This window comes from Synechococcus sp. ATX 2A4, from assembly GCF_024346375.1.
Lineage (GTDB): Bacteria > Cyanobacteriota > Cyanobacteriia > PCC-6307 > Cyanobiaceae > MW101C3.
This window is the reverse complement of the sequence record NZ_JAGQCV010000008.1, coordinates 1-53,937: the sequence shown is the minus strand read 5'-3', so window position 1 is coordinate 53,937 and position 53,937 is coordinate 1. Positions and strand designations below refer to the sequence as shown.

Sequence of the window (53,937 nt, the reverse complement as noted above, 5' to 3'; positions counted from 1 at the left end):
TCCTTCAAGACGGGCGATCACTTCCCCCGATCCTCCGATGCAGCGGGGCAAAGGCGCTGAATGCCTTGCCGCTCGCGACCTGCGGGCGCCATTTCTGGTGGACGCCCGGCCGATTGGCACAAGAAACCATCAGTGGCGCTGATCGGGATCATCGGGTTCGCTGATCATTGCCTGGGTTGGTGTGGTCAGGAAGTGCAGACAGTGACAGGGATGTCGGCTTTGATGATTCTTCCTGATCATTTTCTTCGGCGTATTCCTGGCCGAACTGCACTGAAAAGACAGTCTAACTTTGCCGGGCCGTTACTTCTGCCTAGGAATTCCTCTCGTCTGCTCGATGTTCCAGGTCGTTTCCTGGCTGCTGAGAGCCAAAGAAATCACCCAATTCTCATTGGCGATTTCTTTCACCCAGAGGCGTTCCGAGCGTTATGCAAGCTTCTTTCTCCCTCGGCGCTATCGCCTTTCTGCTGTCCGGCAGCAGCCTTGCCATTCCGGCTCTGGCTGATTCAACCCTTGCAAGCAATACCCTCCTGCTGGCTTCGGCGCAGGTGAACCAGCCCACTGTCGAGCTGGAAACCAGCACTGACGTGGCCATCCGGGACGTGCAGAGCGAAGCTGCCCCCGAACCTGACGTTCGCCCGGTTGTTCCCGCCCCTGTGGCCCCAGCTCCCCGCGCTCCGCGCGTCGTCAACGTGAGCAGCGGCAAGGCCAGCTGGTACGGCCCCGGCTTCTTCGGCAACCGCACCGCCAATGGCGAGGTGTTCCGGCCCGGCACCATGACGGCCGCCCATCGCACCCTCCCCTTTGGCACCAAAGTCCGGGTCACCAATCTCTCCAACGGCCGCACGGCCGTGGTGCGCATCAACGACCGCGGCCCCTTCACCGGCGGCCGTGTGATCGACATCGCCCATGGAGCGGCCCAGCACCTGGGTCTTGTGTCCAGCGGCCTGGCCCCTGTCCGCCTTGAAGTTCTGCGGTAGAGCTTCGTCTGCGGTAGCTCTTCCTCCTCAACCCCCTTTTCAAGGGTGTCCAGGCCCCATCCGAGAATCTCTCGGTTGGGGCCTTTCGCTTGTGGAGCCGGTGCGCCTGTTGAGAACTCGCCGGGAGCTGCAGCGCTGGTGCGGCAGCTCCTCCACGCGGGACGTGCCCCTTCATTTCGTGCCCACCATGGGGGCGCTCCACCGCGGCCATCTCAGCTTGATTGAGCGGGCTGGCCGGCCGGTGGCGGTGACGGATGGCAGTCGGCGGAGACCGCGCGTGCTGGTGAGCCTGTTCGTCAACCCGCTCCAGTTCGGCCCGGGGGAGGACTTCCAGTCGTACCCCCGCACGCTCGATGCCGATCGCGCCTTGGCGGAGGCCGCCGGAGCAGCGGCATTGTTCGTGCCCACGGCCGCAGAGCTCTTTCCTGCAGGTGACGCGGGCCTCACCCGCGTGTGCCCGCCGCCGTCGTTGCTGGGCGGCCTCTGCGCCCGGCATCGTCCGGGCCACTTTGAAGGGGTGGCCACGGTGGTGTGCCGCCTGCTGGGCCTGATCCGCCCGCAGCAGCTCTGGCTCGGCGAAAAAGACTGGCAACAGCTGGTGGTGCTGCGTCGGGTGGTGGCCGATCTCTCGTTGCCGCTGCAGATCCGCGGCTGCCCCACCTGGCGCGAAGCCGATGGTGTGGCGGGCAGCTCCCGCAACCGTTATCTGTCCCCTTCCCAACGCCTGCAGGCTGCGGGCCTGCCACGGGCGCTGGAAGCCGGCCGGGCCTTGGTGGCCGCAGGGGAACGCAGCGCCGCTGTGGTGCTGCACGCGGTGTGCCAAGGTCTCGAGGCCGCCGCCCTTGCGGTGGAGTACGCCGAGCTGGTGGTCCCCCAGACCCTGGCGCCGGTGACCCAGCTGCACGGAATGGCTTTGCTGGCCGTGGCCGTCCGTTGCGGGCCCAGCCGCCTGATCGATCACACCGTTCTGATGACCCGACCCCCGATCGTCGCCATCGATGGCCCCGCCGGTGCCGGCAAGAGCACGGTGACCCGTGCCTTCGCCAGGCGGCTGGGGCTGATCTATCTCGACACCGGCGCCATGTACCGGGCCGTCACCTGGTGGGTGCAGCGCCAGGGGGCCGATCCGGCCGATCCGGCAGCTGTGGCCCCCCTGCTCGAGGCCCTGGAGCTTCGCCTCGACAATGGCCCCGGCGGCGAACCGTCCGTCACCATCAACGGCACCGATGTCACCACCGCGATCCGCAGCCCGGACGTGACCGCCCAGGTGTCCGTGGTGGCGGCCCATGCCTGCGTGCGTGAGGCGCTCACCCGTCAGCAGCAGGGCATGGGGGAGCGCGGCGGCCTGGTGGCTGAAGGCCGCGACATCGGCACGGCCGTGTTCCCGGACGCCGAACTGAAGGTGTTTCTCACGGCCACCGTGGCGGAGCGGGCGCGCCGCCGGGCGCTCGATCTGGCCGAGCGGGGCTTCGCTGTGCCGGCAGGCGCCGAGCTGGAGGCCCAGATCGCCGAACGTGACCGGCTCGATTCCACCCGCGCCGTGGCGCCCCTGCTGCAGGCTGAAGATGCGGTGGAGGTGATCACCGACGGCATGGCGATCGAAGCGGTGATTGATCGTCTGACGGAATTGTTTCGCGAGCGGGTGCCGGAGGAGGCCTGGCCGGATCCGGCCTAGGCCGCGTCACCGCCGTTCCCCGATCCACCATCAGGGCCGCCCCCACTGGCAGGGCCGCCGCCATCAGCAGCTTCCGCTTCGCCGGCTTTGGCTTCCAGTTGCGCCAGCAGTCCGGCGCAGGCGTCGTCGAGAAGGTCGAGCACCTGCTCGAACCCCTGGCTGCCGCCGTAATAGGGATCGGGCACGTGGCTGGCGCCGTGGCGGCGGCAGTAGCTGGTGATTGGGGTCACCGTGGCCCTGTGGCTGCCGCTTCCGGCCAGGGCCCGCACGGCGGCCAGGTTGTCCTCGTCCATTGTGAGGATGTGGTCGAACCGGTCCAGGTCTTCCCGTTCGAGCTGGCGGGCACGGCTGGTCAGCAGGATGCCGCGCCGTTCGGCAGCGGCGCGCATGCGCGCATCGGCGGGATGGCCCACATGCCAGCCGCCCGTGCCGGCGGAATCCACAGCAAAGGCGTGCGAGAGCCCGGCCTGCTCCAGTTGGCTGAGAAACACCCCTTCCGCCGCCGGGGAGCGGCAGATGTTGCCGAGGCAGACAAACAGGACACGGGTGGGAGCCATCGCCATCAGCCAGACAGATTGTCGAGCGCCAGCCTGGCGCGCAGACGCACCACCAAGGTGTCTTCCGAAGCCGGCGCGGCCAGTCCCTCCAGCTGCGCCAGCCCGCGCACGCGCTGTTCAGCCGCAAGAGGATGGGGCAGCAGTTGCTCCAGGCTCACCACGACGGCATAGCGCACCACCCATTCCGGATCGGCCGCTCCAGCCAGCAGCCCCGTGAGACAGCGCTGCCAGATGGCGCTGCGCTCCGCCTGCGGCAGGCTCTCCAACCGCAGCTGGCCGAGCCCGCGGGCCGCCGCGCGCCGCACGCTCGGCCCGATGTCTTCAGCAAGGGCCTCCTCCAGCACCGCCAGGCCGCGGGGATCACCGATCCCGGCCAGGGCACGCACGGCCCAGGCCCTGGCGCCGTAGTTGTGGCCATCGAGGCTGCCCAGCAGCGGCTCCACAGCAGGAGGGCCGATCGCGATCAACCCGTCCACAGCAGCCACGGCGGCCCCAGGATTGTTGAATCCAAGCACTTGGAGCAGGCAATCAATCACGTCCCAGGTCTCGGGATCGCAGTGCGGCTCACCCTGATGATCTGCCTTCGCCAGAGCAGCGAGGGCTCCAGCCAGATTTTCGGCCGCCTTCTGCAGCCCATCCGCGCTGTCGGCGCGCTCCACGGCTCTGATGAAGGGCCTGACCAGGCTCAGACCATCGGCTCCTGTCTTATTCAAAGCAAGTCGTCCATCGCCCTAAGCACAGTCTCGGTGTCAGGGGGGGCTTGGCCCCGTTCCACCAGCCCCCGTAGGGCGATCAGTTTGAGGCTGTTTTCAGCCAGGGTGTCCCGGATCGGTTCGAGCGCCGGTCGCCAACCCACGGCGCCCAGGTCCATCAGTGCGGAACGTCGGACCTGCAGCTGGGGATGTTCAAGCAGTTCGATCAAGCTGTGTCCCCAGCGCGGATCTTGTGTGAGCTGGAAAAGGGCCCTCGCTGCGGCGCTGCGGATCAGGGGCCGCTCGTGGATGGCGAAAGGCTGGATCGCGTCCACTACATCGGGAGAGGCTACGCCGATGTCCCCCAGGGCCTCGATCAGGGCCTCGCAGGGCTCTCGTAACCTCAGGCTGTTGGGAAGGGGTTGCCCTGCCTGATCGCTGGCCAAGCGGGCGCAGATCGGCGAAACAGCCTCCCTTGCACGGAGTTCCCCAAGAGCTCGCGCCGCCGCTTCCCTCAGCCCGTCGTCCTCGTCCTCAAGGGTAGCAAGCAGATCGGGGATCGCCTGTGGATCCCCTAGCTTTCCCAGCGCCCGGGCGGCATTGCGGGCCACGGCATTCTCTTCCACACCGGACGAAACCGCGCGGGGCTGGCGCCGACGCAAGGCCGCCTGAAGCAGGGGCACTGTCTCCGGATGGCGGCTGCGCATACGGCCCAGCCACCAGGCGGCGTAGTACTGATGGGATTGATCCTCGCTCTGGCGTAGTCGCTGCAACGCTTCCTCCTCCGAGATGGGTTCGCCGGCTGTGGCCATAGCGGAATCCAGATCAGCAGTGCCAGCCATGGCCCGCACGGTGCATAGGGGAACCATTGATGTTGCCATTGCATCCATCCGACGGGCCCCATCTCCCCATCTCCCCATGTCCTGATGAGCACTCCGGCGGCGGGATCGTTTCTTTAGCGCTGGGTCTTGGCAGAAACCCCCGGTATCCAGGCTCTTCGAGGCCCATGCTCTCCCTCCCAGCCACTGGGTCGCCAGACGCCTGCTTCGAGGGGATCTCATCGGTGAGCCTCGCCGCCAGCTACGTGCCCCTTATATTCCGCCTCAACTGTGCTCTCAGGGAGGGCACCGCCCTGCGGATCACCACCGAGGGCCACTGCTTCAACGCCTATCGGGAGAGGGTGCAGATCACCATTGATGTGAAGACGTAAATGCAGAAAATACAGTGGAGAACGGTACTTCGTCCGAAATTGCTGCTTGGTATTGTGGACACATTCTTGACTAAACATTGGTCTTTTACCTTGCCTACAAGGTCTATGCCCTCACAGGCGAAATGGCCAGAATCTTCTGTTGAATTGCCTTGCATATCAGCGATCAGGTGATTATCTAGTGCAGTAGTCGCAACCTGCGCTGAATCCGTGCCACTGCAACGAGATCATCGCTCTTGTCTTCGTCCACCAGCGGGTGGGGCGCCACTCAGCTCTTTCAGAACGGCGTCTACGGGAACTCCACGCTAGCCTGAACAAGGGGCTTCTCCCCTGCTCAGACATGAGAAGCAGCTTCGCCACCCCGAGCCGGTGCCGCCGAACTTCGCCTCCAAAAGGTCTACTTTTAGCTGGACGTTTCTTCGTCCTGAGAGAATCAGGCGATGACGATCCGGATTCTGGGCTGAGCACCATGGCAAGCACGACCAGCCAGAGCAACACAGGAGCTGATCGTCAGTGGGATCTGATGCGAGCCAGCTTTGATGGCGACTGGCAGGGGGTGACGCCCTGGTACGGCCGAGAGAGCGCTGGAATAGATCTGACCCGTGGAGAATCAGATCCAGCTGGGTCAACAATGTATGCGATAAGTTTTTCAGATGCCGACACGGGACTTTTGGTCTGGAACAGGCTTGCGATTTGCTTCAAACGGGGAACGCAAGTTTCCATTGCATAGGCATAACTATAATCTAGGCAACAGCTATTGGCATTTTCAAGATGCAGCTGATCAGTCAAGTCTGGAAATGGACGGAAGGGCTGGACGTGCTGGCCATGAAGTTAATTTTTCACCTCTCGCTCCCGCTCCATGATCATTGCTCTCTATCAATGGCAGGATAACCATGGTAGGAACCTTTAATCATTGGCCGCGACACCCTTTCGCTGCCAGAGAGCTTGCATAGATCCCGTTCGGGACGAACCAGATTCTCAGCAAGATCTATGCTAGGCAATAGCAGGTTGGCCTGGAATGGAGCAGGAATTACGACCCGGCAAATGGACTGAGCACACGCCTTCAAAACGTGCGATCGAGGGGTTCGCTGCCAGAAGCTTTCAAAAGCATGATGTTAACGGCTATTTTGCTGACAATCTACTGTGCAGCGTGCTAGGAAGTTTTCTTCATAGACCATTTGATCTGAATTTTGGCTGCTTGTTAAGTGCCAGGATCTTTGTGCATCTGATCATTGAATACGATGAGAAGGATCAGCTGACTCGTTGGGTTGAACGGCGTTATCAGCCCACCATGCAGGGTTGAGTCAACGTGAAGCCGAGTCGCTTGAGTTTGGCATTACTCACTCTCGCATTGAGCACGCGATCGGTCGTGTCCACCGACAGCCATTTCGCTGTAGGCAGGCCAGCCCGTTCGCACAAGCGGTCCGTAAGCTCCTGACCGGTGTACTGAGTATCATTCACCAAATTGTAGATTTCGTTGAGATTGTGCTCGAAAGCAAAATTTACTCCACGAACAATATCATCAAGATGGACCCAACAAGGCACATTTTGACCATTGCGCTGAATCGTGCTGCCTGCTGCTGAAAGGAGCATACCAGGAATATCACGACCGGGACCATAGATGCCGCCCAGTCGTAGAATGCAGACGTTGACTGTCTCTGAGCGGACCGATTGAATCATCTCTTCAGCTCCTGCCAGGACCTCATTGACGGGGTGAAGACAGTCGAGCTGGTCAGTCTCGTCGGTCATTGCTCCGCGCCGATTTCCATAAACGCCGCAACTGCTCAAGTGAACCAACTGAAGTGGTGTTTCACTTGAACGATGCTTTATCGAATCAATCAATAATTCCAGGCCTCCAAGGAATGTCTCCTGATATTGGTTAATGTCAACATGAGCACTCTTTGAGGGCGCGAAGGACACCAGTATTCCATCAAGATTTCTGGTAAAATCCAGGTTGCTGCTGGAGTCCGTGGAATCAAAAACAACTGGCGCATCAACAAATTCAGCCAATTCGATCAAGCGTTCATGACGGGTTGTGGTTCCCCAGAGTTCATGTCCCTGCTGCCTCCAGGTCTTGGCGACCGCTTCACCGACGTAGCCACAGCCCAGGATGGCCCTCTGCTCACCTGAGGGCAGGATGGGTCGCTGCTGGTTGGCCAGCATCTGGTAGAGCGAAGCCAGGTCCGGAGAGGAGGTCACACGACTGTTGCATTTCGTAAAGATTAGTCTAGAGTTGTTGAGGGAGTGTGGCGAAGGCTACTGTTTTTCCCCATGCAGGTGGTTTTCGGGCCGGCCTCGCTTGAGAGTGGCTTGAGGTGTGCCGTTCCAATGCCCAGCTACCGGATCACTGCGGAGGGACTTGAGGAACTTCGGGTGACCTGCCCAGGTTGCAGTGGTGACGCCCTCGTTCTGGCCCTCAGGGACCAGGAGATGCGGAGCTATAAGGTGAAGCGGCGCAGCGATGACTGTCGCCAATGGTGGTTTCAGGTGACCTTTGGCCAGGCAGAGCATGAAGCCAGCGAAGACAGGTCTGTCACCAAGGAGTTCAGCGTCTATCGAATCGACGATTGACGGTGAGATTGACACCATGGATAACTCTCACCACTGCTGATGACGGAAATCCCTGCTGGTGCCCAGCGACCAGCCGTTCATCGGGTAAGAGAATGTCTTCTCCACCAGCGCCGTGCCGGTGGCTCCGGGCGACCGACTGGTGGACCGCAGCACGAGCTTCCTGATCTAAGGCGAGAGCTAACGGCGCAAGCGCGAACGGCGAGCAGGCAGCTCCGCTTCGGCCAAGTTGATTTTGCCGCCACTCTGCAGGATATCGCACCCTTCGATGCGAGGAGTGGCTGCACCTCGAACAGGCCCATGGCATGCCCTGGCGGTGGTGCATCAGGCCCAGGAGCATGCCCGAAGTTCCATCCCGGCGATAGGAATGCGGGGAGGCAGCCATTGAGCGATCGAGCCCTAACCAAACAACCCATCACCCAATAGGATGCGAGAGATAGTTGGGGCTGGCAAGGCCATCCCTTTCTGCCTGCAGGGCTGATCTCAGAGGTCGAATAGCACCTCGTGGATGTAGGCCTCAGTCCACTCGGCCCCGTGGAAACGGGTGAGCATGCCCCGTGCTGGGTCCTTCTCGGCCCGGTAGTCCACATAGCGCTGCTGGCCTGCCAGCAGTTCTTCGCAGCGCTTCTCCTCCACAGGGGTGGCTTCCGCCACCAGCTGGAGATAGAGATCGAAGTAGGCCACGAAGGCCGGAAACACGGCTGAGCGGATCAGCTCATCTCCTTGCTCGCCGAGGGGAAGACGCGTCCACAGGAACCCTGGAGAGAAGTAGGGCTCCGCTTCCGATGGAATCGGCCCCCCTGAAGGCAGAAGCTTCGTCCAGTTCTCCCACAGCGGCACCAGACGCTCCCAGACTCGGATGGTGTGGGCCTGATCCTTTTTGAGTGCGGGTTGAAGATCTAGCGCGATCAGATGACCCGAGGGCAGAGTGACCAGATCGGCTCCGAAGAAGGGAAGATCGAAGTTGCTGGAGGGATTGGCCACGAAATTCAGCACCGAGGCGGCCATCCCGGCCTCCACGCACGCGGCCCGAACCTGCCGGAGCTTGTCAGTTCTGCACGCCCAGGTGGACGTTGTCACAGCGACGGGGTGGGCTTTGGAACCGGTGAGACCTTCACGCCGCAGAAAACGGGGCTCGATCGGGTAGGCCTCAGGCCGCAGAGGCTGAAGGGCCTCCACGGCGTGATCCAGGAAAGGCCCCCATCTCCATCCGGGCAGGGTGACTGGATCAAGGCTGCACGGGTGGGTCGGCAAGGAAGGAGTCATGGGGCTAGCTCGGGGGTCGGATCGGGTGCCTGGCTGCTCCCGGGGAATAGAAACTCATGCAGGAAACGGTCCGACCAGGCCTTGCCGAAATGGCTGGTGAACAGACCGTGAGCTGGATCACGTTCGGCGCTGTAGATGTCGTAAGCGTTCTGTAGACGGGCTACCTCCTCAGGCTCCAGGGAAAGGCCGGTGGCGGGGCTGTCGTGCAGGGCCCAGTACTGGGAGAGAAAGGCACCGAACGCTTCGGGCAAGGCTCCCTGAGCCTGTTCAGCGTTCCCGCGGCAGAACAGCAGCCAGGGGGAGAAGTACTGGTGCGGGTCATAGGAGCGCATGGTCTCCTCGCCACTGAGATCAGGAAACCGGTCGTGCAATCGATGCAGGCCCTGGAGGTGCCGATCCAGATAGTCCGGGGTCTGAAGCAGGGGCTGGAAATCGAGCACGGCCACCAGTTTCTGGCGTGCGCCGAACCAGAGCAGATCGATCCCCAGCAGAGGCTGGTCGCGGCTGAAGGCGGGATAGGCCACTGAGTTGAGCACCTGCAGACTGTCCCCTGCATCGAGCCGGGTCACCCGCCAGCGGCGGATGCCGGGCAAGTGCCACAGCCAGCTGCGGATGACGCTGTTGCCTTTGGCAGAGCGGCATTCCGCCAAGCCGTCCGGGATCGACAGAGCCTCTGCCCCCCTGGCTTTGATCCCGGCATGGAGCTCATCGAGGAAGGAGTCGAACATTGGGAGGATCAGGCCTCAGTGGCCAGTCGCTGGGGTGGAGAGGTGGAAACGACTCTGGGCTTCAGCAGACATGGCTTCCAGCTGATCGGTGCTGGGGCAGCGCAGCTCTGTGCAATAGGTTGTCATGCTGACTCCATCGAGAAACTGCACACTGCTGACACGGATTCGTACCCCCTCGGTCACAAACCAGCAACGCTCCACGCCGACATTTGTGTCATAGCGGGTGGTAATCGTCAACAGGCCGTCATCGGCAAAGGAGTAGGTGCTCATCACCGGCTGCTTCTCGATGTAGCCCTTGTCCCGCAGTAGAAATCCCTGGCGGGGATTCTGGTCATCCACCACATCGACCAGCACGGCCGCCTGCTCGTCACTGCGGCTCCCCTCCTTGAGGTTGCTTTCCCACCAGAAGCGAGCTCCGCCCGCCACTTGGGCTGAGGCCAGCCCAAGGCTGTCGCAGACCCGCTGAACCACCGCATCGGAGGCCTCGAATGGCTCGATTGTGAGGTTGGAATCGCCGGCTTCATCGTCCTGATGATCGAGATGGTGAACGGCGCGGCGCGTCAACCAAGTGCCGGCACTGGCGGCCAGGAACTCCGCCATGGTTAATGGTAGTGCGGTCTGCATCGAATCAGGCGGCGACAGCCTCGGTGCTGCCTGCCCGCTGGCGCCGGGTGAGGAAACCGAAGAGCACCTTTCCGATGGCCGCCACCAGGTTGCCTTCCAGTTCCTGGAACATCCTCATGTTGCAGTGGAAGGCCTCGTTGGCCTCGGCCACGATGCGATCAGCGGTGGCCTGGTCGATCGGCAGTGCGTCGAGGGTGGCGCGGTAGGTGGTCTTGAACGCCTTCTCGTCGGCAATGGCGTCGAACTCGTAGAAGCGCAGGCCGTCGTGCTCGCTCAGGTTCATCGCCTTCTGGGCGATGTTCTTGAGAATGATGCCGCCGGAGAGATCGCCGATGTAGCGGGTGTAGTGATGGCCCACCAGCAGCTCTGGAGCGTCCTTGGCCACCTGATGCAGACGGGCCACATAGGACTGAGCGCCAGGTGTGGCCTGGATCTTCTGGCGCCAGTCGCCTCCGTAGTAAAAGGTGAGATCCTGCTCAAGGGCCTCGCGGCGGTTGAGCTCGGCGAAGGCGATCGGCCCGACCACTGGATGGGCGGTGAGCTTGCCGATCGCCTCTTCCATGGCGCTGTACACATACCAGAGGTCGGCCACCAGGGTGCGGTAGCTGGCCTTGTCCACCACCCCCTTGAGGAAGCAGCTCACAAAACCGGTGTTCTCGGCCATCGTGTGGGCTTTTTTGGTTCCCTCCCTCAATTGGGAAGCAAGTGCGACAGGCATGGGGAGGGAGGCGGAAGAGGGCAGTCTTGAACGCTACAAGTGCCCACCCCCTGAATACGTCCACCAGCAGGAGGGCCTTAAGGAAACTCTTGAAAACAATCGGTGGCGATGTGTCGCGACTGATCCAGCCACCGCCGGCTGGTCTCAGGGTTGGATCAGATGGAAGAGCTGGTGTCCCGTTGGCTGAGCAGTTGTGTCAGGACGGCCTCGATGCGCTGCAGTTCGGCGTGGGAGGCGAGGGTGGCGTCCACCTTCTTCTGGGGGAGCTTGAGTCGCTGGCCCATGGCCGTGACATCAGCCACCAGGCGATCCCTGTAGGCGGCAAGGACCTCGATGGAGTCGTTCAGTTCCTGAAGGCTGGGTTCTGACATGGAGTGGCGCAGTCCTGCCGATCAGGGTACGAAGCCAGCTGACGCGTGCCATGACCAGCGCGCCAGATCACCCGCCGCCGCCATCCGAAGAAGAAGAAAATGTAAAATACGCTCTTCGGTGAGGGCCGGCTTCTCCCCGGCACCAGGGTCATGACTCTGGGGACCCCTGTTCCTGCGTGGGGTCTTGTCGGCTGCCACCATCGCGCGCATGGCCGGCCTGGTTCGCATCACGAAATCTTGCGTGACGCGTTTAATAGGGGGGGGGTGCCAGGGTCTCCGCGTAACTTCATGGAGCTTCGGTCCTCGGGACTAGCGCGATCAATGGTTTCCTGATTTCTCCTGTAGCAATCAGAGCCGTTTGAGCAATGCACGAAGCTCCTCCCAACATTTCCCCTAAGTCCGGGTTTGCCCCATGCTCGACGCCTTTTCTCGCACAGTTATCAGTGCTGACGCAAAAAATGCTGCCATCGGCAGCGGTGAACTGGCGACACTTCGCAATTACGTTGCCGAGGGCAACAAGAGGCTTGACGCCGTTAACGCCATCACCTCCAATGCCTCCTGCATCGTTTCTGATGCTGTCACTGGCATGATCTGTGAGAACACCGGTCTGATCCAGGCTGGTGGTAACTGCTATCCCAACCGTCGCATGGCCGCTTGCCTCCGCGATGGAGAGATCGTGCTGCGCTACATCAGCTATGCACTCTTGGCTGGTGATCCGTCTGTGCTGGATGACCGCTGCCTGAACGGCCTCAAGGAGACCTACATCGCTCTGGGCGTGCCTCTGCAGTCGGCTGCTCGCGCCGTGTCGATCATGAAGGCATCGTCCACCGCCCACATCAACGAGACCAATACCACCGGCACCAATCCCGACGAGACCCGTTTCCGCAAGATGGAAACAATCCAGGGTGACTGCTCCGCCTTGGTGGCCGAAGCTGCTTCCTACTTTGACCGCGTGGCCAGCGCACTCGCCTGATCGGCTGACTTAATCCATTTTCACTTTTTTACCCTCCAACACAGGAAACATTCGATGAAATCAGTTGTCACCACCGTTGTGACCGCCGCTGACGCCGCCGGTCGCTTTCCCAGCCAGAACGACCTCGAAGCCGTTCAGGGCAACATTCAGCGCGCTGCGGCCCGCTTGGAAGCCGCTGAGAAGCTGGCGAATGGTTGGGAAAAAGTTACCCGTGAAGCCGGCGATGCCTGCTTCAAGAAGTACCCCTACCTCAAGCAGCAAGGCGAAGCTGGCAGCACCCAGACCAAGGTCGACAAGTGCTACCGCGATCTGGGCCACTACCTGCGCCTGGTCAACTACTGCCTCGTGGTGGGCGGCACCGGCCCCCTCGACGAGTGGGGCATCGCAGGAGCTCGTGAGGTGTACCGCACCCTCAACCTGCCCACCTCGGCCTACGTGGAGGCACTCACCTACACCCGTGACCGCGCCTGCTCCCCTCGCGACATGAGCCCCCAGGCTCTCAACGAGTTCAAGAGCTACCTGGATTACGCCATCAACTCCCTCTCCTGAGGGCGGTCTGATCGGCTGATCCTCCAGTGGGGAGGCCTTTGGGCCTCCCTTTTTTCGTTCTATGGCCCCTTCGTCCTCACAAGGCCTCCTCTCGATGACTCCTGCCACCAGCGCCAGCGCTCTTGATCAGCTGTTCGTCGATCTCGCGCATCCCAATCCCTACGTGCAGACCGAGGCCTTCCTGGCCATGGTCCGCCACCACTCCGAGGCTTCCCTGCCGCGTCTTATCCTCCTGCTCGATCATGAGGACGTTGTTCGACGGCGGGCTGCGGTGCGAGCCCTGGGTGCTTTCGGGGAGCCGGCGATGCTGCCCCTGGCACAGAAATTTCAGTCAAGCCGCGATGGCACCGTTCGCGCCAGTTGCGTGAAGGCCTATGCCCAGATCGCCTCGAATCTCCCCGGCCTTCAATTCCCCAGCGAAGCGATGGCTGTCCTCAAGACCGCTCTGGATGACGAGTCCCCCGTGGTGGCCATTGCGGCAGTGATGGCCCTCGGCCAGGTGGGGGAACAGGCCCTTCCGCTGTTGATCCAAGTCTGCCGTGGAAGCAACGAGGCTCAGGCTGTGGCAGCGGTTAATGCCCTCGTCAACATCGATCATCCTGATGTCTCCATCTGCCTGGCCCAGTTGGCAGCCTGCGAAGACACCGACGCCTATGTACTGGAGTCTGTGACCTCCGCCCTGGTAAGGGTGGATGATCTGCGTGGGCGTCAGCCTTCCCTGCTGTCCTCTTGATGCTGCCTCAGTTGCTGAATGGAGAGGATCAGGATGGGTTTCACCTCAGGGCTGGCTTCGCTGCCTGCAGCTGACTCCAGGTCTGGTAGGGCGTCGATCGCCCCTAGTTTCATCAGAGAGAGGGCCGTGTTCTTGCGCACCTGAGCCGAGTTGTCGCCGAGCAAGGGTTTCAGTAGAGGAGTTGCCCAGGTCGGCTCGTGGAGTTTGCCGAGCAGGATGACGGCTTCGGCTCGTACGAGTTCAGCGGAATCGCCAAGGGCCTCGATCACCAGCTCTCGAGCTTCCTGGTCATCGAGGGACTGAATTTGCTCACCGAGAGCAGCAATGGCTGCGATCCTCACCTCCGTGTGGGAGTACCGTGCGGCGCGTCGCAGGGCAGCGGGTGCCTGGGCGCCAACGAAGGCAAGCCCCCAACTGGCCAGGCCCAGATGCATGGAGCTACTCTCGCTGCTGGAGAGTACAGCAATCAACGCATCCACGGCACACTCTCCGGTGGCGGCCATTGCGCCGACGGCCGATCCCTGCACCACCGGATCCCCATCGTTCAGCAGGGCATCAACCAGAACAGGCAGAGCTCCAGGATCAGCGATCAGGGTGAGGGTTTTCGCGGCTGCACGGCGAACCGTCACATTCTCATGGGTGCGCAGTGCGTGGCAGAGAGCCGGTACGGCTGCTGTGCCGATCGCACCAAGGCTTTCGGCGAACGTGAGACGCATCAGGCCACGTGGATCTCCCAGCCCTGCCACCATTTTTTCGATCAGCATCTCGTCGCCTTGGGGGCGTTCACCTGAACGAAGTTGCTTCTTGAGATCTGCGGCCAGCAGGGAGGCCTCTGACTCGCTGAGGAAGACGGCTGGAGGTGTGGCTGGAACGCCGGTGGGCTCGCTGCTCAAGGCTTCTGGGAGGAGCATGGGTCATTGTCTCAGCATGGAAGCCATCGTGGTGACTGGTGATGTGGCAAGTAACATGTCAAGCTTCCAAGCGCTCCCATGACCACGTTTCTGCTGTCCCACAACCTGCAGGTTCAGAGTGGATCTGTGCCGCCATGGGATGCCCAACAACTGGCTGAGGGGCTGCCGCTTCACTGCTCCAGCATCACCAAGGCCGAGGCTCTGACCCATCCTCACTGGTTGATCAGGATCGAGAGCACAGCGGACTCGACGGCGCTGGCCAGGGAACTCTTGGAGGGCTGGGCCTTGCTGCGGCAGCACCACGGCCACGACACGAACCATACGATCCTGGCTCTGGGCGGCCGCAAGGACATACCATCTGCACCAGGATCTCCACTGGAGCTGGGTGCCTGGGGGGTTGACATCGTGGAGACGGTGGATGCCGATGCCTTTCTTGCGTCCATCAACTGGCTAGCCCTAAAGGCGGGCCGACCTGCCGATGGTGTCTTCGAGCTGGTGCTTGATGCTGCAGAGGGCTAGTGAGTGGCTAGGGGCTCGCTTGAAGAGCCCCCTCACCCCTTCTTGTTGCTGGCACGTTTACGTGATGGCCTGTCCTCCGGGGTGTTCTCTGCGGCTGTGGGAGCAGATTCCGAATGTTCGGCGATGGATGCGCCCACATGGGTGACGACGGCTCCTTGCTGGTGGAGGCCATTCATCATGCTGCTGAGGCTTTGCAGTGGAATCCTCAGGACTCTGCTGGAGAGGCGTTGGGGAGTCTGCGGATAGGCCACGGTGACGACGAGTGCGTCGGTGAGAGATGGACCCATAGCATGTTGTGCGAGAGGATCGCATCATGCCGAAAAGTCTCGTTGGTTCCTCCTTTCGCAATGATCGTATACAACACTCTTCGTTAGGGGACAAACCGGGGAAAGGTAACACGTAAATGGGACAATGGAGTATCGCTAGATCTGGGTGACAATGATGGGTGATTCCGGTCGCTTCAACAACCTCCATCCCGGTCTCAGTCACGATGAGGCATTGCGCATTCTTGCCTTGCCTGTGGAGCAGCTTGAGTCAAGCAGCGATCGCTACATGGCGGCAGCCCACATGATCAATTTTCCCGGTCAGCGTTCCGAGCAGGCACTGCTGAGCCTACTTGATGGCAACGACGACAGCCAACCCACTCGTCTGGCCAGGCGTAAGGCGGTGGAGGTGCTGGCGCGCCTTGGCTGTAAGGATGCCATCACCAGCATCGGCAGATGTCTCCTGAGTGAGGATCACTACCTAGTAGAAAATGCAGCGTGGGCCCTGCAACAACTGGGTTGCCAGGATCCACGCATCCTGAACCAGATGATCATGTTGTTGGCAGATACCGGGCAGAACCGGCGCATACTGGCTCAGAGTCTGGCCGGCTTAGGGGTGATTGAGGCCCTTCCGGCGATCGAACTCCTTCAGGATGATGAATTACCAGGAGTGCGTGGGGCTGCTCTGGCGGCAGTCGCCACCCTTTCGGGAAGCCATGAGAGAGTCAGTGAGCTGGCAGAGCACTTGTTTCTTGCCAACCAGATGGATCGACAGTCGGCGATCCAGGATGTGATCAATTCCAGGGCCGCAGAGCTGCTTCCCCAAGTTCTGCAGGCGCCGGTCTCCTCAGTCTTTCGGCTTCGAGCCCTGCGGCTGCTTTGGCCGGAAGCTGAGCCACTTCATCAGGGCCTGTCGCTTCTGGAAACGCTGGATAGGCTGCTCTTGGATCAGCCGGAAGGAGTCCAGGTTGTTCATCGCTATGACGAAGTACCACAGATTTCCTTTCTGATCAATGAGTTGTTTGGTACCGACTTCAGTCGTTGCTATCTTGCTCTTCAAGCCATGAGCACTCATCCTGGGGTGACACTCTGGCCTCTCCTAGAACAGCGTTGGCTGGAGGAAGCTCATAACGATTATGGAGCGCACTATTTCTTCCTGCGGCTGTTTGGGCGGATTGCAAGCTGGGGAGATGCGCAGGATTGCGTGGAGGACCTTTGTGAAACCGCCATTCAAAATCGCAGGCCACAATTTGTGAAGTCCCGTCCTGCCGCTATTCTCTCACTGTTGCGTTTAAATCCTGAACGTCTGTTATCATGTCTGTCGGATTTGATGGATGCGCAGGAGGAAGCCAGTTGGGAGTGTAGATATGCTGCCTTGATGGCTATGCAGGAATTAGTCATGCAGGGATCCATCAAAGGCATTTCCGGCTTAGCGGAAATGATCCTGCGTCGTGATCCTGATCTCTATGTAGAAAGCAAAAGAAAGCAAGTCCGTGCGCTACTGGCTGATCTCTGAATAGCGGGTTCGGTTGCTTCCATGGTTTGCCCAGTAGCTGACAGTTTCATTGCACATAGGCCGTGGTACTCTCGCAACGGCTCTGAGGATTTTGAAGCTCCGGCGTGGGCCCATAGGCCATTGGCCAACATCCTTGACAGACAGGAGCTGTCCACCAAGTGCTGTCAAGCACGATTCAAATCGATCAATCAAGCTCTGATCAACCGTTTCAAAAATGAAGTCTGTGCCATTGCAGATCAAGTGATGGGAGAGAATCCAGGTTTGAAGTTGCTTTTCTGGGCTGTGCTTGCTCATGCCGTTTCGGGTTGAGCAGCTTGATTGTCCCTCAGCCAGTCAGCGTCGAGATGATCAGCGTAACGTTCCAACCGTTTGAAGCGGAGTGGGCCGTGTTCGGAGCCCCAGCGATAGGTATGGGTGGCAGTGTCGAAGCCGCGATCTCTGCTGATCCAATGGTGATCATCAAACTCAACTTCACTCACGAGATAGGTCATTTGACCTCCTCGCGGAATAAGGCATTGGCAGCCCGGCTCGACTTCACCGCAGTAACGATCGTTAGTCGTGGCACGGAATTCCATCGCGCAGCCGGGTCGAGGCAGCAGATCCTCCCGTTCTAACCCATTCAAGAGATCGGGTTTTGAACCACCGCCAGCACAACGTAAGCCATTGCGGAGCCCAAAATTGAGCATGAGAATATGATCGGCGGATACCACCATGTGATGAACCCCTTGTCGATATGGCCGCCAAGGATCGTAATCGTAGCTTTGCTCGGAGTAGAACCAGGGTCCCTGAAAAAGATTCCAAGCAAGGGGCCTAAAAAAAATATTGATGTGGGAAAACTTTGTAGGCTCTCCTTGGGCCTGATCATGATTGCTAAATCGGCCAGAGAGAGTCTTTACGAAGTGGACAGCTTGTTTGGCATCCATCATTCTGTTGCTATCCGCCTTACCTCAGAAGCAAAGGATGTTTGCAACACTCCAGACCCGGCTGATGTACGCAGAACTGAGGAGCGACAGCGGACGTGTTCGGATATAAACCAGATTCGTTCTTCGGCAATGGATTGGCCATAAGTAGTGTGGAGGACGAAGGTATCATCGTCAAGAAAGTGATAGGCTGAAGCCGCGCTCTCTGTTTCAGCATAGCCAACGCTACGGACTAACTTTCCAGCCCGATCATTTTCAGGGATGGGAATCAGAATGCAGGAGCCCTTGGATGTAGCGGAAGGGTCGTCTGGCTCCCAGTCCGATTCTGCCTCCCATGACATCTGGAATGGAGAGAAAATAGTGGCGGGGTCTATGGATTCTCGGGTAAGGATGTCGCTTACATCTGGATGGTCTGCCGATAACAGTACAATTTCGATATGACTGAGGACATCTTCAAACTGTCGAAAGGCAAGCGAATGGGCTGAACGCATCGACCGCCACTGGCCTTGAGATCGAGTTAAAAAACGCTCAATGGTCATGCACAAGGAGACCCGATCCATGACTTGCGGAAGGTTTTGGTCTGCCTGCCTGCACCATGCTCACCAAGCTATGAATCATCATGTCCATGGCAGAGCCTTGGTGAGAGGGTTGTCGCTCTACTGGGGCTGGCTGGCGATTCAACTGCTGTTCCATGCGAGAAGGTTGAGCGCACGAATGGGGGAAAGGTGGCGTGATTCAGAGTTGCATGCTCACATGGCACTTGGGCATAGAGCCATCGCCACCAACTATCTTAGCCCGAGGCAGGGGTGGTCAGTTAATCATTTGTAATAGATACAATGGAGCCTCCGCGTCGCTGCAGGCTTTGCAGCGTTGAAGTGAGACTGCTAAACGGAACAATGGAGACCTGCACAGCCCTGCGGTTGAGTCCGCTAGGAGAGGCGGTAGTCCAGTTGATCCGAAAGCGTCTGTCATTCCGGTTCGTGCTGCCGCCTCTGCCGCCGCGAACGGCAACGGAAGGGGCGTCACCTGTGGCAAGACTGAGCTGAAGCTTGGAAGAAGAGCTACCGTCAAAGGAAGCTTGTCCGCCCTTGAGTTTTAATGAACGCGTATAGGTGAGGTTGCTTTCCCCGGTTTGGGTATGAGTTGTGCGCCAGTAAGGCACCGTGTCGAAGCCGAAGGCTCCTATGTATTCTGGGGAGTAAACATAGCTGGCGATCTCGGCTTCATACCCCTCGTTAGCTAGGCGTTGAACATGCTCGCTCACTTCGGCCTGATCGCGGGGAGCCCTTCCGAGCAGATGCTTGAAATTGAGCTCCACAAAGCGGTATGGCCCATTCTTGTCGAGGAAGAGCCGGCGGTAGGTGTCTGAGCAGGCCAAGGCTGCAACCAGTCCCTGGACTGCGAGGTCCCCTTGGAGGAAGAGACTTTCAGCAGTTGATACCAGCTCCTCATCCATCAGATGGGCGTTGCCGAAGACCTGGCGGTAGGCGGAGCGCAGCACCATCTGTGCATGGGCATAATCTTGCACTGAAGTTGTTGCTTGTCTGGTGATCACTGTCATGGCGAAGAGAAAACAGTTGAAGTCGGGGGAGAGAAAGGAATGGACAGGTTGCTCAGCGAGCCAGCCGGGCAGATGGCCCCTGCTTGGATCAGGCCACTTCCGTGATCGAGACAATTCGGCCCCCACGGCGATGGATATAACCCAGTTGGGTCGTCATGTCCTTGCCGGATACCAGATAGCTGGCATTCGGGGTGCGCTGGCGCCCTCCAGCGGGTTGCGCTTGTACAACGATCCGATACCTTTTTGTGGTGGGATCGACAGAGCCGCTGAAGACACTCGAGCGATTGATCCGCACGGTTGTGTTGCTCCATCCGGCAGGGAGCGCTTTGGCCGCCAGCGAATTCACCAGACTTGAGGAATTCTGAATGGTGTCACTGCTTGAATATCCCGCCACAAGAGACAGGTGGCGATTGAAGCCGATCTGGTCGCGGCCATTCTCCGTCTGGATACGGGGGAAGGGAACTGTATCTTCACCGAAGTACGTCTGATATTCGGTGCTATCGAGGTAGCTGCTGATGTCTGCCTCATAGCCGTTTTCAGCCAGCAGACGGATGTGTTCACTCACTTCCGCCTGGGAGTTGGGTGCGCGGCCGAGCAGGTGCTTGAAGTTGAGCTCTACGAAACGATAGGGAGCGTTGGTTTCAAAAAAGCGGCGACGGTATTCATGGGAGCAGGCAATGGAACGCACGAACTCACGGGTGCTCAGATAACCCTCGATGAACTTGCTTTCTGAGGTGAGCACGCGCTCGCTTTCCATCAGATGAGGGTTACCCATCACCTGCCGGTAGGTGGCACGGATCAGTGCCTGGATCTGGTCGGCAGTGTCTCCCTGGCAACGCTGGAAGACCTCCTGACTGCGCTGGCCAAGACCGAAGCCCACATACAGATCACCTCTCAGGCTTGTGCTATCACCGCCATCGCTGCTGCTGCGGCGCACAGGAGCAAAGGCTCCTCGAATGCTCATACCCGAGCCAGAAAGGCTTCTTCCGGACTGGGTAAGGTAAGCATGTGCCGGCAGACGAATGGTTATTGGCTGTCCCATGGCGAGGCTGGTCAGCAACTGGCTACGTGACCCCATTGCGATGTCGCTGCCAGCGAAGTTCTGCTCCAGCGCGGCGATGCGATTGAAGGACGACTGTGCTGCCCCTTCTGGGCTGTTCCAGGAACGGATATGGGGTGCGGTGTGTTCTCCAAAGGCTGAGGCGTACTCGTCGGAATCGATCAGGGCGTCGACATCCGCTTCGAACCCTTCGTTGGCCATTTTAGCTACGTGCGTGCTCACCTCAGCCTCGTCGATGGGAGGTCGCCCCAGCAGGTGCTTGATGGCCAGTTCAACCGAACGGTGAGGCGCAACGGCTTCGTAAAAGCGTGCGCGATAGAAGGGTGACTTGGCCAGGCAGCGGACAAAATCGCGTACCGAGATGGTGCCGTTGCGAAGTTGTGATTCGGCAGAGTCAAGACGCTCGCTTTCCATGGGCATCGTGTTGCCGAACACATGCCGGTAAGAGGCGCTGATAACGAGGTTGAGGCTCGTTTCATCGGCGCCGGGCTTGTAAGAAGCAGGTGCATCGAGGAGAGTGGTGGCACCAAAGCTCAGGGCTGCGGACTGGGAAGACATGGTTTTGCAGGTGGCGAGGGAATCGGCAAGGGGAAAATAAAAATTTCGTTTTTCAGTTTGGAGTGATACTGGCAATCACCCCACCTTCACGGTGAATTTCCTTGTAGGTTTGAGACAGCTTGTTGAAGGGGACGAAATAAGTCCGATTGGACTTTTTGTAGCGTGAAATCGGCCGGATCGAGTTGGCCCTGTAGGCCGTTACTTCAACCCGATAGATGCGCCCCTCCTGGCCGGCGCCGACGCCCAGTCGCGTTGCGGCGTCTTGGAAATTGGCAGAAGGCCTGAAGCTCCATCCTTGTGTATCCGTGGAGGAGGGAGGAACAACCGGGAGTGGGCGATTCACATAGACATTTCCACCTAGTCGTGCTGCCTTGCCGGAGAGATTGCCTTTGAAGCTACTGCTGCTGGCACCACGGAGCAGTTGGAAGCTCCAAGTGAATTCCTGCATGGTTTTGCAGCTTTCGGTCTTCCAGCCACGGTGGAAGGGGACTGTCCACTCACCGAAAGTGTCCTGATATTCCGTTGAATCTATGAAACTGTCGATATCCGCTTCATATCCTTTGCTATCGAGAAGTTCGGCATGGACGCGCATCTCGGCAAAGTCGGCTGGGGCCCGGCCCAGGAGGTGGCGGAAGCCCAGCTCGATGTAGCGGTAGCGAGGGCAGGAATCAAAAAAACGAGTGCGATACAGCTCACTTTTGGCAACGCTGCGTACGAACTCGCGCAGGCTTAGCTCGCCCAGCTTGAACTGGGATTCGGGGACCAGCTGGCGCTCGCTTTCCATCACATAGGAGTTGCCGAGCACCTGCCGATACACTGCACGGATGAGCTGCTCTTTCTTGGCATCTGTATCGTTTTGTAACAGTTCAAGCGGATCCTGGCTGTCAAACCGTTCGACGCCTAGGAGCGAGGCGGGACCAAAAGCCATTATGAACGCAGGTCTTGAGTGACTCCGCTATAATCAAATGCCACTGCCTCTTCTCCCTGAGTTCTTAACAAAGCTCAACTGGAGGATGGAAACTGAGGGCGGTGACACCCTATCTCAAAGCAGATTGATGGCGTGGAGAGGTCCGTTGCCGCTCAATAGTTCCATCAGGATTACCAAGAATCCCAACATAGCAAGCCGCCCGTTCCACACTTCCGAGCTGTTGTTCCAGCCCCAGGCCCACCTGTCCTGTGGATACAGCTTCACCTTGATCTGAAGTGTGGCTGCCTGGTCAAGGTTTACCTCCGGCCCGGCCAGGGCATGTTGCACCAGATCTGCCAACCCGTGGATGAAGGAGGGGGTGGTGTCGAGGGCCGGTACACGGCGGAAGTTGAGGATGCCCACCTGTGTGGCGATCTCCCGGTATTCGATGTCGATTTCCTCGAGGGTCTCGATGTGCTCGCTCACGAAGCTGATGGGCACCACCACCAGATCCTTCACGCCTGCTTCACCAAGCTCATGCAGGGCTTCATCGGTGTACGGCTTCAGCCACTCCACTGGGCCCACTCGGCTTTGGTAGGCCAGGGTGTAAGGGTTGGAGTGGCCCAGGTCGCCGGCCAGTCTCTCCATGATCAGGCGGGCGCAGGTCTCGATCTCGTTCTGATAGGGATCGCCCGCCACTTCCACGTAGCTCTTGGGCACGCCATGGGCGCTGAAGAACACATGGGCGCTGCCGGGTTCGGGACAGGCCTGAATCTCCCGAGAGATCAGTTCGGCCATGGCCCCTAAGTAGCCGGGGTCGTCGTAGTAACCGCGGATGCAGTGGATCGGAAGCTTTGCGAAGTCTGGATCGGCCCGGCGCAGGCGCTGCAGTTCCCGAAAGCTGGATCCGCTGGTACTGATCGAGAAGTGGGGGTAGAGAGGCAACACCACCACCTGATCCATCCCGTCCGCTTTGATGTCGGCCACGGCCGACTCGGTGAAGGGATGCCAATAGCGCATGGCTACGTAGCTTGTGGCCTCGATGCCTCGCGCCCGCAGCTCGCTCTGCAGTTCGCGGGCCTGCTGCTCGGTGATGCGGCGTAGAGGGGAACCGCCGCCAATGGAGCGGTAAGCTTGCTTGGACTTGTTGCTGCGCAGGCTGCTGATCAGCCAAGCCAGGGGCTTCTGCAGCAACGGGGTTGGCAGCCGGATGATTTCCGGATCGGAGAACAGGTTATAGAGGAACGGGGCGACATCCTCGATCCGCTCAGGGCCTCCGAGGTTCAGGAGAACCACGCCGACCTTGGCATGGTCTGTGGGAGGTTGATGGTCCATACATGCAGGCGGCAATGTTTAGGTCATCAGGCTGTCGCGGGTCGTACGGCGAGTGAGCGGGTTCCAACAGTCCAGCTCCTGGAACGGCCGTCCGATCAGGGTCTCTCGAATCGAGTCCAGCCCTGATGAGCTCGTGAAGTCGGAACCACGGATCGACTCGGCTGCGGAAAGGTCAGCATCGGTCAGGCTCGCCCAACGAAAATCGGCATAATCCAGCTGACAACCTGAGAAACGCACCCCTTCGCAAAGAGCACCGCGCAGAACGGCATGACGCAGATCCGCTCCTGCCAGGCGCACTCCTCTGAGGCAAGCACCGCTGAGATCTGCACCGCTGAGGTATGCACCCATCAATAGGGAGCCGCTCAGGTCCATGCCGGAAAGATCGGCGCTATTGAGAAAGTGGCCGCTTAACTTGGCCTTGGGACCTACTGCACCGGAACCTCGAAACTCGTAGTTGTCTGGCCAGATGGTCATGCCGTCATATCGAGCCAGTCGCAGATCGGCTCCATCGAGTGTGCATCCACTCAGATTCGTTCCCCTTAAATCGACACGACAAAGGCGTGCTTCTGTGAGATCAGTAGCACCGAGATCCAGCCCACGCCAATCAGCTCCTCTAGCGTCGAAAGCACGACCGATGGCCTGGTTGGAAGGGAGTTTGGATTCCGGAGGAAGCCAACCAGGCACTATGGAGGATTGCGATGCGCTATGCACGAGGCCCACGAATACTTAGAAACAATCTGCAAAGATGGAACTCTCCCAGTTCAGGTTACTGCTGGGGAGCCCTGTGGATCCCCTGGGAAGAGTGCACTCCACGATGGAGAAATAAAACATCACAGAACAGGGGCTCCTACCTCTCCAGCTTGGCAGGAGAACTCCCTGATCATCTCCTCCAGATGGCGAATGACCATTTCCAGGCGCCAGGTATCCTTGCTTCCGCCGAGCGATCCGTAGTGCATAGCTGCGACTTCACGCAGGTAGCATAAAGCCTTGGCCATGCTGTCGATAGGAACGGCCAGTTCTCGATAAAGTTCACGCAAGCCGCTGACTCCTGGTGGGTGCGTGAACGATTGCCGATCAGCGGCCACGGCATAGATGGCGATGCGGAGAAAATGCCAGCAGTCGCGCCAGCATGCCTCGGAGCGACTTTCCGGGAAAAGTGATCCACCGGGCTTGATCAGGCCAGGATCCTCTGCCACCAATCTTCTCTTGACGTCTGCTACTACTTGTGAGGCGTTCTCTTGAAGCAGGCGTAGGGGTTCGGAATCAATGGAGGAGAACTGGCAAATCTCATCGAATTCCTTTGTGATCAAAGGCCTGCTCTCATCATCAGCACGCCGGAAAATTGCACGAACATTCGCCGGGAGGGTCTTGTCATGAGCAAGACCAAGGATGCGAGCCCCTGCAATCATCTCAGGCAAGTTTTTCGCCATCACTTCTGCAGCATCGATGATTTTGCCTTCATGAGGAGATCGAGGCGAACCTGGCCATTGCCTCACGTCCCAACCCTGCAGAGACCACGGGAGTTGCAACTAGATGTCCATGTCGTTCATTATACAAGGCCCAGATGGCTCCATTCGCTATACCAGGACAATGGCGGACGATCGCATCTGCTAACCCAGGTTTCAGTCCGAGAGCATGAAATAGCTGCCGACACTCATCCTCACTGTTGACATGAACATGGCGGATCGCTGAGCCTACAACCCAGGTCAATGAAGTGTCCTCAATTGGGCCACTTGAACTGGAACAGGCAAGCAGAAGATTGTTGTCGGGGTTGTCTGCCTGAGAGTAAGTAGCTCCCCACAGGTCGATGGTTTCGGGGAGAAGATTTAAGCGTAGATCAGTTTGACCTTCGTCGACGACGATGTCATGCTGGCCATAAGATGACTTCAGCAGGGTGAGAAGCCTGTGACAGGAATCATTCATGACAGGCTCTCTCTGCGGTGTGCTCTCCAATCTGGTATTTGCCAGGAACTCGCTCGGTTTCCAACCTCTCGAACACTAGCCCGGCCCACCGGTGCTGAGCATTGAAACGGCGATCCAAAGCATCAATCCAGTGATCACGAAGCCCCCTGCCGCGACGGTGTTCAGCCAGAGCTTGCGAGCCCATGGAGCGGGGGCATTGGCCAGCCAGGCAGGCCGTTGACCCATGGTGCTGTTCTGCCACATCAGCGATTGTGCGGGAGCCCGCTTGGCGTTGCTGTCCCGCCAGTAGGCTTGATAGCGAGGCGCTTGCTGGTTGAAGGGCATCGTGCCCACCGCCTGTCCAGGCAGAACACGGGATCGCTGGAAGGGCACCGTGTCATAGCCGAAGGTCTGCATGTACTCTTCGGAATCCAGGAGTGCATCCACCAGGGAAGGAAGACCACGCTGGGCGATCAGAATCGAATAGGCGATGCGTTCCTGGTCACCGTAGACGGGCCTCCCAAGCACTCGGCCGATGGTCTGTTCGACCATCCGATAGTTGCTGTTGCAGCGGTAGAAGTCGTCGCGGAATTTCTGCGACAACAGCAGGCCACGCACGAAGTCCCGCATGGTGATCTGCCCGGAGCGCAACTGGGATTCCAGCATGGGATCGCGGTCCACCTTGAAGGCGTGGAAGAAGATCTGTCGATAGGCCTGCTCGATCTGGATATCCAGGTCACGACGATCGCAGGTCCCGGCGATGCTGCGCGCGGCCGACTGGGACTGCCGGCTGCATTCCTCACCTGCCAGGGCGAAGCTGGTGACCCGCGCATTCATGGCAAGCGGTCTAACAGGAAGCAAAGGCAGTACCATGGTTACTTGATAGCTTGAATGAAATCTTCCCCTAGAAGATGTAGCCTATGGGGGCGGGAGGAAGGAATCCACATCAATCGTTACTTCCCCTGCTCGCGGATTGAGGTTCCTTGAACAGAGGGTAAATGCTGTGGCTGTGAAGTGATCCCATTTGGCTTGCGCAGACATGAAGAAGGCCCCCCGAAGGAGGCCAGCATCATTGAAAATTGGCGATCTCAGGTCGCCTTGCCTGCTTCAGACAAGCGCGTTGATGGCATAGTCGATGTAGTTGTTCGCCTCGGTTCCAGGCTCTCCACTCATGCCGTGGTTGGCCTTGATGTATTTCAGGGCCTCCACGTACCAGGAGGGAGAAAGTTCAAAGGTACGGTTGATCTCATCGATGCCAGCGATCAGGTATTCGTCCATCGGACCGGTGCCACCAGCCACAAGACAGTAGGTGACCATGCGCAGGTAGTAACCGATATCACGGGCGCACTTGTCCTTCCCGCGTTGGTCGGCAGCGTACGTGGGCCCCTGCATCTGGGTGGTGTAGGGGAACTTGCTGTAGACGGCTTGCGCGGCGCCATTCACAAGGGTGTCTGCTTTGGCTGTCAATCCTTTAGCAGCCTCAAGAGCCGACTTGGCTCGAGTGAAGCGTCCGAAGGCGGCATTGATTTCGGTGTTGCTGAGAAAGCGGCCTTGGGAGTCGGCAGCTGCGACAGCCTCGGTGAGCGGAGTCTTCGACATGGGTGAAGGGGGGAGCGTAAGGATTGTCCTGAAAGGGAATGCTGATCAGGCCACGGCGGCGGCGGCGCGATCAAAGTAGGTGCCGATTTCGGAGATCAAATTGCTGCAATCGCCCGATGTGATGCCGCCGCGATCGTTGACGATGGCAATGGAGGCATCCTTCATTTTGCGTACACCTTCGGCGACAGAAGCGCCAGGAGTGCCAAGGGCAAGATAGGTTTCCCGCAGGCCGTTGAGGCAACGATCTTCGAGAATGGATGTGTCTCCGGTGAAAATGGAATACGTGATGTAGCGGAGGATGATCTCCATGTCACGTAGGCATGCGGCCATCCTGCGGCTTGTGTAAGCGTTGCCGCCGGGTGCGATCAGCGCCGGTTGCTGAGCGAACAGATCGCGGGCTGCATTGGCAACGATCGTGGAAGCGTTGGAGGTGATCCGGTTGACGGCATCCATTCTCTTGTTGCTATCAGCAACAATCGACCCCAGGGCGTCGATCTGTCCAGAACTGAGGAATTCGCCACGGGCATCAGCCTGGGCAATGACCTTGGTGAAAGCGTCGAACATTGAATAAAAAGCTCCTGTTCTCGACGGATGGGGGTCGTGAGTTGTGTGAGAGTGCGCAACTTGCGCCCTCGAGAGTCAAGTGCGTAGTTTCTGGCTATGGGCCGACTGAGCCTGCCCATAGCCAGAAGGGCCTCCGCTGACATGAGTATTGTCAGCCCCCTTGCCGTTCCCATGGGCGATGATTCACAAACGGTCATCTGTGGGAGAGTGCCCAGCTGTGTAGACCCACCAAGGCATTCAGCGATCAGCGTCCGCCGTAGGCACTCAGTGAGGTCTGAGGCCAGCGAGATCCAAGTGGGACCTGTGGCCTTCTCAGTTTCCCAGATACCCAGGCAGCCAGCGGTTCCGTTCCTCTGAGGTCTGGTACATGATGACTTTGGCCCATTCCGTCAGGAGGGTTCTGACGAAACGATCGGCCTTGCCGTTGGTTTGCGGCGTGTAAGGGTGGGTAATGGGATGACTGAGATCCAATGCCAGCCAGCCTTTTCGCCTCGACGGCTCCGATGGCCGACACGCTCGATGGGAGCCAGCCGCAGGAAGTTCTTTAACCGAGAGGCGGTCGAGTGGGGACGCTTGAAGGCTCTGGCAATGCGGCGATCACACCGTTGATCCATCCGTGTCGCCAAGCCACCCCCACGGAAGCCTGCCAGCCAATTGCAGGCGCTGATTAGCCTGATCCCGGCTTGGGCCGCAAGGGCCTTGAGCGGCACACCCTCATTGAAGGGCCGACCAGGAGGAGGAGTTCGTGCTCTGATCAGGAGCCTGGTCTAAAGATTTAGCTCTCATCGCGGGCCTGTCAGCATGACTTGCTGATGGCTTGATCTCACAACCATCAGGCAGAGGGGGGATCTGAGGGGTCACGACACATTCCCCTCTATGGCGTCCTGAGCGCAGCCCGATAATATCCGGCCAACGCGGTCGCAGCACGACCCATGACCACTTCAGCTCAGGTTGGGCCTGCGCCCGGTCCTGTTTCCCCCTCCGATCCCAAGTAACCGGTGCTTTTCCTTGCTGCCCAGATCAGAGCCCTGGGTGACTTGATGGAAACACTCACCCTGCGGCTTCTGGACATGGAAGACCGCCTTGGCTGCCTTGAACTTCAGCTGGGGAGGCTGGTGGGGCATTCCGACCAGGCCGGAGAAGATTCAGCCGCGGTGCTTGATCTGCTTGAGCAGTCTGATGAGCGCCTCATACGGCTGGAGGCTTTTGCTGGATCCGTTGGCCGCCCGCGGCTCACCCAGGCCCCTACGAGCCCTGCATGACGCGGACCAGGCCGACGCGGACCAGGCCAATGAAGAAGACACAGCTGAGGAGATCTCCACCGACCAAGAAGGCCATGGCTGGGAGGCAGCCTCTCAGGAGGAGGATTTTGGCGAAGTGGGTGAACAGCCATTCATGGATGAGCTCATCGCCTAACACCTGATCGCTGGAACCGTTGTTGAGATACGCCGCGGCGGTGGTGATCAGCAACGGTATCAATTCAGCTCACCCGAAGGCGGCTACTTCCAGGAAGAAGGTCTCATCCGCTTTCAGTGGCTGGCCGTCGACCAAGGTTACGAGTGCATGCCCCCGTCCGCTGCTTTAAGAGCATGGTGTCCTGGCCGTTGCCGGGGTGCAGACGGTCGCACTGATAGGGGAACTCGGCCTCAAGGAAGTTCTCCATGTACTCGGTAGAGTCGAGTAGCGCATCAATAAAGCTCTGAGTTCCAAGCATCCCACCACCTCTCCCACCACGGGACAGTTGCTATTTCAGCGCTAGTGATCTCGGCGGAATTTCTCACAGAGTAGCAATCGTGGATGAGCTGTCTGGTGCTGCTCAGCCCAGCCCGCAACAGGGATTTGGACAAGGGATTCTGGTCTGCTCTGAAGGCATGAAACTAGATCTGGAGATAGGCCGGGTCGATCAATTCATCCATGGCCTGGGGGCTGCGCACTACCCCTTCGGATGTGCGCCGTGGATCTTCCTCGCTGATCCCGGCCAGGCTGGGCACTCGGGCGTTCAGTGCGATGGGTTCTGCTCGAGCATGGACAGGCCATGGAGGCCTGGGTGAGAAGGTCATGACGCTTGTAGCGCTGTCTGAGCAGAACCACTACTGCAAAGCCCTCACTCATCTTTAGAGATCGCACCGAATTGCGGGGGTTTTCTTCATCTCGGCTTGTTGCCTGTTCAAGCTTGGTGATTGTGTGGAGTGGCTAGAGCCCCTGCCCTGCTCACGGGCAGCGCAAGGCTTCACGAGCCAGGCTTCCAGCACTCCAGCCAGGCTTTGGGGATTTCCGGGCTGAAGTCCTCGGTTCGCTGGAATTCAAAGGGCCCCGCCAGGGATCCCCAGAGCTGGTCATGGGTGGCAGGGTCGTGCCCGCTGTCGATTGTGCGCATCGACGTGCCGTCGATTTCGAAGCTGCTCACGAGGTAGGCCGTGGCTCCCTTGCGTTCCACCAGGCAACGGCAGCCGGGTTCAACCTCCCCGACGAAGCCCTCACCCTTCTCTTGCACCACATAGGTGCAACCGTCGAGCAGGCGCAGATCCTCCGTTTGGATCTGCGCCATGCGCTCAGGATCCTCCACCGCTCCCCAGAACCGCCGCTCGTCGTGGAGGGCGTGGTTGTGGATGCGCAGACTGCCGTCTGTGGCGCTCTCGGCACGCAGCACCCGGATGCGGTAGGGCTGGCCGGGCTCGAAGGCGTAAGACTGCTCCAGCAGCAGGGAGCCTGGTTCCAGCTGCGGAAGCGGCCGAAAGCGCACCAGGATGTGGGCGTAGAGGGGGGGGTTCTCGAAAGCCTGGCCCTGATTGCTGAACCCAGCGCTCAGCATCCGGACCAGGCGCGTCAGGGAGCTGGTCATGGGGCGAATCCTATGGGGCTGGCCTACCTCAGCGCCCTCAACGCTGGAGCAGGCGCAGGCGGAACTCGGCGACCTGGCGCACCAGCTCCGGTTGGCTCAGGGCGAAGGGGTGATCGCTCAAGGCGCTGATCACCCCTTGGAGGGCGGCTTCTCGGGCGCCTGAATCGGTGGGATCGAGGCTGCCGATCCGTCCCCAGGCCTCATCGAAGGCCATTCCGTAGCTGTCGGCATTGCTGAACTGTTGGTTGGCGGGTTGCTCGGGAGGGGTTCGCATTGCTTCGGAGAACGGCAGCTTGGAGGGGTGCCCACCGAAGTGATGGGTTACAGCCTTCAACAAGGGCTTCAAAAAAGAGTGCCAGGACCCAGATTTGAACTGGGGACACGGCGATTTTCAGTCGCCTGCTCTACCAACTGAGCTATCCCGGCCGGCCGCTTGGCAGCACCGAATGATCTTAGATCACGGCCTGGAGCAGGCGTCCGGGCCAGGCAGAGCAGCCCCATCACTGGGTAACCGGCCTCTTCAAGGGCGGCGGCGGCGGCCAGGGCCGTGGCTCCTGTGGTGAGAATGTCATCCACCAGCAGCAGCCCCTGTCTGGAACGTCGGCTGCGGGAGACTCCGTCTGGGATGACCCGGAAGGCCCCTTCCTGGTTGAGCGCCCGCAGCCGGCGGTTGAGGTGGTGCTGACCCAGCGTGGCCCGGCTGCGCTCCAGGGGAGCCAGGCGGGGCAGGCCCAGCCCCTGACAGATCAGCAGTGGCAGGGGGTTGGCCCGTTGTTTCCAGCTGGGGATCGCCACGACGCTCAACTCCCGTAGCGGTGCCGGCAGGGTCGAGGCCAGGGAACTGGCCAGGCAGGGGATTGCCTGGTTGCTCGGCTGGCGCCGCTGGCGCAGCAGCAGGCTGCGCAGCGCACCTTGATAGAAGCCCAAGGCCCACCAGGGCATGGGCTCAAGACCACACAATCCTTTCTGGGTCTCGAGATCCAGCGATTGGCGGCAGGTCTGGCAAGGCTGCGGTTGAACACGCTCCCTCCGGCGTTCAGGCTCGGCCGGTTGGCCACAGAGCGGACAGGTGGCCTGGGTGATCAGCTCGAGGCATCCTCTCAACAGGGCCTGGACCATGGCGGCAATCTCCTGGGAGGAGTGCAACGTTGCCGTTCAGTGTTCCCAGCTCATCACTCGGGCAAGGCCTTGAGCATCGCCACCAGGGTGCGATGGGCATCTTCGCTGTCGTTGAGCACGTGATCGAAGGGCACCGAGAGGTTGGCGCCATCCACTTCCAGGTCCATCGCCTCGGGGCTCACACGCAGCATGCGGGCGGTGCTGGCCTGCTGCACCCCGCCGTAGTGGCGGGCGTAGGCCAGCACCGCTTCGCCATGGTCTTTGTTCATGTGGCGGCAGATCCGATCGCTGACGGCTTCGGTGAGGGGATCGCTGGCCATGGCTGCAGGGCAGGGGTCAGAGCTGATTGTGGCTGAAAACTGGCTCAGACCAGGGCGAACCGCTGCCAGAGCAGCAGCCCCAGCCTGATGGCACTGAAACTGACGTAGCCGGCCAGGATCACGAACAGGGCCATCGAGATCACGGTTCGCAGGCGTTCGTTCATGGGCTCTTGGCAGAGGGATCAGGCTTCCATCTTCGGCGTTGGCTGCGGCGCCTTGAGGACTGAGTGGGCCAACCGTGCCATGCCCACGGCCGGCGTCAGGCCCGGACGGCTGAGCACCGGCAGGCCGATCGCCTGTTGTCGCAACTGACGCCACTGAGGATTGCGCGCCCCGCCCCCCAGGCTGATCACCCGGCGCAGCGGAGGTGCGCCCAACTGAGCGAGACGTGCCCATCCCTCGGCCTCGATCCGGGCCAGCCCTTCCAGCAGCCCCTGCAGGAACAGCGCATCGCTCACGGGCCGGGGCTCAAGGATCGGCAGCACATCAGGGTCGTCGATGGGGAAGCGCTCTCCTCGCGATGGCAGGGGCCGGCAGTGCAGCCCGCTCGGCCTGCAGGGATCGATCTGACGGCTGAGCCGAGCCAGCTCGGCATCGCTGAAGAACTGGCGCAGCACGCCGCCGCCGGCGTTGGAGGCACCGCCCACCAGCCAGCGTCCCCCCAGCCGGTGGCAGCTGATTCCTGGGGCTTCGATCGGGTCTGAGGCGAACTGTTTCAGCACCAGGGTGGTGCCCAGCACCGTGACTCCTTCGCCAGGAGTGGGATCGGCCGCCAGCACGGCGGCGTTGGCATCGGTGCTGCCGGCCACCACCAGGCAGGAGCCTGGCAGCCCCAGCGCAGAGGCTGAGCCGGGAGCCAGCGGCCCCAGCGCCAAGCCGCTGGCAACCACTTCGGGCAGCGCTGCCGCCCAGGGTTGCCGGGCCAGGTCTCCCGCCCAGTGCTGCTGTCTGAGGTCCCAGCCCAGCCGCAGGTTGTTGCCTTCCTCGCCCCAGCGCCAGTCGCCCAGCAACCAGCCCATCAGCCAGTCGGCCTGGTGGCGCAGCAGCAGATCGGCGGCCTCCGTGCCCCCCACAGCCGACGCCTCCCCCGTGAGTGGGCCCAGCAATCGCAGGGCCCGGGCCAGGCTGCCGCTCACGCTGGCGGCGGCGCAGCCGGCAGGCACCAGAGCCGCCAGAACCTCCGCCTGCTCAGGGCAGGCGAGGTTGTAGGCCAGGGCGGGCCCCAGGGGTGTGCCATCGGAGCGGCAGGCCAGCAGGGTGCCGGAGGTTCCATCAAGGCTGATGGCGCCGAGTTGCTGCCTGAGCTGGAGGGGAAGATCCCGCACCAGCGTGATGAGCCCCTGCCGCCAGCCGTTTGGATCGTCGAAGCTGCTGGGATAGGCCGAGGCCCGCTCAGCCAGCACCTTCCCATCGGCGTCGATCACCGCCAGTCGGATGCCGCTGCTGCCCAGGTCGACCCCCGCTGCCAGGGGGCAGATCAAGGCGCCCCCTCGGTGACTGGCCACAGGGGGGCTGGCTCAGGCGGCTGGCTGGCCCACGGGAACCCGATCGGCCGTGGCTTGCTGCAGCCGGGCGGCGGCCTCACCCACGTCCTCCCAGGGAAGGTTCAGGTCGGGCCGGCCGAAATGGCCGTAGGCGGCCACATCCTGGTAAAAACGGCCGCCCCGCTGACGGGGGAGATCGCGCAGGCCGAAGGTCTCGATGATCGCCCCGGGGCGCAGGTCGAAGTGTTCCTGCACCAGGGCGGTGAGGTCGTCGTCGCTGATTTTGCCGGTGCCGGAGCTCTGCACAAGGATGCTCACGGGCTTGGCCACGCCGATCGCATAGCTGAGCTGCACCTCCACGCGCCGGGCGAGACCAGCGGCCACCAGGCTCTTGGCCACGTGGCGGGCGGCGTAGGCCGCCGAACGGTCAACCTTGGTGGGATCCTTGCCGGAGAAGGCTCCACCGCCGTGGCGCGCCGTTCCGCCGTAGGTATCGACGATGATCTTTCGCCCCGTCAGGCCCGCATCACCCTGGGGGCCACCCACCACGAACTTGCCGGTGGGATTGACCAGAAAGCGAACCGCAGCGCGCTCGGGTTGCAGCGGTAGATCGGCGGTGGCTGGGATCACCACATGGGTCCAGAGGTCATCCGCGATGCGCTGGCGCAGGCCCGCCTCATCACTGATTCCGTCGATCTCGGCCATGTGCTGGGTGGAGATCAGCAGGGTGTCGATTGCCACCGGCCGATCGTTCTCGTAAACGACGCTGACCTGGGTCTTTCCATCCGGCAGCAGGTAAGGAAGGGTGTTGTCGTGACGCACCTGGGCCAGCCGGCGGGCCAGACGGTGGGCCAGGCTGATCGGCAGTGGCATCAACTCCGGGGTTTCGTCACAGGCGAAGCCGAACATGATGCCCTGATCACCAGCACCCACCAGGTCGAGGGGGTCGCCGTCGTGATCGTCGGCCTCATTCACGCCCTGGGCAATGTCGGGCGACTGCTGGTCGAGGGCGGTGAGCACCGCACAGCTGTTGGCATCAAAGCCACCGGCTTTGGCGCCGCTGTAGCCGATCGTTTCGATCACGCCGCGCACCAGGCTGGTGATGTCGACGCGGGCGGTGGTGCTCACCTCGCCGGTGACCAGGCAAAGCCCGGTGTTGACGACCGTTTCGCAGGCCACCCGGCTGGCGGGGTCGGCGCTCAGCAGTGCATCGAGAACGGCGTCGCTGATCTGATCACAGATTTTGTCGGGATGGCCCTCGGTGACCGATTCAGATGTGAAGACGTAGCGGCTCATCCAGTCTTGCACCGACTTCAGGCTGGCTGAGCTTATCTCGCGGCTCTGGTGATGGGTGCATCCCAGAGGAACCAGCCACCCGCAGCTCGTGCCAATGATCGAGGCGGGGCAGATGCTCCGGCAGCGGCGGCCTGCTGCTCCAGCCGGCGCTGTAGCCCAGGGCCAAGCCCACCCCTGCCCGTTCGGCCATGAGCAGATCACTGCTGGCATCTCCGATCAGAGCACAGGCGGAGGGGCTGACCCCAAGCCTGGAGCAGAGCCCATGCACCGCCGCCGGATCCGGCTTTGTCGGTCGCATGTCGGCGCTCCAGATCTCCTGGAACAGCTCAGCGAGCCCGTGGCCTACCAGGAACCTGTGGATTCCCTCGCTGTCGTCGTTGCTGATCACCGCCAGCTGTACCCCTGAGCGGTGAAGCTCCAGCAGCAGAGGGGCTATTCCCTCGCTGAGCGGTGCCAGCGGGGCCTTGCCCGGACGATCCCCGTCGCTGTGGAGGTGCTCACGATCGATCGCGGCGAACACGGTTTCGCTGTGATCCAGAGCTTCCGGCCAACCCAGGCCCACCTGACAGAAGGCGGTGGCTGTGGAGATCAGATTGTGGGTACGACTCGCCACTGCGGTGGTGCCGGCCGGGTTGAGCTGATCGCCCACCAGGCCATAGGCCCGCTCAAGCAGGTCCTGAAACTGGGGGCGAAGGGCTTCAGGAACATGCTCAAGGCAGGCCTGGAGACGGGCGCGACTCAGGGCCAGGAGACCTGGTTCGCTCAGGCTGAGGGTGCCATCCTTGTCGAAAAGGATGGCTTCAGCCGATCCGAGGGGCTGACCACGCAGGAACAGTTGAACCATCGGATCGGTGCAGGCGCCCCAGGTTATGGCGCTCAGTCGAGGGTGACGCCCATCGGCTCGTTCTCCTCGGCCTGCTCGAGCAGCATCTGCTTGTAGCGGGCGGCCATTTCCTCGGCCTTGTCGAACACCTTCTGTGGATCCGTGAGCATGTCCCCGGGTTCCGGCTCGAGAGCCTTGGTGGAGAGGGAGATGCGGCCCCGTTCGGCGTCGAGGTCGATGATCATCACCTTCATCTGATCGTTCACATTGAGCACCGTGTGGGGTGTCTCGATGTGCTCGTGGCTGATCTCGGAGATGTGCAGCAGACCGCTGACCCCGCCGATGTCGATGAAGGCTCCGTAGGGCTTGATGCCGCGTACGGTGCCGATCACCACTTCGCCCACTTCCAGACGATTCATCTTGCGCTCCACCAGGGCGCGGCGATGGCTGAGCACCAGGCGGTTGCGCTCCTCGTCCACCTCCAGGAACTTCAGGGGCAGGAAGTCGGCGACGAGATCTTCCTTCGGCTTGCGGGTGCTGATGTGGCTGCCGGGGATGAAGCCGCGCAGGCCTTCGACCCGCACCAGGGCACCGCCGCGGTTGGTGGCAAACACTTCGCTGTAGATGGTGGCGTCTTCCTTCTGGAGCTGACGCACGCGCTCCCAGGCCCGCTGGTACTCAATGCGACGGATCGAGAGGGTGAGCTGGCCGTCTTCGTTCTCCTCGCTGAGGATGAAGAATTCGCGAACCTCACCGGGCTCCAGCACGTCGCTGAGGTTCTCGACGCGGTTGATCGAGACCTCCTGGAGAGGCATGAAGGCGGCCGTCTTGGCGCCGATGTCGATCATGGCGCCCTTGGGCTCCATGGCGAACACGGTGCCATTCACCACGTCGCCGGGTTTGAAGTTGTAGTCGTACTTGCTGAGAAGAGAGGCGAACTCCTCCAGGGTGAAACCGGCCCCATCGGCGTCGCGGCTTGCAGCGCGGCTGGAGGGGTCGTCAGCGGTGGGAACCTCTTCCGGAATGTCGAGGTCCAGATCAGTGGCGGCGGTGTCGATCAGTTCGAGGTCGGCCTCGGCGCTGCTGATGTCGGAAGGGGTCACGGTCATGAAGGAGTGGCGGTCTGCCTGTGGCAGAGCGAAGGTTCGGCCTGGCTGCCCGCCGACAGCGCAAACCCAATCTCCGACTATACGAATCGGCGCGACCGTCAGTTCAAGATGGCCAGTGCGGGGCTCGATCCGTCGTTGCGGCGCTTGGTGGGACGCCGGCTCAGCCCTTCCAGGGCGGAAACGAAATCACTGATGCCCTGAAACTGGCGATAGACGGAGGCGAAGCGCACGTAGGCCACCTCGCTCATCTCGCCGAGCTGTTGGAGCACGAGCTCGCCGATCTCGGCGCTGGTTACCTCGCGGCCTCCGCGTTGCTGAAGCTGGAGCTCGATTTCGTCGATCACGGTTTCCAGCCGTGCCGGCTCCAGGCCGGTTTTCTCGCAGGCGCGGATCAGGCCGTGCAGCAGCTTTTCGCGGCTGAACAATTCCCGGTGGCCGTTGCGTTTGACCACAGTGACCGGCACCGTTTCGACCCGCTCATAGGTGGTGAAGCGGGCTTCGCAGTTGAGGCATTCCCTGCGGCGACGCACACTCCTGCCTCCGTCGGCGGAACGGGATTCGAGCACCCGGCTGTCGGTGTGTTGGCAGGAGGGACATTGCATCCCTTGTTTCGCCGCAAATTGCGCTTATCAATTGTACGCAGACATTCATTCAATGAAAAGGGTCCTCGCCCTCAGCTTTTCTACCCTTCCCCTGGCCCTCCTCTGGGCATGAGAAAGCCCCCGCCGGGGCGGGGGCAGAGCTGGACTGGGATCACTTACCGATCTTCGGGGGATCGCGGAAGGCGATGGCGAAGAACAGTGTGGCGATCGCCAGGGTCAGGATCAGGATGTAGGCGAAGCTCTCCATCGAGGTTCTCGGGCGAAGGGACGATCAGCTGAGGGGGCTGCCGGCCGGGGGCACGAAGCCCTCGGGGATCCGACGTGTGGAGCGGTCACCGAGTTTCTGGAAGAGGCCGAATTCGACCTGCTCGCCAAGATCAGGGTCGATGCCTGCGAACACATCGCGGTAAAGGGTGCGAGCCCCGTGCCAGATGTGGCCGAAGAAGAAGAGCAGAGCGAAGGTGGCATGCCCGAAGGTGAACCAGCCGCGCGGGGAGCTGCGGAAGGTGCCATCGGAGTGGTAGGTGTCGCGATCGAATTCGAAGGCTTCACCCAGCTGGGCCTTGCGTGCCAGGCGCTTCACGTCCGCAGGGTCTGTAAAGGTCTGGCCGTCGAGGGCACCGCCGTAGACGGTGGCGGTAACGCCCGTCTGCTCAAAGGAGTACTTCGCCTCGGCGCGTCGGAAGGGGATGTCAGCCCGGACGATGCCCGTGCTGTCTTCCAGGATGACAGGGAAGTTCTCGAAGAAGTTGGGCAGGCGTCGGACTTGCAGATCACGCCCTTCTTTGTCGGTGAAGCTGATGTGACCCAGCCAGCTGGTGGGCAGGCCATCACCGTTGACCATCGGACCGACACGGAACAGGCCGCCCTTGGCAGGGCTGTTGCCCACGTAGTCGAAGAAGGCGAGCTTCTCAGGAATAGAGGCGTAAGCCTCTTCCTTGCTAGCTCCGGCCTCCATGGCCGTGGCCACTCGGCGGTTGATCTCGGTTTTGAAGTAGCTCTGATCCCACTGGTAGCGGGTGGGGCCGAACAGCTCGACCGGAGTGGCCGCGGAGCCGTACCACATGGTACCGGCCACGATGAAGGCGGCAAAAAATACAGCTGCGATCGCGCTGGCGAGCACAGTTTCGATGTTGCCCATCCGCAGGGCCTTGTAGAGGCGCTCTGGGGGGCGAGTGGTGATGTGGAAGATGCCGGCGATGATGCCCACGATCCCCGCAGCAATGTGGTGAGCCACGATTCCGCCGGGGTTGAAAGGATTGAATCCTTCGGGCCCCCATGAAGGCTGAACAGGCTCTAAGTGTCCGGTGAGGCCGTAGGCATCGGACACCCACATGCCAGGGCCGAAGACCCCGGTGAGGTGGAAGGCTCCGAAGCCGAAGCAACCGAGGCCGGCCAGCAGGAGGTGGATGCCGAAGATCTTTGGCAGATCGAGGGCGGGCTCACCGGTGCGTGGGTCCTGCCAGATCTCGAGATCCCAGTAGGTCCAGTGCCAGATGGCGGCAAGGAACAGCAGGCCACTGAAAATGATGTGAGCAGCGGCAACGCCCTCGAAGCTCCAGAAGCCTGGGTCGACACCGGTTTCACCGGTGACGCTCCAGCCTCCCCAGCTGCCTGTGACCCCAAGGCGGGCCATGAAGGGCATCACAAACATGCCCTGGCGCCACATGGGGTTGAGCACCGGGTCGGAGGGATCGAAGATGGCGAGCTCGTAAAGCGCCATGGAGCCGGCCCAGCCGGCGACAAGAGCGGTGTGCATGAGGTGCACGGCCAGAAGGCGGCCCGGGTCGTTGATCACGACCGTGTGCACCCGATACCAGGGCAATCCCATGGGGGTTAGGTCCGGGGAAACAAACGGCTGCAAGGGTGAAGCCCAAGCAGCGGACGATCAGATGGATCGTTCCGTGCTGGCGATCGTAAGGGTTTCCTTCCTTTGCGGAGGGACCATCAAGGCAGCTGAAACGAGCCGTGATACGGGGTCTGGCTCTGTTGCGGTGGTGTAGTTACATTTCGCAACCTGGAGAGCACAATGGGGCTGTTCGAGCCGTTCCTCCATGCCCGTGATCCGCTTTGTTCGCGAAGGCCGCGATGTCACCTGTTATCCCGGCGAAAACCTGCGGGAGGTGGCACTGCGCGAAGGGGTGGAGATCTATGGGCTGAAGGGGAAGTTGGGTAATTGCGGCGGCTGCGGCCAGTGCATTACTTGCTTTGTGGCGGTCGAGGAGCCGGTAACGGGCGCCGCCACCCTGACCCCGCGCACGGCTGTGGAGGAGCGGAAGCTGCTCAAACGCCCTGAGAACTGGCGTCTGGCTTGTCAGGCGCTCGTTCAGCACTCAGTGATTGTGGTCACGCGCCCCCAGGTGGCTCTGCAGGACGGCGACCGGCGGCTTGCGGAGGCCCATCAGCAACTCTTGCCGGAGGGGCCCACCAGCTGGCCTGTGGTGGAAGCGCCCGCTGAGCCTGAGGAAGGGGAGGCCACGACCACAACGACGGATGAAGGGCTTCCGTAAGGGCTGGGCAATGGTGATACGGTCCGCTGAGTCCTCCATGCCTTGATGGAAACCAACGATCTCGGTTTCGTGGCCAGCCTGTTGTTCGTGCTGGTCCCGGCCATTTTTCTGATCATCCTCTACATCCAGACCAACAGCCGTCAGCAGGGCTGAGCACAGTCCTGGCTCTAACATCCCGGAACGCCCGCAGGTCTTGCCTGGGGGGATTTTCTGGCAAGAAAATTTTTGTTAAGGAAGCCTTTTGGCAGGAATGCGAACTTGACGTTCGCCCTTCAGAGATCCCACTTCCCGGAGATCCCCGTTCACAGTGATCCCCGTTCACAGTGATCCCGCTTCACAGCCACGGTGCGGCGGTTGGGGGCAACAGGCTGTTCCTTTTGCAGGGGTGCCCGTGACGATCACAACCGCGTGAAGCACCCCCATTGAGGGGTGAGGGGCTTCCGTTTTCAGTCGCGGCGTTCTGGTTCGCGCACCAGTAGCACCGGCGCAGGAGCGTGGACCCGGATGAAGTCGCTTACCGAGTTCCCCAGCAACCGATCAATGTCCACCAGCGCCTTGGCCACCAATGGGCGGCGATCCTGAGAGGCAATCACCAGCAGATCAGCCTCGATCTCCTTGGCAGCCGTGCACACTTCCCGCCCCACATCGTTGCCATCGCGGTGCACTCCTTTGAGCTCCACTCCAAAGCTGCGGGCGCGCTGCTTGGCTTTCTCCAGCACCTCGTCTGCAGGGGTTTTCCCCCCTCGGCTCGGTGCCAGTTGCTGGCGGCTCACGTGCACACCGGTGAGCGTGCCACCGGGAATCTCCTTCACCAACTCGCAGGCAATCTTGAGGGCGTCATCGCCCACGCCGGTGCCATCGATGGTCACCATCACCCTGTTGACATGCCGGACGTAAAGGTCGTCGCGGACCAGCAGCATGGGCCGGGTGGACAGTTGGAAGACGTATTGGCTGGAGCTGTTGGCCAGGATCGACTGCAGCCGCCCAAGGCCGCGCGACCCCATCACGATCAGGTCGGCATCGAGCTCTTCTGCCACCTTCAGCACGGTCTGCTTGGCATCCCCCTGGCGGATGATCGTGTTCACATCGGTGGGATTGAGGCCCAGGCGCTGAACGGCCTCCGCCATCAGGCCGCCGGCCCGCTGCCAGTGCTCCTGCACGGTTTCCCCCGACTGCTCGGGCACCACATGGAGCAGGTTGAGCCGTGCCTGCCGGAAGGCCGGGAGGTCGCGCAGCATGCGCACCATTTCCTCCACATGGCCCTTGCCGGAATCGGCGATCAAAAGGTTGCGAAACACGGGGGCGTCACGGTTCAAAATCAGCCTATGGCCGCCTCCGCGGCCAGCAGCCTTGCCCTGTCGAGGTCGTAATGGACGCTCTTGATCCGACCTGGCCCTGGCGATTGACCCGCCGCGTGCTGCCCCAGCACACGGATCACGCGGGTGTGATGTGGCATGGGGCCTACCTCCGCTGGTTGGAGGAGGCACGGGTGGAGGCGTTGGCGGCGGTGGGATTGCCCTATCGGACGCTTTCCGAAAGGGGGCTGGAGTTGCCAGTGGTTTCGCTCACCATCGACTATCGCCGCCCGCTCCAGCACGGCGACAGTGTCGATATCGAGAGCATGGTGGGCGCGGCGCAGGGGTTGCGACTGCCCTGGTGCAGCAGGTTCGTGGGAGTTGGAAGGCATGTGGCCGCCACTGCGCGGGTGGAGCTTGTGCTGGTGGAATCCAGGCCCGATCCCCTCGGGGGCGCTCCGCAGCGGCGGCTGCGACGCCAACCACCCGCCGACCTGGCGAAGGCCCTGGCAGCCTTGCGGCGAGGACCCATGACGGCTATGCCATAGTACAAGTGTACTGACTTCTTTGGCTGGATGGGAGAGCTTGTCGCCGTCAGCTTTCCTCGGGGTTCTGCCGCTGCGCTGCGCCCATCGCCCCGAGGTGCCGGTTGTAGCAAGGTCGCCCCCGCGGTGGGCCTGGCCTGGCCAGAACGGCGCCGGGGCTGGTGGCTGCTCTGGGCGGGCTGCCCAGGCCTGGGAATCCGTCGGCTTGAGTTGCTGGAGCAGCGATTCGGTTCCCTCGCAGAGGCCTGGAAGGCTCCGGCCGCTGATCTGGCTGCTGTGCCTGGGTTTGGTGCCGCGTTGCTGGCCGCTGTGGAGGGCCATCGGCGGCGACACGGCACCGATCCGGTTGCTGCCGCCAGGCCGGTGCCAGCGGGCATGCGCCGGGTGCTGCTCCCCGGGGATCCCGCCAGTCCGCTGGCATTCGCCTCCCTGGAACGGCCGCCCCTGGCGATTCATTGGCAAGGGCAGGGAACGTTGTGGCCGTTGTTGCGCCGCCGTGAGGCGGTGGCTGTCGTGGGCACTCGCAACCCATCCCTGCATGGCCTGGCGATGGCGGAGGCGGTGGGTGCCGCCCTGGCCGCGGCGGGCTGGCCGGTGGTGAGTGGCCTCGCCGATGGCATCGATGCCGCCGCCCATCGGGGCTGCCTGGCGAACGGTGGCAAGCCTGTGGCGGTGCTCGGCACCCCGCTAAGGCGCGCTTATCCCCGCCATCACGGGCCCCTGCAGCAGGCTGTGGCCGCCAGAGGGCTGCTGATCACGGAGCAACCCCCGGGGGCCTCGGTTCAGCGTGGCCACTTCGCCGCCCGTAATCGCCTGCAGGTGGCTCTCGCCAAGGCGGTGGTCGTGATCGAGTGCCCCTTCAAGAGCGGTGCGCTGCATTCCGCAGCTCTGGCCTGGGAGCAGGGCCTGCCTCTGTGGGTGGTGCCGGCCGATGCGGCAAAGGTGTCTGCCCAAGGGAGCAACCGGTTGCTGCTGCAAGGCGCCACACCATTGCTGCAGCCAGGCGATCTGGTGCGCCAACTGGGCCCCGGCCCGCTGCTAGCGGCTCAGAACCAGGCTGAGGAGGCCGCGGCCTTGGCCCCTTGCAGTGTGGGGGCACTGCCGGAGCCGCAGCGTCGCCTGCTCGCCGCCCTGGGCAGCGGGGCCTCGCTCGAGCACCTTTCTCAGGCCCTTGGAGAGCCTCCAGCCCATCTGTCAAGCCTGCTGCTGGATCTGGAGCTGGCGGGGCTGATCAGCGCCGAGCCGGGTTTGTACTGGCGGCCCGCCAACGGCAGCTTTGCTTAGCCTTTCCGCATCCGCCCTCCGCAACCCCATCGCCGTTCCAGGTTCACCAAAGGCTTCTGCTGCTGTGTCGGCACATTTTGCAGCCTCCCCAGAGCAAGAGCGGCTCAGCGGCACGGAGCTCTGGCCGTGGCGCCGTGAGCTCCTTCGCTTAGGGGGAGCCCCTGCCGATTTTGATTGGCTGCTGGATCTTGCCGGCGGTGTGGATGGCCACAGCCGGCATCGCCTGCGCCTTCAGCCTGAGCTCAGCGTGGTTCTGGGTTGCAGTCTCGGGGAGATTGAGGGGCTCTGGCACCGCCACCTCAGCGAGAAAATCCCTCTTCAATACTTAGTGGGAGTGTGCCCGTGGCGCGATCTTGAGCTACTTGTGGGGCCCGGTGCCCTGATTCCGCGCCAGGAAACGGAGTTGCTGGTGGAGTTGGCCTTGGAGCACGCCCGCGCCCTGCCTGCAGGCTGGCCGCGCCGCTGGGCTGATCTTGGCTCCGGTTCCGGCTGCCTGGCAGTAGCGCTGGCGCTGGCCTTCCCTGAGGCCCAGGGGTGCGCGGTGGATTGCTCGGCCGAAGCGCTCCACCACACCGATGCCAATCTCCAGCGTGCCGGTGTCAGGGGCCGGGTCGCACAGCTGAAAGGGTCCTGGTGGGCGCCCCTTGAGGTTGTCTGGGGCCAGCTGGATCTGGTGCTGAGCAACCCCCCTTACATCCCCTCGGCCGACGTGAGCCTGCTTGACCCCGTGGTGCGCTGGCACGAACCCCATCTCGCCCTCGATGGAGGTGCCGATGGCCTCGATGCAGTCCGCTCGATTGCCGCCGGAGCTCTCCAGGCCCTCGCCCCCGGGGGCTGGCTGCTGCTTGAGCATCACCACGACCAATCCTCTGCCGTGTGCTCCCTGCTCAGCGCTGCAGGCCTGGAAGCGGTGGTGGCCCACAAAGATCTGGAAGGGCATTGCCGCTTCGTCCAGGCCCGCCGCCCGCTATCGCTCGATGATTGATCCGACTCCTGCTCCTGGCTTTTCCCAGCCCTTCACCCTCGGGCCAGCGGCTCTGGCCGAACATCTCGCCAAGGGCGGAGCAACGGTGTTTCCTACCGACACCCTTCCCGCTCTTGGCAGCCAGCCTCATGCGGCCGCCCAGATCTGGCGTCTCAAGCAGCGCCCCGAAGGCAAGCCGCTCATCCTCATGGGGGCTGATGCAGAGCCGTTATTTGCGGCGTTGCACCAGCCTTTGCAGTCTGCCTGGCTGGAGATGGCGGGGCGCTGCTGGCCGGGCGCGGTAACCCTCGTGCTGCCGGCGAGCGGCCCGATTGTTGAGGCCCTTCAGCCCAGTGCACCCAAGCAGGGAATCTCCCTTGGTTTGCGGATTCCGGCCTGTGCTTCGGCTTTGGATCTGCTGCGGCGCACCGGTCCGCTGGCAACCACAAGCGCCAATCGCTCTGGCGAGGCTCCCTGCCGCACCCCTTCCGAGGTTGCCGCGGTGTTCAGCGGGTTGCCAATCCTGGCTCCGTTGCCGTGGCCGTCGATGGCAGGTCAGGCCAGCACGGTGCTCCGCTGGCTTCCAGGCGGCGGCTGGGAGGTGCTGCGCCGTGGGGCTGTGGTGCCCATCAATGGCGCGCCATGATGCGGCAATGCTCTGGCTGATCCTGCTGATCCTGGTCCTGCTCACCGGTTTCGACGTCCTCCTCGACCCGGTGGTGCGCGTGTTTACGCCGGTCTTCGCGTTGAAGGGCTGGATCTGGCTGCCGCTGATCGCGGGCGGTTGGTTGCTGGCGGGCCGGCGCTCCTGAACGGTGGCGGCTGATGAGCTTCTCCTCTCCACCTACCGGCCTTTTCGCCTCCTGAGGCCGCAGCTTGCTCCAAGCCATGGATAACTATTTCGCCCCGAAGTACGCCCCACAAGGAAGATAACTGCTGAATGGCAAGGAAACGCCCGCAAATGGCTGGAGTGCGCTGGCCTCGAGGAAACGGCAGCCAGGCTGAGAACAAGGGGAAGCCGGCTAACGGATTTGAACCGATGGCCTTCGCTTTACAAAAGCGCTGCTCTACCGCTGAGCTAAGCCGGCACCCGCTGAGCTTATCGCTCGCCAAGCGCCCAAAGCAGCAGCTGGCTCCGGTTGCCGCAGCCGGTTTTCGCCAACAGATGCGACACATGGCTTTCCACGGTGCGGTGGCTCAAGGTGAGAGCGGCGGCAATGCCTTTGTTGCTCCTCCCCTCCTTCAACAGGTGCAGCACGCGCCGCTCGGCCGGGGTGAGCACGGGGGCAGGCTGGATGGCTTCGGTGGTGGCAGGCAAAGGGTCCATCGCTGACAGGGGGCTCATGCCAGGGTTCCCACGCAGTCGCTGCTTCAACCTGCTTGTTGCGGATTGGCTCCGCCCGGCTTGCGGCTTTGCTCAGGGCACTGGCATGAAGCCGCTTGCCAGATCAGGCGGAGGCTGCTGCTGTGCCAGATGGCGGAGGCAATGGCGTGGTGCGGGCCCGCTTGATCGGCAGGTTGGCCACCAGAGCGGTCACGCGGTCTTCCGTTTCAAGGCTCACATCGCCTTCTTCAAGATCGATTTCGACATAGCGGGACACCACTTCAAGGATTTCACGGCGCATCTTCTCCAGCAATTCAGGATTCAGATCGCTGCGGTCGTGGGCGAGCACCAGCTGAAGCCTCTGCTTGGCGGTGGCAGCGCTGGCCGGTTGACGTCCCAGCAGCTTGTCGATGAGTTCGCGGAGCGTCATCGGTGATCAGAAAATCTTGGTTTGCATCAAGCGGCCGAACTTGGCCCTTAGTCCTGGCGCTTTCTTGGTGGGATCCACCAACGGCACGTCTTCGCCCCGCAGGCGCCGTGCCACGTTCATGTAGGCCTGGCCTGCGGGTGAGCGGCTGCCGTTGAGGGTGAGCGGTTCGCCGCGGTTCGTCGAGACGATCACCTGCTCGTCCTCCAGCACCAGGCCCACCAGCGGCAGGGCGAGGATGTCGGTCACGTCGTCGACGGCCAGCATCTCCTGATTGGCCATCATCTTGGGCCGCACCCGGTTGAGCACAAGCTGCACCGGCTGGATTTCCCGCGTCTGCAGCAGGCCGATCACCCGGTCGGCGTCCCGCACAGCGGACACCTCCGGAGTGGTCACGATCAGGGCTTCGCGGGAGGCGGCCGCCGCATTCTTGAAGCCATCCTCAATGCCGGCCGGGCAGTCGATCAGCACGAAATCGAAGCGTTCTTCCAGCATCGCCACGATCTTCTTCATGTCGTCGGGCGTGAGCCACTCGAGCATGCGTGGGTTGCCGGCGGGCAGCAGCGATAAATTCGGTTCCTGCTTGTGCTTCACCAGCGCCTGCTCCAGGCGGCAGGTTTCAGCCAGCACTTCCTGAGCCGTGTACACGATCCGGTTTTCGAGGCCGAGCAGCAAATCCAGATTTCGCAGACCGAAATCGGCATCCAACACGGCGGTTTTGGCGCCTTGTTTGGCCAGGGCAATGCCGAGGTTGGCGGTGAGGGTGGTCTTGCCGACCCCCCCCTTGCCGGAGCAGATGAGGATCGTGCGGCTCGAAGCGGAGGTCACGGCGCTGCCAGGGATGCGTGCACGTTACGTCCATCTGTGGTGCAGAACCCCCCGACCGCGTTTCCTCTGCGGGCGAGACGCGCTAAAGCCCGGTAAAACGGTGCACCTGCCGTCGCCTTTCCGATGCCTGATCCGCTTCCCAGTCACCAGAGGCTCCTGGTCATGCCCGACGACGGCGCTGAAGCGGTGGTGGAGCTGATTGATGGGGCCAGGGAGCAACTGCTGCTGAAGCAGTTCAAGCTCGAATCGCAGGCAGTGGAAAAGGCCCTGCTGCGGGCCCATCAACGCGGCGTCCAGGTGCGGGTGATGCTCAATCCCCACACCTCCGGCGGCGATCGCTGGAACGATGCCGCCTATCAGCGGTTATGTGACTGGGGACTGGAGGTGAACTGGACCAGCGAAGCCTTCCCGGTGACGCACGAGAAATCGATGGTGGTGGACCGCCAGCAGGCCCTGATCGCCACCTTCAACCTCAGTGACAAATACTTCACCCAGACCCGCGACTACGGCGTGGTGAGCTGTGCGGGGGTGGTGGTGGAGCAAGTGATTGCGGGCTTCGAGGCCGATTGGAACCGCACCTTCTTCTCCCCCGACCTGCATGTCGGCCTGCTGTGGAGCAGCACGCACAGCCGCGGACAGATGGCGCGGATCGTGGACGCGGCCACAAGCACGCTGTGGATCCAGCATCCCAAGTTCGTGGATGCGGTGATCCTTGATCGGATCATTTCGGCTCGTGAGAGGGGGGTGAAGGTGCGCGTGCTCTGCGGGGGCAAGCACGGCATCAGCGACTGGGACATCTACGACACGTTTTCATCACTGCGGGTGATGCAACGCTTCGGTGTGAAGGTGCGGCGGCAGAAGCATCTGAAACTGCACGCCAAGCTGATCCTCATGGATGGCATCGCCGCCCAGACGGGATCCATGAACATCGACCGCAGCGCCTTCGATCTGCGGCGCGAGCTGGGCATCGAATGTGATGCTCCAGCCGTGGTGGAACGGCTCAAGGCCACCTTCACGGCCGATTGGCAGCAGGCCAGCCCCTACGCCGCCCCTGACCCGCTTGATCCCAGCTTGCACGAATTAGGAGAACTCCCTCCAGATCCCCACTTCGTGCACGATTGATGTCCGCTACTCAACCGGAACCACAGCTGATCCCGGCCGCCCCTGGGCTGGCGCCACCGCCCTGCCTGCGTCAGCTGTTCATCGGCATGCTGCAGGTGGCGCTTTCCTCTTTTGGCGGCGGCCTTTCGGCCTGGAGCCAGCGCATTGTGGTGGAGCAGCGCCGCTGGATGTCCGACCAGGACTTCCTGACCGGCCTCACCGTGGCGCGGCTGTTCCCGGGGCCCAACCAGATCAACATGGCTGTCTATATCGGCACCAGTTTTCACGGGCTCGTCGGAGCTCTGGTGGCTCTGGCCGGCATGTTGCTGGTGCCGTTCACCCTGCTGATGGGGCTCGGGCTCGTTTACTTCCAGGTGCATGAGATCCCGGCTGTGGATCGGGTGCTGGCCGGGGTCGTTGCCGCGGCAGCGGGCATGGCCCTGTCGATGGGCTTCAAGATTCTGCACACCTACTGGCGTGATCGGGTTGCCCTGCTCCTGGCTGCCTTCACCTTCGTGGCGATGGTGGTGTTTCATGTGCGCTTGATTCCGATGGTGCTGGTGGCTGGTCCGCTGGCCATGGCCTGGTACTGGCCTCGCCGCACAGATCAGGAGCCGTCATGAACACGCCGTTTCTCTTCCTTTCCTGCACGGCCCCCTCGCCAACGCAGCTCGGTGAATTTCTCCGGTTGATCTGGACCTTCCTGTCCCTTTCGTTGTTTTCGCTGGGAGGCGGCAACACCCTGCTGACGGAGTATCACCACATCAGCGTGGCGCAGTTCTGCTGGCTTACCGCCTCACAGTTTTCAGATGTGTATGCACTGGCCGAAGCTGCGCCAGGCCCCAGCTCGATGATTGTCGGCTTGCTGGGTATGGGGGCGGCATGGAAGGAAGGGCCATGGATGGCGCTCGTGAGTGCCTACGCCGCTGAACTGTCCATCCTCATTCCGTCCACGCTGCTGATGGTGGTCGCCTGCCTCAGCTGGAAACGCCTGGAGCATTCCCCCTGGCGGTTGGCTTTCGAGCGCGGTCTTGGGCCGATCACCCTGGGCATTCTCTTTGTGGTGGGCCTCAAGATCCTCAACACGGCCAACCACGGCGTTCCGGGTTATCTCGTGTCGATCGTGGTGTGTGTGCTCATGCTTCGCACACGTGTTTCGCCGCTTTGGTTCATGGCGGTGGCGGGCCTGTTAGGGGGGCTGGGGATCATCAACCGCTGATGCCCTGGCCGCGAGCCGGCGGCTGCGTCCGCCCGCACCGTCTTCAAGACGTCCTTGATTGGCGGTTCCAGCACCGAAACAAAGGCAGCACCGAAATCGCGCGAATGGTGGATTGGCGAGTCCTTCAGGCGTCTGCGACCGGCCAGAACGGTTCCGCCGGATCAATTCGAATGGTTCCTCCCACCAGGGTGGCTTGTTCGCAGAAGCCGTGCGGCGGTTGATCTTCGGGCCCGCGGGCCACGGCATCAGCGATACGCAACTGCAGCGGTCGTAGCTGCATCGCCACGATCCTGGCGTTTGCATCCCCAGCGCAGCCCGCATGGGCGATGCCCCGCAGCCGTCCCCACACGAGTACATGACCGACGGCGCGCACACGGGCGCCTGGGTTCACATCTCCAAGGACCAGCAGCGATCCCCCCACCTCCAGGTGATCTCCGGAGCGCAGCGTGCCGCGGTGCAGATTCAGTCCGTCGCGACCAGTCAAGGCCTCGATGGCGCCGCTCGCCTGGTTGTGGCCCTCCCCCGTCGCGCTCCCGTCGTCCTCCGCGCCGCGGTTGGAGATCACCGGAAGCCCGATCGCCGCCGCTGCCACCAGCGTTTCCTCGCAATGCCCCTCCACCCGGCAGAGCTTCAGGCCATGGGTGTGGAACAGCCGCTGAAGCTCACGCAGTTTCGGCAGATCCAGCTGCCAGCTTCCGCTGTGCAGCACCACCGGCCCGTGCGGTGGCCGGTGCCCCAGACCAAGGCGCACGTTCTGCAGGGCACTGGCTGCTCCATCAGGGACGGCCGGCAGCAGCATCTGATGGGCGAGGCCGGGCGCTGAAGCCGCAATCAGAACAGCAGCCATCGGTGCGGGCGAGGGACGCCAACTTACCCAGGAGGCCTGGTTTCAGCCGATTGATGCCGAAGTGCTGCTTTCAGCTCCTTCTGGACCTCAGCTGGATGGATCAGCCAGCACAGCTCCACAGGCTGCACCAGGCTGCTCACCAATGGTGATCGCTCCTCAAGCGCTTCGAGTGTGTAGCCGTCCCACAGACGCAGGCCACCTTTATAAGGGTGATAACCACGGCTCTGGCGCTGATCGATCCCGCAGCACACGCGTGGGTCCATGCCGCAGGCAGCAGCCTGACGCTGAGCGAGTGCCAGCAGTTCCAAACGACCCTCCGCCGGCAGGGAGCTCACATCCAGGGCCTTCAACAGCCGGCGTTCCAGCAGCCGAGCGCTCAGCTGATGCAGGGGCTCAGGGCCGTCCTCGGCCCAGCGCATCAGGTGATAGCCGGTGCGCACGTCATCGTTGGCCAGATAGGTGGACAGGTCCACCGCTGCCGGCTCCCACAGCCAGCGGGCCATCACGGCATCGGCGAACACCTGATCGGGGCCTGCGTCGCGGGCGGCCAGGATCAGCTGCCGGAGCAGCCAGTTGCAGACCACGTTGAGCCGGTGGTTGTACACGCTCCGGTGCATCAGGTTGCGCACCACCAGGTAGTGCTCCACCGCCATCAGGCCTTTGGGATGGATGGCCAGGCCGCGGTCGGGTGCCAGGGTCAGGGCGGCCAGCAGGCGGTCGAGGTCCAGCTGGCCGAAACAGGTTCCGGTGCTGTGGCTGTCGCGGAGCAGGTAGTCGAGGCGGTCGCAGTCGAGCTGGCTGCTCACCAGCGCGGCGATCGATGGATGGGCATGGACCCCCTCCGCCAGCAGGGTGGCCACAGCATCGGCCGTGCCCGGAGCGAACTGCTCCATCGGGCCGCGCAGATCCGGGTGTTCGCGCACCAGCCGGGCCGACCACCGCTCGTGCCTCAGTCCATACATCTCTTCTCCCGAGTGGCTGAGTGGGGCATGGCCCACGTCGTGCAGCAAGGCCGCGGCGTACAGAACCCCCTGGGCTTCGAGCAGATCGGGATCCTGGGGAGCGAGTTCCGCCAGGGCGCGTCGGGCCAGATGCAGCACCCCGAGGGAATGGGTGAAGCGGCTGGATTCAGCCCCGTGGAAGGTCAGGAAGGCCGGCCCCAGCTGGCGGACGCGGCGTAGCCGTTGAAACGGCACGGTGTCGACCAGCTTCATGACCAGCGCTTCCGCTGGGATGTCACTGTCGAGGCGAATCGCCCCATGCAGGGGGTCGTGATACGTACGGGTGCGTTTCATGAGGCCAACTCCCCGGCGAGCCGTGCGGCTGCTTCCGCCAGCCAGGTGTCGTCCTCGCCGCCTGGGTTGAGCGGTTCCGGTTCAGCCAGGGCCTGGTCGGGGGCGATGCCCAGGCTTTGGATGTCGCGGCCGCTGGGAGTCACGTAGCGAGCCACGGTCACCGTGAGACCACTGCCGTCACCCAGCCCGATCAGTGTCTGAATCAGCCCTTTCCCGAACGTGCGGCTGCCCAGCAGCCGAGAACGTCCATCGTCCTGGAGGGCGCCGGCCAGGATTTCACTGGCACTGGCTGTGCCGCCATTCACCAGCGTGAGCATCGGCCCGCGGAAAAGTTGGCCGGGAGCGGCCTGCCGCCCTTCGCTCAGCCCGCTGCGGGTGCGGGTCTCCACGATCGGCTGGCCATCGAGCAGGGCGCCGGCCACGGCCACGCCGGCATCCACCAAGCCGCCGGAGTTGTTGCGCAGGTCAAGCACTAGCCCTTCCACCCCGTGGCTCACGAAGCCAGCCAGAACTTGCCGTACCTGTTCGGGCACCTGCTCGCTGAACTGGCTGATGCGTAGATACCCCAGCCGGTGGCCCTGCGCGTCGAGTTCGCGGTGCCGCACCGGCTGCAGATCCACGGTTCTGCGTTCCAGCAGCAACTGTCGCTCTATCCCTTCGGAGGAGCGCACCAGAATCTGAACCCGGCTTCCAGCCGGCCCCCGCAGCCGCGCCGCAGTGGCTTCCAGACCGAGTGAGACGCAGCTCTCGCCCTCCACCTCAAGCAGAACGCTGCCGGAGCTGATGGCCGCTTCCGCAGCCGGTGAGCCATCGAGGGGGGCGATCACCACGATCGCTTGATCGCTGCCCACGGTTCCAAGCTGCAGGCCTACCCCGCTGACGCTCCCCTTGGTGCTTGAACGAAGGGCGGAGTAGTCGGACGGGCTCAGGAACCGGGTGTAAGGATCTTCAAGAGGGGCCAGCATGGCGGCAATGGCGTCGTAGGCCTCACCACTGCTTTCGATCCGTCGCTCAAGGGCCTGTTGGCGCAACTGGCGCCAGTGCACTTCCTCGAAGCGTTCGGGGTCGACGTAGCTCTGGTTCACAAGGCGCCAGGCGTCCACCACCAGTTGCTGCGCATCGTTGAGCGCCTGAGCAGAGGGCGGCCACCCCATCAGAAGCAGGGCCATTGAGGCCGCAAGCGCCAGAGCCCATGCCCTCTGTTTCAGTGGCCTGCCAGCGATCACGACGGGTCCACAGCAATCGGTAGACTCTCGCAACCCACCGTCCCCTGCTGCATGGCGAACTCGTCTCCGGCTGCCAAGTCGTCCCCCGTGTACGACTGGTTCGAGGAGCGTCTGGAGATCCAGGCGATCGCAGACGATATCTCCTCCAAGTACGTGCCGCCCCACGTCAACATTTTTTATTGCCTTGGCGGCATCACCCTGGTGTGCTTTCTGATCCAGTTTGCCACCGGCTTCGCCATGACGTTCTATTACAAGCCGACGGTCGCTGAGGCTTACTCCTCGGTCCAATACCTCATGACGGATGTCAGCTTCGGTTGGCTGATTCGTTCGGTTCATCGCTGGAGCGCCAGCATGATGGTGCTGATGCTCATTCTTCACGTGTTCCGCGTGTACCTCACCGGTGGTTTCAAGCGCCCCCGAGAGCTCACCTGGATCACCGGTGTCACCATGGCCGTCATCACCGTCTCCTTCGGGGTCACCGGCTATTCCCTCCCCTGGGATCAAGTGGGCTACTGGGCAGTGAAAATCGTTTCCGGCGTCCCCGCAGCTGTCCCTGTCGTCGGAGATTTCATGGTTGAGCTGCTCCGCGGTGGCGAAAGCGTCGGCCAGTCCACGCTCACCCGCTTTTACAGCCTGCACACCTTCGTGATGCCCTGGCTCCTCGCGGTTTTCATGCTCATGCACTTCCTGATGATCCGCAAGCAAGGCATTTCCGGTCCTTTGTGATCTCTTCCCGCTCCAGGCATCTTTTCTCGGTTCTCCGCCACCCCCACCAAGGTCACCCCTCATGCACATCCTCAAAAAGCCTGATCTGAGCGATCCCAAGCTCCGCGCCAAGCTCGCCAAGGGCATGGGGCACAATTACTACGGTGAGCCTGCCTGGCCAAACGATCTCCTCTACATTTTTCCGGTGGTGATCCTCGGCACCATCGCCTGCGTTGTCGGTCTTGCTGTCCTCGACCCCGCCATGCTCGGCGACAAAGCCGATCCCTTCGCCACTCCTCTGGAAATCCTGCCGGAGTGGTACCTGTACCCCGTCTTCCAGATTCTGAGGGTGGTTCCCAACAAGCTGCTCGGCATCGCCTTGCAAACAATGGTGCCCCTCGGCTTGATGCTCATCCCCTTCATTGAGAGCTTCAACAAGTTCCAGAACCCTTTCCGCCGCCCTGTGGCCATGGGGGCTTTCCTCTTCGGAACCGCCTTCACCATCTATCTAGGCATCGGCGCTGCCATGCCCATCGACAAATCTCTCACCCTCGGCCTGTTCTGACCTCCTGCACAGTGCGGCCATCAGTACCCTGCCGCGGCTTCAGCCGCGGCTTTTTTTATGGGGAGACCCGTCGGCGGGTCTCCCCTGCCCTTCATCGGTTAGCTGGGAGTCAATCTCGTCAAAGCCAGCTTGGCCTGGGTCCTTGGTGGCGCGTCTGTAGCAAGTGCCACACAGGGCTCTTTTGAGGCCTCTCTGAGGGGCAGAGGCAGGTCCATGCTCACCGCCTTGAACGGCGCCGCGCTTGCTTGCCCAAACGCATTGCTCCCTATGGCTGAGGGCTCCGGTGCCAAATCCGTCGGGTCCACTCGAGGCGGGGACGATAGGGCGCAGAAGCAGAGCAGCATTGGTTCAGATCGGAGTAGGAGTTCGAAATGGGCTCGCAAGAACCACGGCTCGAGAGCACGTGCTCTGGGGCGAGACGCCTGCAGCGCTGTGCCACCGCCGTCGCTCCCATAGAGGTCGGCGGAGAGTTGTAGCGCTCTTCCGGCACCGGCCTGGCTCCGTCCCCCAACTTCAAGGCAGGCAAATGTCTGGCTGCAGGCGCACTGGGGCGCCTGCAGCAAAGGTTCGCAACCGACATTTGGCGCGATTCTTCAATGGGGCGAATGCCACTCGATGGCGGTCGCGGCAGGTGCTCTCCCCAGGGCCATGCGAGCTAAATGCCTGTTGTTGCAATGGGTTTCTCGAATTTCTGGCGTTTCCTTCCAGCTTTGCCCCGTGGGCAGAAGCCCTGATTGCGAGTTGAGGGTGGGTGAGTGTGCTAGTTTTTTGGACTGGGCGGGAGCCGAGAGGCACCTGCCGCAGTGCTTACAGAGGAGAAGGCGGAAGAAGCCGACGATGCTGTAAGTTTTCAAAGCGGCTGAGGAAGCCGCGAGAGCCGAGCCCTGAAGAGGGCAAGGCGCACCTGGACAACTAAAAAAGTTTAGGAACTGACGCTTTTGCTGCGTCATGCCT

General features: G+C 61.8%; 61 protein-coding genes, 2 tRNA genes and 2 pseudogenes. 22 read left to right on the top strand and 43 right to left on the bottom strand.

Annotated features, from left to right (window positions below; genetic code table 11):
• Positions 1–425 precede the first annotated feature (425 nt).
• Together KBY97_RS09120 and KBY97_RS09115 are read left to right on the top strand one after the other, a co-directional pair.
• The gene (locus KBY97_RS09120) at positions 426–977 is read left to right on the top strand and encodes a septal ring lytic transglycosylase RlpA family protein (RefSeq protein WP_255146529.1); all 552 of its coding nucleotides are present in this window, start codon (positions 426–428) and stop codon (positions 975–977) included.
• Positions 978–1,077: 100 nt separating this feature from the next.
• A complete protein-coding gene (locus KBY97_RS09115; RefSeq protein WP_255146528.1) occupies positions 1,078–2,652 on the top strand; it encodes a bifunctional pantoate--beta-alanine ligase/(d)CMP kinase in 1,575 nt (524 codons plus the stop codon).
• Positions 2,653–2,738: 86 nt separating this feature from the next.
• Here the strand turns inward: KBY97_RS09115 and KBY97_RS09110 are convergent.
• The 3 genes and pseudogenes from KBY97_RS09110 to KBY97_RS09100 all read right to left on the bottom strand — a co-directional run.
• A pseudogene (locus KBY97_RS09110) lies at positions 2,739–3,209 on the bottom strand (low molecular weight protein-tyrosine-phosphatase); the annotation flags it as partial.
• Positions 3,210–3,214: 5 nt separating this feature from the next.
• Complete coding sequence (locus tag KBY97_RS09105; protein WP_255146527.1) at positions 3,215–3,868, bottom strand: HEAT repeat domain-containing protein; 654 nt, start codon at positions 3,866–3,868, stop codon at positions 3,215–3,217.
• 50 nt (positions 3,869–3,918) lie between these two features.
• Positions 3,919–4,743, bottom strand: coding sequence for a HEAT repeat domain-containing protein (locus tag KBY97_RS09100; RefSeq protein ID WP_233130093.1), 825 nt, complete (start codon positions 4,741–4,743; stop codon positions 3,919–3,921).
• A 164-nt stretch (positions 4,744–4,907) separates the two neighbouring features.
• Between KBY97_RS09100 and KBY97_RS09095 the strand changes: the two genes are divergently transcribed.
• Together KBY97_RS09095 and KBY97_RS09090 are read left to right on the top strand one after the other, a co-directional pair.
• On the top strand, positions 4,908–5,111 hold the full coding sequence (locus KBY97_RS09095) for a hypothetical protein (protein WP_255146525.1): 204 nt from the start codon (positions 4,908–4,910) through the stop codon (positions 5,109–5,111).
• Positions 5,112–6,126: 1,015 nt separating this feature from the next.
• Positions 6,127–6,411 (top strand): hypothetical protein, encoded by a 285-nt coding sequence (locus tag KBY97_RS09090; RefSeq protein ID WP_255146524.1) that lies wholly within the window; start codon positions 6,127–6,129, stop codon positions 6,409–6,411.
• On the opposite strand, the gene KBY97_RS09085 is transcribed toward KBY97_RS09090, so the two are convergent.
• Entirely contained in the window at positions 6,390–7,307 is a 918-nt protein-coding gene (locus KBY97_RS09085) for an NAD-dependent epimerase/dehydratase family protein (protein WP_255146523.1), read from the bottom strand. The two genes, KBY97_RS09090 and KBY97_RS09085, sit on opposite strands and share 22 nt — an antisense overlap.
• 72 nt (positions 7,308–7,379) lie before the next feature.
• Between KBY97_RS09085 and KBY97_RS09080 the strand changes: the two genes are divergently transcribed.
• Entirely contained in the window at positions 7,380–7,679 is a 300-nt protein-coding gene (locus tag KBY97_RS09080) for a hypothetical protein (protein ID WP_255146522.1), read from the top strand.
• Between the two features lie 480 nt (positions 7,680–8,159).
• Here KBY97_RS09080 and KBY97_RS09075 read toward each other — a convergent pair whose 3' ends face one another.
• From KBY97_RS09075 to KBY97_RS09055, 5 genes are all read right to left on the bottom strand, one after another.
• The gene (locus tag KBY97_RS09075; RefSeq protein WP_255146521.1) at positions 8,160–8,942 is read right to left on the bottom strand and encodes a phycoerythrobilin:ferredoxin oxidoreductase; all 783 of its coding nucleotides are present in this window, start codon (positions 8,940–8,942) and stop codon (positions 8,160–8,162) included.
• Positions 8,939–9,670 (bottom strand): 15,16-dihydrobiliverdin:ferredoxin oxidoreductase, encoded by a 732-nt coding sequence (locus KBY97_RS09070; protein ID WP_255146520.1) that lies wholly within the window; start codon positions 9,668–9,670, stop codon positions 8,939–8,941. Before KBY97_RS09070 ends, KBY97_RS09075 begins: the two co-directional genes overlap by 4 nt.
• Positions 9,671–9,685: 15 nt before the next feature.
• Positions 9,686–10,294: a phycobiliprotein lyase gene (locus KBY97_RS09065; RefSeq protein ID WP_255146519.1), complete on the bottom strand. Its 609-nt coding sequence runs from the start codon at positions 10,292–10,294 to the stop codon at positions 9,686–9,688.
• A 4-nt stretch (positions 10,295–10,298) separates the two neighbouring features.
• Positions 10,299–11,012 (bottom strand): heme oxygenase (biliverdin-producing), encoded by a 714-nt coding sequence (locus KBY97_RS09060; RefSeq protein ID WP_094555060.1) that lies wholly within the window; start codon positions 11,010–11,012, stop codon positions 10,299–10,301.
• A gap of 155 nt (positions 11,013–11,167) precedes the next feature.
• On the bottom strand, positions 11,168–11,383 hold the full coding sequence (locus tag KBY97_RS09055) for a hypothetical protein (RefSeq protein WP_255146517.1): 216 nt from the start codon (positions 11,381–11,383) through the stop codon (positions 11,168–11,170).
• A gap of 412 nt (positions 11,384–11,795) precedes the next feature.
• Here KBY97_RS09055 and cpeB point away from each other — a divergent pair, with 412 nt between their 5' ends.
• The 3 genes from cpeB to KBY97_RS09040 all read left to right on the top strand — a co-directional run bounded on the left by cpeB (position 11,796) and on the right by KBY97_RS09040 (position 13,638).
• On the top strand, positions 11,796–12,356 hold the full coding sequence (cpeB, locus tag KBY97_RS09050) for a class 1 C-phycoerythrin subunit beta (protein ID WP_197162211.1): 561 nt from the start codon (positions 11,796–11,798) through the stop codon (positions 12,354–12,356).
• A 54-nt stretch (positions 12,357–12,410) separates the two neighbouring features.
• Positions 12,411–12,905, top strand: a complete 495-nt coding sequence (gene cpeA, locus KBY97_RS09045; RefSeq protein ID WP_255146515.1) for a class 1 C-phycoerythrin subunit alpha — start codon at positions 12,411–12,413, stop codon at positions 12,903–12,905.
• Between the two features lie 61 nt (positions 12,906–12,966).
• Positions 12,967–13,638, top strand: coding sequence for a HEAT repeat domain-containing protein (locus KBY97_RS09040; protein WP_315857154.1), 672 nt, complete (start codon positions 12,967–12,969; stop codon positions 13,636–13,638).
• On the opposite strand, the gene KBY97_RS09035 is transcribed toward KBY97_RS09040, so the two are convergent.
• A complete protein-coding gene (locus tag KBY97_RS09035; protein WP_315857153.1) occupies positions 13,614–14,402 on the bottom strand; it encodes a HEAT repeat domain-containing protein in 789 nt (262 codons plus the stop codon). The two genes, KBY97_RS09040 and KBY97_RS09035, sit on opposite strands and share 25 nt — an antisense overlap.
• 225 nt (positions 14,403–14,627) lie before the next feature.
• On the opposite strand from KBY97_RS09035, the gene KBY97_RS09030 reads away from it, so the two are divergent.
• A complete protein-coding gene (locus tag KBY97_RS09030) occupies positions 14,628–15,068 on the top strand; it encodes a DUF2656 family protein (RefSeq protein ID WP_094555055.1) in 441 nt (146 codons plus the stop codon).
• 32 nt (positions 15,069–15,100) lie between these two features.
• Here KBY97_RS09030 and KBY97_RS09025 read toward each other — a convergent pair whose 3' ends face one another.
• The gene (locus KBY97_RS09025; protein ID WP_255146511.1) at positions 15,101–15,355 is read right to left on the bottom strand and encodes a hypothetical protein; all 255 of its coding nucleotides are present in this window, start codon (positions 15,353–15,355) and stop codon (positions 15,101–15,103) included.
• A gap of 154 nt (positions 15,356–15,509) precedes the next feature.
• Here KBY97_RS09025 and KBY97_RS09020 point away from each other — a divergent pair, with 154 nt between their 5' ends.
• Positions 15,510–16,847 carry a HEAT repeat domain-containing protein gene (locus tag KBY97_RS09020; RefSeq protein WP_255146508.1) on the top strand — a complete coding sequence of 446 codons (1,338 nt, stop codon included), beginning with the start codon at positions 15,510–15,512 and terminating at the stop codon, positions 16,845–16,847.
• 290 nt (positions 16,848–17,137) lie between these two features.
• On the opposite strand, the gene KBY97_RS09010 is transcribed toward KBY97_RS09020, so the two are convergent.
• The 24 genes and pseudogenes from KBY97_RS09010 to psbB form a co-directional block, all read right to left on the bottom strand.
• Positions 17,138–17,770: a chromophore lyase CpcT/CpeT gene (locus tag KBY97_RS09010; protein ID WP_255146628.1), complete on the bottom strand. Its 633-nt coding sequence runs from the start codon at positions 17,768–17,770 to the stop codon at positions 17,138–17,140.
• Positions 17,770–18,306 carry a phycobiliprotein lyase gene (locus tag KBY97_RS09005; protein WP_255146507.1) on the bottom strand — a complete coding sequence of 179 codons (537 nt, stop codon included), beginning with the start codon at positions 18,304–18,306 and terminating at the stop codon, positions 17,770–17,772. The genes KBY97_RS09010 and KBY97_RS09005 overlap by 1 nt, the downstream gene beginning before the upstream one ends.
• 275 nt (positions 18,307–18,581) lie before the next feature.
• Positions 18,582–19,328: a phycobilisome rod-core linker polypeptide gene (locus KBY97_RS09000; protein WP_255146506.1), complete on the bottom strand. Its 747-nt coding sequence runs from the start codon at positions 19,326–19,328 to the stop codon at positions 18,582–18,584.
• A gap of 88 nt (positions 19,329–19,416) precedes the next feature.
• On the bottom strand, positions 19,417–20,946 hold the full coding sequence (locus tag KBY97_RS08995; RefSeq protein WP_255146505.1) for a phycobilisome rod-core linker polypeptide: 1,530 nt from the start codon (positions 20,944–20,946) through the stop codon (positions 19,417–19,419).
• A 52-nt stretch (positions 20,947–20,998) separates the two neighbouring features.
• Positions 20,999–21,874, bottom strand: a complete 876-nt coding sequence (locus KBY97_RS08990; RefSeq protein WP_255146503.1) for a phycobilisome linker polypeptide — start codon at positions 21,872–21,874, stop codon at positions 20,999–21,001.
• Positions 21,875–21,988: 114 nt separating this feature from the next.
• On the bottom strand, positions 21,989–23,188 hold the full coding sequence (hemH, locus tag KBY97_RS08985; RefSeq protein ID WP_255146502.1) for a ferrochelatase: 1,200 nt from the start codon (positions 23,186–23,188) through the stop codon (positions 21,989–21,991).
• A gap of 18 nt (positions 23,189–23,206) precedes the next feature.
• Positions 23,207–23,662, bottom strand: a complete 456-nt coding sequence (locus KBY97_RS08980; RefSeq protein WP_315857157.1) for a pentapeptide repeat-containing protein — start codon at positions 23,660–23,662, stop codon at positions 23,207–23,209.
• A gap of 30 nt (positions 23,663–23,692) precedes the next feature.
• A pseudogene (locus KBY97_RS14755) lies at positions 23,693–23,872 on the bottom strand (pentapeptide repeat-containing protein); the annotation flags it as partial.
• 146 nt (positions 23,873–24,018) lie between these two features.
• Positions 24,019–24,684, bottom strand: a complete 666-nt coding sequence (locus tag KBY97_RS08975) for a phycobilisome polypeptide (protein ID WP_255146501.1) — start codon at positions 24,682–24,684, stop codon at positions 24,019–24,021.
• 502 nt (positions 24,685–25,186) lie between these two features.
• The gene (locus KBY97_RS08970) at positions 25,187–25,927 is read right to left on the bottom strand and encodes a phycobilisome rod-core linker polypeptide (RefSeq protein ID WP_315857152.1); all 741 of its coding nucleotides are present in this window, start codon (positions 25,925–25,927) and stop codon (positions 25,187–25,189) included.
• Positions 25,928–26,197: 270 nt separating this feature from the next.
• Positions 26,198–26,689, bottom strand: a complete 492-nt coding sequence (gene cpcA, locus KBY97_RS08965; protein ID WP_094555045.1) for a phycocyanin subunit alpha — start codon at positions 26,687–26,689, stop codon at positions 26,198–26,200.
• 45 nt (positions 26,690–26,734) lie between these two features.
• Positions 26,735–27,253 (bottom strand): phycocyanin subunit beta, encoded by a 519-nt coding sequence (locus KBY97_RS08960; protein WP_255146497.1) that lies wholly within the window; start codon positions 27,251–27,253, stop codon positions 26,735–26,737.
• Between the two features lie 1,245 nt (positions 27,254–28,498).
• Positions 28,499–28,723, bottom strand: a complete 225-nt coding sequence (locus KBY97_RS08950; protein ID WP_255146495.1) for a hypothetical protein — start codon at positions 28,721–28,723, stop codon at positions 28,499–28,501.
• A 760-nt stretch (positions 28,724–29,483) separates the two neighbouring features.
• Positions 29,484–30,095, bottom strand: coding sequence for a chromophore lyase CpcT/CpeT (locus tag KBY97_RS08945; RefSeq protein ID WP_255146493.1), 612 nt, complete (start codon positions 30,093–30,095; stop codon positions 29,484–29,486).
• Between the two features lie 37 nt (positions 30,096–30,132).
• Positions 30,133–30,369, bottom strand: a complete 237-nt coding sequence (locus KBY97_RS08940) for a hypothetical protein (protein WP_255146491.1) — start codon at positions 30,367–30,369, stop codon at positions 30,133–30,135.
• A gap of 79 nt (positions 30,370–30,448) precedes the next feature.
• Positions 30,449–30,521 (bottom strand) — tRNA-Phe (locus tag KBY97_RS08935).
• Between the two features lie 746 nt (positions 30,522–31,267).
• Positions 31,268–31,534 carry a DUF2470 domain-containing protein gene (locus KBY97_RS08930; protein WP_255146490.1) on the bottom strand — a complete coding sequence of 89 codons (267 nt, stop codon included), beginning with the start codon at positions 31,532–31,534 and terminating at the stop codon, positions 31,268–31,270.
• 182 nt (positions 31,535–31,716) lie between these two features.
• Complete coding sequence (locus KBY97_RS08925; protein ID WP_255146488.1) at positions 31,717–33,039, bottom strand: FGGY-family carbohydrate kinase; 1,323 nt, start codon at positions 33,037–33,039, stop codon at positions 31,717–31,719.
• Positions 33,040–33,051: 12 nt separating this feature from the next.
• The gene (gene metK / locus KBY97_RS08920) at positions 33,052–34,314 is read right to left on the bottom strand and encodes a methionine adenosyltransferase (protein ID WP_255146626.1); all 1,263 of its coding nucleotides are present in this window, start codon (positions 34,312–34,314) and stop codon (positions 33,052–33,054) included.
• Positions 34,289–35,158, bottom strand: coding sequence for an HAD family hydrolase (locus tag KBY97_RS08915; RefSeq protein ID WP_255146486.1), 870 nt, complete (start codon positions 35,156–35,158; stop codon positions 34,289–34,291). The genes metK and KBY97_RS08915 overlap by 26 nt, the downstream gene beginning before the upstream one ends.
• A gap of 32 nt (positions 35,159–35,190) precedes the next feature.
• The gene (locus tag KBY97_RS08910) at positions 35,191–36,246 is read right to left on the bottom strand and encodes a 30S ribosomal protein S1 (RefSeq protein ID WP_255146485.1); all 1,056 of its coding nucleotides are present in this window, start codon (positions 36,244–36,246) and stop codon (positions 35,191–35,193) included.
• A gap of 98 nt (positions 36,247–36,344) precedes the next feature.
• On the bottom strand, positions 36,345–36,848 hold the full coding sequence (gene nrdR / locus KBY97_RS08905) for a transcriptional regulator NrdR (protein WP_255146484.1): 504 nt from the start codon (positions 36,846–36,848) through the stop codon (positions 36,345–36,347).
• A 151-nt stretch (positions 36,849–36,999) separates the two neighbouring features.
• Positions 37,000–37,095, bottom strand: coding sequence for a photosystem II reaction center protein T (locus KBY97_RS08900; protein ID WP_006042122.1), 96 nt, complete (start codon positions 37,093–37,095; stop codon positions 37,000–37,002).
• 24 nt (positions 37,096–37,119) lie between these two features.
• Positions 37,120–38,679: a photosystem II chlorophyll-binding protein CP47 gene (psbB, locus tag KBY97_RS08895; RefSeq protein ID WP_255146483.1), complete on the bottom strand. Its 1,560-nt coding sequence runs from the start codon at positions 38,677–38,679 to the stop codon at positions 37,120–37,122.
• A gap of 223 nt (positions 38,680–38,902) precedes the next feature.
• Here psbB and KBY97_RS08890 point away from each other — a divergent pair, with 223 nt between their 5' ends.
• Positions 38,903–39,358, top strand: a complete 456-nt coding sequence (locus KBY97_RS08890; protein ID WP_255146482.1) for a 2Fe-2S iron-sulfur cluster-binding protein — start codon at positions 38,903–38,905, stop codon at positions 39,356–39,358.
• Positions 39,359–39,403: 45 nt separating this feature from the next.
• Positions 39,404–39,511 (top strand): photosystem II reaction center protein PsbM, encoded by a 108-nt coding sequence (gene psbM, locus KBY97_RS08885; RefSeq protein ID WP_094514076.1) that lies wholly within the window; start codon positions 39,404–39,406, stop codon positions 39,509–39,511.
• A 293-nt stretch (positions 39,512–39,804) separates the two neighbouring features.
• Here the strand turns inward: psbM and KBY97_RS08880 are convergent, their stop codons facing one another.
• Positions 39,805–40,656, bottom strand: a complete 852-nt coding sequence (locus tag KBY97_RS08880; protein WP_255146480.1) for a universal stress protein — start codon at positions 40,654–40,656, stop codon at positions 39,805–39,807.
• Positions 40,657–40,760: 104 nt separating this feature from the next.
• Here KBY97_RS08880 and KBY97_RS08875 point away from each other — a divergent pair, with 104 nt between their 5' ends.
• The 5 genes from KBY97_RS08875 (at position 40,761) to KBY97_RS08855 (ending at position 44,258) form a co-directional block, all read left to right on the top strand.
• On the top strand, positions 40,761–41,201 hold the full coding sequence (locus tag KBY97_RS08875; RefSeq protein WP_315857151.1) for an acyl-CoA thioesterase: 441 nt from the start codon (positions 40,761–40,763) through the stop codon (positions 41,199–41,201).
• Between the two features lie 123 nt (positions 41,202–41,324).
• On the top strand, positions 41,325–42,482 hold the full coding sequence (locus tag KBY97_RS08870) for a DNA-processing protein DprA (protein ID WP_255146477.1): 1,158 nt from the start codon (positions 41,325–41,327) through the stop codon (positions 42,480–42,482).
• 64 nt (positions 42,483–42,546) lie between these two features.
• A complete protein-coding gene (gene prmC / locus KBY97_RS08865) occupies positions 42,547–43,467 on the top strand; it encodes a peptide chain release factor N(5)-glutamine methyltransferase (RefSeq protein WP_255146476.1) in 921 nt (306 codons plus the stop codon).
• Complete coding sequence (locus tag KBY97_RS08860) at positions 43,460–44,092, top strand: L-threonylcarbamoyladenylate synthase (protein WP_255146474.1); 633 nt, start codon at positions 43,460–43,462, stop codon at positions 44,090–44,092. Before prmC ends, KBY97_RS08860 begins: the two co-directional genes overlap by 8 nt.
• 7 nt (positions 44,093–44,099) lie before the next feature.
• A complete protein-coding gene (locus tag KBY97_RS08855) occupies positions 44,100–44,258 on the top strand; it encodes a hypothetical protein (protein ID WP_255146473.1) in 159 nt (52 codons plus the stop codon).
• Positions 44,259–44,462: 204 nt separating this feature from the next.
• On the opposite strand, the gene KBY97_RS08850 is transcribed toward KBY97_RS08855, so the two are convergent.
• The 4 genes from KBY97_RS08850 to minD all read right to left on the bottom strand — a co-directional run bounded on the left by KBY97_RS08850 (position 44,463) and on the right by minD (position 46,025).
• A tRNA-Thr gene (locus KBY97_RS08850) sits at positions 44,463–44,534 on the bottom strand.
• 11 nt (positions 44,535–44,545) lie between these two features.
• Positions 44,546–44,791, bottom strand: coding sequence for a response regulator transcription factor (locus KBY97_RS08845; protein ID WP_255146472.1), 246 nt, complete (start codon positions 44,789–44,791; stop codon positions 44,546–44,548).
• 103 nt (positions 44,792–44,894) lie between these two features.
• Positions 44,895–45,200: a cell division topological specificity factor MinE gene (gene minE / locus KBY97_RS08840; protein ID WP_255146471.1), complete on the bottom strand. Its 306-nt coding sequence runs from the start codon at positions 45,198–45,200 to the stop codon at positions 44,895–44,897.
• A gap of 6 nt (positions 45,201–45,206) precedes the next feature.
• Positions 45,207–46,025 (bottom strand): septum site-determining protein MinD, encoded by an 819-nt coding sequence (gene minD / locus KBY97_RS08835; protein ID WP_255146470.1) that lies wholly within the window; start codon positions 46,023–46,025, stop codon positions 45,207–45,209.
• Positions 46,026–46,148: 123 nt separating this feature from the next.
• On the opposite strand from minD, the gene KBY97_RS08830 reads away from it, so the two are divergent.
• Genes KBY97_RS08830 through KBY97_RS08820 form a run of 3 tightly spaced genes read left to right on the top strand, consistent with a single transcriptional unit; the run spans position 46,149 to position 48,345 of the window.
• Positions 46,149–47,147, top strand: a complete 999-nt coding sequence (locus KBY97_RS08830) for a phosphatidylserine/phosphatidylglycerophosphate/cardiolipin synthase family protein (RefSeq protein ID WP_255146468.1) — start codon at positions 46,149–46,151, stop codon at positions 47,145–47,147.
• Complete coding sequence (locus KBY97_RS08825) at positions 47,147–47,749, top strand: chromate transporter (RefSeq protein WP_255146466.1); 603 nt, start codon at positions 47,147–47,149, stop codon at positions 47,747–47,749. Before KBY97_RS08830 ends, KBY97_RS08825 begins: the two co-directional genes overlap by 1 nt.
• Positions 47,746–48,345 (top strand): chromate transporter, encoded by a 600-nt coding sequence (locus KBY97_RS08820; protein ID WP_255146464.1) that lies wholly within the window; start codon positions 47,746–47,748, stop codon positions 48,343–48,345. The genes KBY97_RS08825 and KBY97_RS08820 overlap by 4 nt, the downstream gene beginning before the upstream one ends.
• Before the next feature lie 124 nt (positions 48,346–48,469).
• On the opposite strand, the gene minC is transcribed toward KBY97_RS08820, so the two are convergent.
• The 3 genes from minC to ctpZ are packed head-to-tail and all read right to left on the bottom strand — an operon-like array spanning position 48,470 to position 51,695.
• Positions 48,470–49,192 carry a septum site-determining protein MinC gene (gene minC, locus KBY97_RS08815; RefSeq protein ID WP_255146462.1) on the bottom strand — a complete coding sequence of 241 codons (723 nt, stop codon included), beginning with the start codon at positions 49,190–49,192 and terminating at the stop codon, positions 48,470–48,472.
• 23 nt (positions 49,193–49,215) lie between these two features.
• Positions 49,216–50,487 (bottom strand): HD domain-containing protein, encoded by a 1,272-nt coding sequence (locus tag KBY97_RS08810; RefSeq protein ID WP_255146460.1) that lies wholly within the window; start codon positions 50,485–50,487, stop codon positions 49,216–49,218.
• Positions 50,484–51,695, bottom strand: coding sequence for a carboxyl-terminal processing protease CtpZ (gene ctpZ / locus KBY97_RS08805; RefSeq protein WP_399217594.1), 1,212 nt, complete (start codon positions 51,693–51,695; stop codon positions 50,484–50,486). The genes KBY97_RS08810 and ctpZ overlap by 4 nt, the downstream gene beginning before the upstream one ends.
• 69 nt (positions 51,696–51,764) lie before the next feature.
• Here ctpZ and petB point away from each other — a divergent pair, with 69 nt between their 5' ends.
• Positions 51,765–52,439, top strand: a complete 675-nt coding sequence (gene petB, locus KBY97_RS08800) for a cytochrome b6 (protein WP_255146457.1) — start codon at positions 51,765–51,767, stop codon at positions 52,437–52,439.
• Between the two features lie 61 nt (positions 52,440–52,500).
• The gene (gene petD / locus KBY97_RS08795; protein ID WP_094514044.1) at positions 52,501–52,983 is read left to right on the top strand and encodes a cytochrome b6-f complex subunit IV; all 483 of its coding nucleotides are present in this window, start codon (positions 52,501–52,503) and stop codon (positions 52,981–52,983) included.
• The last annotated feature ends 954 nt before the right edge of the window (positions 52,984–53,937 follow it).

Coding starts and splice junctions, on each gene's coding strand:
- minE (WP_255146471.1), bottom strand. CDS start 45,200: ATGACGCTCCGCGAACTCATCGACAAGCTGCTGGGACGTCAACCGGCC.
- KBY97_RS09010 (WP_255146628.1), bottom strand. CDS start 17,770: ATGGATGCCAAACAAGCTGTCCACTTCGTAAAGACTCTCTCTGGCCGA.
- KBY97_RS08970 (WP_315857152.1), bottom strand. CDS start 25,927: ATGAATGCGCGGGTCACCAGCTTCGCCCTGGCAGGTGAGGAATGCAGC.
- KBY97_RS09120 (WP_255146529.1), top strand. CDS start 426: ATGCAAGCTTCTTTCTCCCTCGGCGCTATCGCCTTTCTGCTGTCCGGC.
- KBY97_RS08900 (WP_006042122.1), bottom strand. CDS start 37,095: ATGGAGAGCTTCGCCTACATCCTGATCCTGACCCTGGCGATCGCCACA.
- KBY97_RS08960 (WP_255146497.1), bottom strand. CDS start 27,253: ATGTTCGACGCTTTCACCAAGGTCATTGCCCAGGCTGATGCCCGTGGC.
- KBY97_RS08830 (WP_255146468.1), top strand. CDS start 46,149: ATGCCTGATCCGCTTCCCAGTCACCAGAGGCTCCTGGTCATGCCCGAC.
- psbB (WP_255146483.1), bottom strand. CDS start 38,679: ATGGGATTGCCCTGGTATCGGGTGCACACGGTCGTGATCAACGACCCG.
- KBY97_RS08990 (WP_255146503.1), bottom strand. CDS start 21,874: ATGGCTTTTGGTCCCGCCTCGCTCCTAGGCGTCGAACGGTTTGACAGC.
- KBY97_RS09070 (WP_255146520.1), bottom strand. CDS start 9,670: ATGTTCGACTCCTTCCTCGATGAGCTCCATGCCGGGATCAAAGCCAGG.
- KBY97_RS08930 (WP_255146490.1), bottom strand. CDS start 31,534: ATGGCCAGCGATCCCCTCACCGAAGCCGTCAGCGATCGGATCTGCCGC.
- KBY97_RS08940 (WP_255146491.1), bottom strand. CDS start 30,369: ATGCGAACCCCTCCCGAGCAACCCGCCAACCAACAGTTCAGCAATGCC.
- KBY97_RS08910 (WP_255146485.1), bottom strand. CDS start 36,246: ATGACCGTGACCCCTTCCGACATCAGCAGCGCCGAGGCCGACCTCGAA.
- KBY97_RS09035 (WP_315857153.1), bottom strand. CDS start 14,402: ATGCTGATCGAAAAAATGGTGGCAGGGCTGGGAGATCCACGTGGCCTG.
- psbM (WP_094514076.1), top strand. CDS start 39,404: ATGGAAACCAACGATCTCGGTTTCGTGGCCAGCCTGTTGTTCGTGCTG.
- KBY97_RS09090 (WP_255146524.1), top strand. CDS start 6,127: ATGGAGCAGGAATTACGACCCGGCAAATGGACTGAGCACACGCCTTCA.
- KBY97_RS09040 (WP_315857154.1), top strand. CDS start 12,967: ATGGCCCCTTCGTCCTCACAAGGCCTCCTCTCGATGACTCCTGCCACC.
- KBY97_RS08980 (WP_315857157.1), bottom strand. CDS start 23,662: ATGACCATCTGGCCAGACAACTACGAGTTTCGAGGTTCCGGTGCAGTA.
- KBY97_RS08825 (WP_255146466.1), top strand. CDS start 47,147: ATGTCCGCTACTCAACCGGAACCACAGCTGATCCCGGCCGCCCCTGGG.
- petB (WP_255146457.1), top strand. CDS start 51,765: ATGGCGAACTCGTCTCCGGCTGCCAAGTCGTCCCCCGTGTACGACTGG.
- KBY97_RS08810 (WP_255146460.1), bottom strand. CDS start 50,487: ATGAAACGCACCCGTACGTATCACGACCCCCTGCATGGGGCGATTCGC.
- KBY97_RS09005 (WP_255146507.1), bottom strand. CDS start 18,306: ATGACCATTGAGCGTTTTTTAACTCGATCTCAAGGCCAGTGGCGGTCG.
- KBY97_RS08845 (WP_255146472.1), bottom strand. CDS start 44,791: ATGAGCCCCCTGTCAGCGATGGACCCTTTGCCTGCCACCACCGAAGCC.
- KBY97_RS09060 (WP_094555060.1), bottom strand. CDS start 11,012: ATGCCTGTCGCACTTGCTTCCCAATTGAGGGAGGGAACCAAAAAAGCC.
- minC (WP_255146462.1), bottom strand. CDS start 49,192: ATGGCTGCTGTTCTGATTGCGGCTTCAGCGCCCGGCCTCGCCCATCAG.
- KBY97_RS09055 (WP_255146517.1), bottom strand. CDS start 11,383: ATGTCAGAACCCAGCCTTCAGGAACTGAACGACTCCATCGAGGTCCTT.
- KBY97_RS09065 (WP_255146519.1), bottom strand. CDS start 10,294: ATGCAGACCGCACTACCATTAACCATGGCGGAGTTCCTGGCCGCCAGT.
- KBY97_RS09030 (WP_094555055.1), top strand. CDS start 14,628: ATGACCACGTTTCTGCTGTCCCACAACCTGCAGGTTCAGAGTGGATCT.
- nrdR (WP_255146484.1), bottom strand. CDS start 36,848: ATGCAATGTCCCTCCTGCCAACACACCGACAGCCGGGTGCTCGAATCC.
- hemH (WP_255146502.1), bottom strand. CDS start 23,188: ATGGACCATCAACCTCCCACAGACCATGCCAAGGTCGGCGTGGTTCTC.
- KBY97_RS08890 (WP_255146482.1), top strand. CDS start 38,903: ATGCCCGTGATCCGCTTTGTTCGCGAAGGCCGCGATGTCACCTGTTAT.
- petD (WP_094514044.1), top strand. CDS start 52,501: ATGCACATCCTCAAAAAGCCTGATCTGAGCGATCCCAAGCTCCGCGCC.
- KBY97_RS09100 (WP_233130093.1), bottom strand. CDS start 4,743: ATGGCTGGCACTGCTGATCTGGATTCCGCTATGGCCACAGCCGGCGAA.
- KBY97_RS09000 (WP_255146506.1), bottom strand. CDS start 19,328: ATGACAGTGATCACCAGACAAGCAACAACTTCAGTGCAAGATTATGCC.
- KBY97_RS09020 (WP_255146508.1), top strand. CDS start 15,510: ATGGGTGATTCCGGTCGCTTCAACAACCTCCATCCCGGTCTCAGTCAC.
- KBY97_RS08855 (WP_255146473.1), top strand. CDS start 44,100: ATGCTCTGGCTGATCCTGCTGATCCTGGTCCTGCTCACCGGTTTCGAC.
- KBY97_RS08915 (WP_255146486.1), bottom strand. CDS start 35,158: ATGGTTCAACTGTTCCTGCGTGGTCAGCCCCTCGGATCGGCTGAAGCC.
- KBY97_RS09025 (WP_255146511.1), bottom strand. CDS start 15,355: ATGGGTCCATCTCTCACCGACGCACTCGTCGTCACCGTGGCCTATCCG.
- KBY97_RS08820 (WP_255146464.1), top strand. CDS start 47,746: ATGAACACGCCGTTTCTCTTCCTTTCCTGCACGGCCCCCTCGCCAACG.
- cpeA (WP_255146515.1), top strand. CDS start 12,411: ATGAAATCAGTTGTCACCACCGTTGTGACCGCCGCTGACGCCGCCGGT.
- KBY97_RS08945 (WP_255146493.1), bottom strand. CDS start 30,095: ATGACCAGCTCCCTGACGCGCCTGGTCCGGATGCTGAGCGCTGGGTTC.
- KBY97_RS09075 (WP_255146521.1), bottom strand. CDS start 8,942: ATGACTCCTTCCTTGCCGACCCACCCGTGCAGCCTTGATCCAGTCACC.
- cpeB (WP_197162211.1), top strand. CDS start 11,796: ATGCTCGACGCCTTTTCTCGCACAGTTATCAGTGCTGACGCAAAAAAT.
- KBY97_RS08860 (WP_255146474.1), top strand. CDS start 43,460: ATGATTGATCCGACTCCTGCTCCTGGCTTTTCCCAGCCCTTCACCCTC.
- metK (WP_255146626.1), bottom strand. CDS start 34,314: ATGAGCCGCTACGTCTTCACATCTGAATCGGTCACCGAGGGCCATCCC.
- KBY97_RS09080 (WP_255146522.1), top strand. CDS start 7,380: ATGCAGGTGGTTTTCGGGCCGGCCTCGCTTGAGAGTGGCTTGAGGTGT.
- cpcA (WP_094555045.1), bottom strand. CDS start 26,689: ATGTCGAAGACTCCGCTCACCGAGGCTGTCGCAGCTGCCGACTCCCAA.
- KBY97_RS08995 (WP_255146505.1), bottom strand. CDS start 20,946: ATGTCTTCCCAGTCCGCAGCCCTGAGCTTTGGTGCCACCACTCTCCTC.
- KBY97_RS09095 (WP_255146525.1), top strand. CDS start 4,908: ATGCTCTCCCTCCCAGCCACTGGGTCGCCAGACGCCTGCTTCGAGGGG.